This window comes from Ruegeria sp. C10 (genome assembly GCF_056537805.1).
Genome location: NZ_JBQFSC010000001.1, coordinates 1,306,813 through 1,364,483, shown reverse-complemented (window position 1 = coordinate 1,364,483; position 57,671 = coordinate 1,306,813). Strand labels below are relative to the sequence as shown.

Genomic DNA, 57,671 nt, shown 5'->3' with positions numbered 1-57,671 from the left:
ATGACCCGATTGGCATCCAGTCCGTGCCGTTCAGAAATTGCGGCGCGCAGGCTGGCATGATCGGTGCTGGGATAACGATGCAGCGAAACGGCACTTTCGCGCACCGCTTCGATCGCCTTGGGACTTGGCCCAAACGGGTTTTCGTTGGAACTCAGCTTGATGACATCCGCAACACCGTCAACATGCGACTGTCCGCCCTGATACAGCGCGATGTCCATTATGCCGGGTTGAGGTGTGATCTGGTTCATGAGGGGCTCCACTAGCTTGGCCCCTCATACCTTTCTCAACGGGTTGAGAAAAGCGGCAATTATCTTACGCCGCTTTGAAGCGCGCCGTCGCCGGATCGGCATTGTAGAATGGGACGAATTCCTCGGTCCGGCGCGACAGCTCGTTAACGCTGTCGATAATGAACTGAACGGTCTCTTCGCTCATGAGGTAAGAGAAATTCAACCGCACCCAACCCGGTTTCTTCATTTCCTCACCCTCCGACAGGGCCGCATGCAATTCTTCCGATGTTGCCCGATCAATGCCCAGCAGACGATGCGCATAGGGTCCGGCACAGGCACAGCCGCCACGTGCCTGGATGCCGTAGATATCGCTGAGCATCCGGGTAAACAGCTGCTGATGCACCGGCTGCCCATTCCGATCGCACACGAGGAACGAGAATATCGGCAGGCGGTGTGCATTCTCGGCACCTAGCAATGTCAGATGTGGGTTGTCGGACCACCCATCCAACGCCATGCGGTTACACTGCGCCTCACGCTGCGCGATCTCATCCGTTCCGACCGCATCCTTGACGATGAAGACCAGGGCCGCACGAATGTCTCCGATCACATTTGGTGTACCCGCCTCTTCTCGTGTCGCGAGATCGGCGCTGTAGTCGTGTCGCCAAGGCGAGACAAAGCTGACAGTCCCACCGCCGGGCCAACTCGGACACGTCCGCTTCACAGCGCATTGGTTAACGACCAGAACACCCGACGCCCCCGGCCCACCCGGAAACTTATGCGGAGAGACAACGATCGCGTCCTTCCGCGCATCTTCCGGCCCCATATCCATTGGCAAATAAGGTCCACCACCCGCATAGTCCCATACCGCAAGCGCACCATGCTCTTTCAGCATCCGCGTCACTGGATCAGGGTCGGTGATGATGCCGGTGACGTTTGACGCCGCTGAGAATGACCCAATCACAAGATCGGAATCTGCGTGCTCTACCAGTGCCGCCTTTAGCGCCTGCATATCGGGACCGCCGTCAACGGCTTCTGGAATCTCGATCACCCGCGCCTTGCTTTCACGCCACGGCAGAATGTTCGAATGATGCTCATACGGACCAATCAAAACGACCGGCTGATTAGCCTCTTGCACTCCCAGCAGACTAACCAGCCGGTTGAGACCCGCTGTAGCGCCAGACCCGGTAAAGATCACCGCGTCCTCTTCCTTGGCGCCAACTATGCGGGCGATCTCGGCCCGCGCCTCGCGGCGCAAACGGGTTATATAGGAACCGCAATAGGAGGCTTCGGTGTGGCTGTTGGCATAGAACGGCAACACATGCTCGGCCACGAAATTTTCGACCTGTCGCAACGCGCGACCCGAGGCAACGTAGTCCGCATACACAAGCGGCACGTCCCCATGCAGACCCGGGATGAGTACCCCCTCACCGATCAGCCCATCACGCAGAGTATTTCCGTGAGCAGCAGATTGAATTTCTGCGCGAAAGTTGGACAAGGTCATAACACAGGCTCCATATTGCTAACTCCAATATGATTGATCCATCCTGTGGAAACCTCACAATTTTATGCTTTATATGTCCGATTTTTGTGTCATATGAGTTTCTATGGAGAAAAAATTAGATCAAATTGACACGCGTCTTCTGAAGGAACTGCAAAAAGACGCAACACTTTCCCAGCGAGAATTGGCAGATAGGGTCGGCCTGTCCCAAAATGCCTGCTGGCGAAGAATAAAGGCCTTGAACGACACAGGTGTCCTGCAAGGTTCTACGGCGCGCATCGCGCGCGAAAAGCTTGGGCTGAATCTGGTGGTTTTCGTCATGCTACGCACGCGCCACCACTCTGCCCAATGGTTGCAGGCCTTTCGCAGTCATGTCCTGACCATTCCTGAAGTGGTCGATTTCCATCGCATTGGCGGCGACTATGACTATCAACTCAAGGTCGTTACAGAAGATATGGCCTCTTACGACAAAGTCTATCAACGCCTCATCGATAAGATCGAACTGGACAGCGTCACCTCCTATTTCGCAATGGAGGCCATTGCCGAAAGTCGCCCGCTTCCTATCTGATCCGCCTCTTCATCTGGCCAAATATATCTCGGGGGAGTCGCGCAGCGACTGGGGCAGAGCCCCATCAAAACAAAAAAGACCGCGCTGAAAGCGCGGCCCTTAAACTCAACAGGTCGGCGAAGATTAGTTCTTCGCGTAGAATTCGACGACCAGGTTCGGTTCCATCATAACCGGGTAAGGCACATCGCTCAGGCCCGGTGCACGCACGAAAGTCGCGGTCATTTTCGAGTGGTCGGCGTCGATGTAGTCAGGCACATCACGCTCGGCCAAGCCGACAGCTTCCAGGACAACGGCCAACTGCTTGGACTTGTCACGCACTTCGATAACGTCGCCTTCTTTGACGCGGTAGGACGGGATGTTGACCCGCTTGCCGTTCACTTTAACGTGGCCGTGGTTCACGAACTGACGTGCGGCGAACACGGTCGGAACAAACTTGGCGCGGTAAACAACGGCGTCCAGACGGCGCTCCAGCAGACCGATCAGGTTTTCACCGGTGTCACCTTTGACACGTTCGGCTTCTGCATAGATGCGGCGGAACTGCTTCTCGGTCAGGTCGCCGTAGTAGCCTTTCAGCTTCTGCTTGGCACGTAGCTGCAGACCGAAGTCAGACAGTTTGCCCTTGCGGCGCTGGCCGTGCTGGCCGGGGCCGTATTCACGACGGTTAACCGGGGATTTCGGACGACCCCAGATGTTTTCGCCCATCCGGCGGTCGATTTTATACTTGGCAGACGTGCGTTTGGTCACGGCTGATCTCCTTCTTTAGATCGAGGCCCCGATGGGCCACTATGAAGGGCGTTGTCCTCTTGAGGTTTCCCCCATGACAGGCATCCCCTCGCGGGGGCCACCAACACCAATGAAGCCGCGCTTATATCCCTGCTTCGGCCAGAGTCAACACGCCAGAGCAAGCAAAGGGTAGGATTTCTGCTTAGAGTTGGAATCTTTCTGAGAAGTATCCGTTATTCAGCGGCCCAACCGGCAGTATTTGATAGACTTACCGGCACTGAACTTGCATTTGCACGAGCCGCCGGGAACACGACAACCTTGTCGTCATAACCGCTGTCAATCTCAACAGGTTCAATATGTGAAGCTGCCGAACTGACCCAGAAATCTTGATCAGGCTCAGGGTATCCATCCTCAAACACAAGCACCAGAGACGCTTCGTTCACCTCACGCACCAGCTCGGCAACGAAAGTCTGAGCCCCGTTTGACAACTCGATCTTGGCACTTTCGTTGATCTCGCCGGGGTTGGCGAAACTGGCTCCGGCCGCCAATAAAAATCCAAGACCGGTGGAGCCTGCGTGCAGCGCAACTTGGTCTGCACTTGCGGCGAGTTGGACCCCTCGCCCCCTCCAGGACCAAGAACTGCCAACGCACAAGTGGGCCAAAGGCGCCGCCTCAAGCCCGTCAACTTCCGTCTGTGTCCAAAATATTGCTATTCGACCGTTATAACCGGTTCTCATCTGTCCGCCCGCACTTTTACTCATCCCACAAGTAACTGTGCTTGTGTATCAACGAAAAAATGGGCGGAAAAGAGACCGAAATGCAGCAATCACGAAAATGTTGCTAAAGAACAGCCTCATATTGATACTTTTCGTCGAATGTTGGTGAACGTCTGGCGCACTGCGCTAGACCCTAGGCTCATTGAATTTCGGAGCCTGAAAATCTCTGCGAGTGCGATGGCTGATGGGAACACTTTCAGCCATCTTTCGTAGCGGGTTTCTACTCGGCCCCATTCATTCAAGCGACCGAATATGATCTTGATGCGGTTTCGGCGTTTGAGCCTGCGTGTATCTTTTCGGACAGGCTTCTCGCGTGACTTTCTGCCGGGGATGCATGGGCGTATCCCTTTGTCTTTCATAGCCTTTCGGAACCAGTCAGAATCGTAACCCCGATCAGCAATCATCCAATCGGCGGCTGGTAGGCTGCTCAGAAGTGCCCTGGCACCCGTGTAGTCACTGATCTGATCGACAGTTATGAAAGACCGGACTGGGTGACCAGAAGCATCGGTGACGGCATGCAACTTGGTGTTCATTCCGCCTTTGGCACGCCCAATCAGGCACCAGCGCCCCTTTTTTCAACCGTAGGCTTAAAGCCATGCGATGTGCCTTCAGATACTTGCGCAGGCCCACTCGAACGCATGGCGTTCACCTGCTCACTTTTATCATGATCGCCCTGTGATCGGAATGGTCCGAAGCCAGCCCTTCCATGATCCGTGCAAACACGCCGTTGTCGCTCTAACGTTTTCAGCAGTTGTAGAGCGTCTTGGGTGGGCCTTACTCTCTCGGAGCATCGGACCAGCCCCGTATCGGACTAGCCGACCTTGAACTCGCTTTTCAATCGCTGCTACCGAAATTCACACTAAACGCTTGGCAATTCCGTTTGCGGTTGTTGCAAAAAATTGGCAATCACGCTGCCTTGTAATGGTTGAAAACTTCTGTGGTGCCATCCTTACCGATCAGGAAAACCGAATAGGCTTCCCGCTCACTCTCCGGCCCCATACCAGGTGAGCCATAGGGCATACCTGGCACTGTCAGCCCGACCGCATCAGGGCGTTCGGCCAACAAGCGCCGGATGTCCGCCGGGGGCACATGACCTTCTATGACATAGCCCTCGAGCAAGCCCGTGTGACAGGACGCCATCTCTTCTGGAATACCCTTGTTAGCTTTGTATTCGGACAAAGTCTCCCAGGAGGCATTCTGCACTTCCATCTCGAATCCTTCGCGTTGCATAATATCAATCCACGCGCCACAACACCCGCATGCGGGGTCCTTGAGAACCTGCACCAGCGGTTTGGTCGTTGCAAATGTAGGTGAAGCCAGGGCGATGCCGGAGGCGCTGAGGCCAGCCAGGAAAAGGCGTCGGTCAAGTTTCGTGGTGGTCATGTCATTTCCTTTCCGGGTTTACGCCTGCGCTGTGATATTCGGTCTTGTGACCGAAATCGCAGGCAAGTGCTATGATTTGTGTCAAGCACGCGATCATGACCAGCCCTGTTTCTGTTCGCTTTCGGTGCATAGCGCACGCATGTCGCAACCGCTTGGATACGATGAGCGCCAAGGCAAATACTGATAGTTTAGCCTCTCTTCCACACATAATAATCTCCTTACGACCGCAGTGCATGCTCGAACAGAAACAATTTGAAAACCCGCACTTTCGGGACTTTGGGTGTTAGGATACTTGTGGAGGAAGATTGGGCGTCAGAGGCGCTTGAGAATTATGGTTATCCGTGTCCATGTTACGGTTTCTCTGGCCATAAGCTTCCACCAAAACCGCAAGTCCTAATTGGGTCGGGTTTTCACCAACGCAACAGGTTCCGGTGTGGCATGCCCCGCCACAACTCACGCAGTCGTCCGCGCAATCTTGATCGGTGGTAGAATGCGAACGGCGATTGTTGTGTTTGAATTCAGATGCTTTTGACGCGATCGAAACGCCATACTGTCTGTGGCTGTCTGCGATCTCAAAGTCGTTGTTTGCAAAAGCAACAGAGCCGATGATTGTCACCGTAAGACAGACGCACACTAAAAGCGTTTCTCTTAAAACAGGGATCAACTCATTCACCGTACTGCGGACGTAGTGTGATCGTGGCAACGTGCTGACCCGAAGCCAACAAAACTACAATTGATAGTGCGGCGCGCACTAGAGAAGAGCGGATTGCCACGTCTGAAGAAAAAGATTGCCAAACTTGGAGGCAGATCAAACAACAAGGTTAACTACGCTTGGCCCAAGTTTTTTAGAATTGGACAGTCTGGGCGGTGGTCGCCAGCGCATTCTTCGATCAGATGAGACAGTGTTTCATGCATCGCCTTCAGATCGGCAATCTTATCGTCGATCTCTTTCAGATTCTGTTTTGCAATTTCTTTCACGTCCGCGCTGGCACGTTCTTTGTCCTCGTACAACGCCAGTAGTGAACGACAATCCTCAATGGTAAAGCCCAATGAGCGGGCTCGCCCGATGAAAGCCAGCTTGTGCAGTTCCTTTTCGTCGAAATGGCGATACCCATTGAGGCTCCGCTTGGGTTTGATGAACCCGATATCCTCGTAATAGCGGATGGTTTTGGCAGGCAGACCCGAACGTTCTGCTACATCTCCGATATTCACAGCGGTTCTCCTATACTATCCAGCATGCACTGAACGCAGCGTTTGCTCGGTGTTCTGCGAGATCTGTTCTCGCCCAACTTTGATCGGCTTTACCCAGCGCAACCGCAGCGCATTGGTCAGGACAAATACACTGGAGAGAGCCATGGCACCTGCGGCCAAAACCGGCGACAGCAGCGGGCCGCCAAACGGATAAAGCACCCCTGCCGCAACCGGTATGAGCAGTGTGTTGTAGCCGAACGCCCAGAACAGGTTTTGGCGGATGTTACGCATGGTGCGCTGACTAATATCGAAGGCATTGACCACGCCCGTCAGGTCGCCTGACATCAGAACGACGTCAGCCGCTTCGATGGCAATGTCAGTGCCTGTCCCGATCGCAATTCCTACGTCAGCTGCCGCCAAAGCAGGCGCATCATTGATGCCATCACCCACAAAGGCCAGTTTTCCGCCATTTGAACGCAAATCCTGTAACGCGGATACTTTACCCTCGGGCAGAACTTCAGCCACGACATGATCGATGCCAAGCTGCGCCGCAATGGATTTGGCAGTAGAGGCATTGTCGCCGGTGATCATCGCTATTTTCAGGCCCAGCCCGTGCAGAGCTTCGATTGCGTCCGGCGTGGTGGTTTTGATTGGGTCCGCCACAGCGATTACGGCCGCGATAGCCCCGTCTACGGCAGCATAAAGTGGAGTCTTTCCGTTGATTGCGAGTTCAGCGCCCCGATCAGACAACGCGCCCATTTCTACCCCTTCGCGACTCATCAGGCGGTCGGCCCCGATCAGGATTTTATGGCCTTCGACTGAGGCGCTTACCCCGTAACCGGTGATCGACGTGAAGTCTTCTGGCTTGGAAAGCTCCAGACCACGGGTTTCTGCCGCGCGCACGATGGCTGTGGCGATTGGATGTTCGGAAGTGACCTCAACGGCAGCAACAAGGTGCAGAACCTCGTCTTCGGTCATTCCTTCGGCCACAATCAGGTCGGTCAGCTCCGGACGCCCTTCGGTCAGGGTGCCCGTCTTGTCCACCGCAACAACGGTGGTTTCCTGCAGCATTTGCAAGGCATCGCCCTTTCGGAACAGGACGCCCATCTCGGCAGCGCGGCCAGTGCCGACCATGATGGAAGTAGGTGTGGCCAACCCCATGGCGCAGGGGCAAGCAATGATCAGTACCGCAACCCCGGCCACCAACGCCAGGCTAAGCGCGGGATCGGGTCCGAACAACATCCATACCAGCACTGTTACAACGGCCACTGCGATCACTACCGGCACAAACCACAGCGTGATGCGGTCGACCAGGCCTTGAATCGGAAGCTTGGCACCCTGTGCTTGTTCGACCATCTGAATGATCTGGGCCAACATAGTGTCTGCGCCGATCTTTTCAGCACGGTACGTCAATGCACCCGCGCCATTTACGGTCCCCCCGACCACAGTTGCGCCCTCGGTTTTTTCGACGGGAACCGGCTCTCCGGTGATCATGCTTTCATCGACATATGACGCGCCGGTCATTACGGCACCATCCACCGCTATTTTTTCGCCCGGTCGAACGTGCACAATATCCCCTACAACGATCTGCTCAATCGGTAGCTCGACAACCGATCCGTCGCGCTCAACTCGTGCTGTTTTTGCCTGCAGACCGACCAGTTTTCGGATCGCTTCACCAGTTCGGCCCTTGGCGCGCGCCTCGAGGAACCGCCCAAGCAATATAAGAACCACGATTACCGCTGCGGCCTCGTAGTAGACATTTGCGGTTCCGGCAGGAAGAATATGCGGCGCGAAGGTCGAGATCAGTGAGAACCCATATGCCGCCGAAGTGCCCAGGGCCACCAGAGAGTTCATGTCCGGCGCGCCTTTGACCAAGGAAGGGAATCCCTTGGTGTAGAACTGCAAGCCTGGCCCAAAAAGAACGATCGTGGTCAGAAGGAATTGCAGGTAATAGCTGTTCTGGATGCCGATGGTGCTCGCTATCAGGTGGTGCATGCCCGGAATAACATGCGAGCCCATTTCGAGAATGAATACCGGCAATGCGAGCAAGGCGGCCAAGCTTGTTCGCCGCGCCAAATGGCTGATCTCTGTCGCTTTGCGGTCGTGTGGTTCGGTCTGCGTTGCAGATCGCAGGCTCGCCGGATAGCCAGCAGATGCCGCATGCGCCGCTATGGCTTCGGGTGTTGTGACTCCCTCAGCATAACGCACAGTTGCACTTTCAGTGGCCAGATTGACCGACGCGGACAAGACGCCGCCATCGGCTTCCAGGGCTCGTTCAACGCGCCCTACACAGGATGCGCAGGACATGTTCTGAATATCCAGAGTGACCTCTGCCGTCCGCGCCGGATATCCGGCGCGGTTTAACGCATCAGCAATGGCCGCTTTATCGGCTGGATCGCGGAAATCGACCTGAACGCTTTCGCTGGCGAGATTAACCGAAGCGGAATCTACCCCTGGCACAGCTTTCAGCGCGCGCTCGACGCGCCCAACGCAGGAAGCACAGCTCATACCCTGAACCTGGAACCGCGCATGTGAATTTTCAGTCATATTGTCACCACGTATGTTCTGCTGACGGGCAACATAAGGGTTCCAGCAAGTGGAAGGTCAAGGGATGAGGCTGACTTTCTTTCTCATCATCCATGACGACGCTAAGTATCCCGGATATGAGCTGCGGGCACCGCAAGTCAGTTATAGACAAAGCCATTGACACAGTAAGTTCCTCCGCAAAGTTGGACTTTGACATGAAAAACCGCAGGGTACGTGTCTTAAGCGCTAATCAACTTGATCATATCCTTTCAGCTCAGAGTCCGAGGGATGCGAAGCCACGGTCGCAACAGAAGCTTAGGGGCGCACATGCTTTCGCCCCTTGGTTCTATCTTGCGTCTCTGACTGCCTCGATTAGCCGGGTCATTTCATCTTCGGCGATCAGCCCCGGGGCAAGCGCATCTCCAATCACAAACGAAGGGGTGCCACTGAAGCCAAGCTGTCGGGCCAATTCCATGGACACCTGGATATGCGCGTCGACTTCCGGCGCCTCCATGTCTGCGCGCAGTTGATCCTCGTCCAGGCCGAGTTCCCGAACAACTTTCAGGACGCTGGCCTCAGTCGCACGACCGTTCAGCGCCATAAGCGCCCAATGGAATTCTTCATATTTTCCCTGGTTTCGTGAGGCAAGCGCGGCGCGTGCCGCAAAGTCGGAACCTTCTCCGAGTATGGGCCATTCTCGGTAAACAACTCGGACATCGGAATCGCCTGCGATTACGTTTTTCACGACCGGGGCCGCGCGTTTGCAATATGGGCAGTTATAGTCAAAAAACTCGACTACGGTTACATCACCTTCCGGGTTTCCGATGACAGGCGCATTCGGATCCTGTTCCAGCAATTCACGCTGATTTTCCAAGACGTTTCCAATGGTTTCGGCTTTTGCCTGATCTTCGCGCTGTTGAAGCAATTGAATCGCCTGCATGATGATTTCGGGGTTTTCCATAATGGCTTCCAGTGCCAGCCGTTTTACATCGGAGTCAGACAATTCGTCAGCACTCGCCATAGCAGCACCAATCGACATAGTGATGGCAATTAAGCCTGCAAAAAATCGTTTCACATCAGTTTCCTTCCGTTTGTTCTGCCTCGGTGCGCTGCTCTTGCAGCTTGCGTTCCCGATCCGGCCAACTCTCCTTGATGAAGGCGAGGATGTCCCAGATTTCCTGATCCGACAGAGTGTACTCGAAACCTGGCATACCGCTTTTGACATCAGCGACGCCCATCTGTTTTAGTGTTTGGTCCCCGCCAAGCTTTGTATAATCGAACAACAGCTTGTCGCCGTGATGCCAGGTGTGCCCTGTTCGGTCATGCGGGGGAGCTCGCAAGACGCCATCTGGATCAGGTGTCTGCCAATCTGGTTGACCCTCCAGACTTGCCCCGTGGCATGACGCGCAGTTTTCGGCATACAAAACTGCACCACGTGCCGAATCCGCTGATGCACCGTTTTGTGCACGCCCGCTCAGGCCCCAGCCAGCGACCGCGACAATGATCACCACAGCAGCTAGTGACACCCATTTCGCCGCGCTCTTGTTCATGACGCCACGCTCAGCCAGGTCTTCATTCCAGCGGCCTGATGCGAAAGCATGTGGCAATGAAACAGCCAGTCCCCCGGGTTATCCGCAACGAACGCAATCTCCCGCGTTTCCATCCGGTCAACCAGTATTGTGTCTCGCAACGGTCCCAGGCTCCCGTTCGACAGAACTTCCTGAAAGTGCGTCCCGTGCAAGTGCATGGCGTGCGCAAAGACAGTGTCGTTCTGCATCTGAATACGGACTATGTCGCCACGCGAAACAGAAGCGAGCGGGTCTTCGGGTAACCCAGCGACTCCGTTGAATGTCCAGATCTGTCCTTCCTGAACCAACTCATTAGCGCTCATGACTTGGCCGTTGTAAGTACCTTGACGCAGTCCGCCCATCGCCCCGCCTTCCATCACCAATGGAACCTTTAAGGCGTCAGAAACATCTTCAAGAAAAGAAACAGGGTTGGGTGGCAGAGCTTCGATCTCATCGCGGCTGGCAGATGTACCGCTTCCCGAAACCGGGATCTCAGCGATAACAAATGATTCATCGCGTTCGTGAAGAGTTATTTGAACGACTTCGTTCGATTCCGCTGTGACGTCGACGATCAAGTCTGCTCGCTGTGCAGGTCCGAAAACAAGTGTTTCGAAATCTTCTGGCTGCCTTACAGGCATGCCATCATAAGCGACCAGTTTCCCGTTTGCGCCACCTACTGACACATACATGATCCGATCAGTTGCCACGTTGACCATTCGAATTCGCAATCGCTGGTTCGTCAAAACTTCGGTCATTGGCGATATGCGCGCGTGAACGTAGTTTCCCATCCGACCTGCATGGGTCCAATCATGCATTGCACCAAAATCATCTACTATTTGAGCGTCTTTACCCAACCGCCAATCATCCAGAAGGATCGTGATGTCATGGTCCGTGTCCGGCGGGTCCGTTTCGTCGACGATGAACGCGCCGTAAAGGCCCCTGGCCACTTGTTCCGTTGACTGGTTGTGAGAGTGATACCAGAAGGTCCCCGCGTCCTTCAGAGGCAAGTCATACTGAAATTCGCCGCCGATTGGTACAGCCTCCTGCGTAAGGCCCGGCACCCCGTCCATATTGTTCGGAACCCGCAATCCGTGCCAATGGATTGCTGTAGGCTGAGGTAGCGAGTTCAGGAGTGTCCGGCGAACCGTTTCGCCTTGCCGGGCTCGAATTTCAGGGCCCGGAACACCGCCATCATATCCCCATATCTCGGTTTCCGGATAGTTGTTGGGGGCAACACGCGCCAATCCTGAACGCGCCTCGATTATTCGGGGGGCGGTAGCCGCCCTCCCGATAGTCGGCACCGCGAACAATGCCGACGTGCCTGCAACGAATTGCCTGCGATTGAGCTTCATTAGGACTTCCTTCCAAAGAATACTTGATCTCGCACTGGATTATCCCCCGTCGTGTACATCCAGCAGATAGGTCGCCATTGCCTTCAGGTCTTCGTCTGTTAGAAAGCTGGTGCCATAGTTTACGACCTCTCCCATGGCGCCGCCGAAGACATCGCCATCAGGCATGACGCCGGTGCGCAACGCGTAGGCCAGATCATCAACTGTCCACCCACGCATTTGCAGGGTCTCAAAGTCGATGGCCGGTGCCTTGTCACCGCCCGGCAGAGAGTCACTTCCCTTGAAGTGTTCCGTGTCCGAATTTCTTGCGCCAGCCAGGTTTCTCCCAGTGTGACAGGCGGCACAATGCGTGGCACCTTCAACGAGTAACCGGCCCCGGTTCCATACATCATCATTGCCCGGTACGGGATCGGTCCGCGGCGGTTCCAAAAATGCCGCCCGCCACAGCTTCAGGCCCCATCTCTGATTGAAGGGGAACACCATTTCCTGCTCTTTTGACGGTTCCGCTACTGGCGGAACCGTTTGCCAGGCGGCCCAAAGATCGGCGATGTCCTGATCCGTGAAGTTGGCATAGAACGGATAAGGAAAGGCCGGGTAGTAGGGTTGTCCGTCGGGCGACACACCCTGACGTACTGCGCGGGCAAATTCCTCGATGGTCCAATCACCGATCCCGTGATCGGGATCTGTGGTCAGGTTCGGCGAAAAGAGCGAGCCGAACGGGGTATCCAACTCCACCCCACCGGCCAAGGGCGCACCTCCTTTGGCAAAGTCTGTGTGGCAGGCGATACAGCCGCTTGCCCTTGCCAGATACGCCCCGCGGTTAACGTCACCTTGAATGTCGAGAGCTTGTAAGGGCTGGCCAATCGGCCAAGCCATCACAGCAACAAACCCTGCTGACGCCGTAACGGCGGCAGCAAGACCCAACCGTATTGTCGGCTTCATGATGCATTCCTATTCCGACCGAAATCGCGTGTGACACGCCGAGCATGTCTGGCTCAGCATCATGAACACACCATCTGCCGGCATTTCAGACAGCTGTGCTAAGTTTGGACTGCCAGCCATCATCCCGCTGCCCATCATGGAACCACCTCCCATCATGGAACCACTTCCCATCATGGAACCACCTCCCATCATGGAACGACCTCCCATCATGGATTTGCCGCCCATCATGCCGGAACCATGACCCGATCCGGACGCCATCAGCCCGTTGTCTGCCGAAAGCGCAAGGCCTTCTGAGTAGATTTCCAACTGTCTGGCTATTTCTGTAAAGGAACCCCAATCCTGCCAGATTTGCGATTTGGCCTCCGAGGGTTTGCCATCAGATCCCTCTGGAAACAGCTTAGTCATGCTCTCACCGGCGTGGCTTCCGATTTTCTTGGCTTCGCTTCGTACCGTTTGCGCATTGTAGGGCGTTTTCCCCTGCATCATCGGTGTAAGGACCTTCATGCTGTCCTTCATCGCGGACATGCCGTCCATGCGTTCTTTGACGATACCGGTTGCGCCACCATGCGCCAGGGCGGCCGCCGCAAATAGTGAAACCAGGGCCACGCTTGTAGTCATTTTTAGAATGTTCATTTCTTTGTCCTTTTCGTCTGCTTCGACGCGCCCATCTTGGGCCCAATTCGACTCGTCAGATCAGGACACGCGGCGGTGGTGGGTCAAACGCGATAATACTAAGAAACCGGTATTGAGCTCGAGGGATCGAGTATCTTCGTTCCGTGCATTGGGGACCAGGCGGTGTTGGACCCATCAAAAATAGTCCAACAGCGTTGCAGATCGCTCCGCCATGACAATGCCCGGGATGACCCTGCTTGACATGTTCGACGTCCGCAGAGTCGGTTTGGTCAATCACATGCTGTGAATCACCGCCATGTGCATGTGCAGAATCGGCCGTTACAAGTAACCCGCCAATGGCCAGCGCAATTGACAGGATGAAGTAACGAATTGCGGTGCCCACTCGACTCGTCACCTTCAGAAAATCCCGTTTTCCTGCTGCAACTCTCTTATATACGCTACGATGCCTTTCACATCCGCGCGGGTCAAGCCATCGACCGGCGGCATGTTACCGAACTTCCAATGATGGGCTCGAACACCATTCTGGACGGCCACGTAAAATGCCTCGTCCGAATGGTGGCCTGGTTCATAGATTTTATGCACCAAAGGTGGTGCAAGGCCTTCCAGACCAGTTGCATTCCCGCCATGGCACGCCGAGCATTTTGCGTCGAATGCCACTTTGCCGACGGCCGCAAATTCGCTTAGCTGGTCCGGTAGATTGACGTTTTGGATTGGGTCTCCTGACGCCAGCGTCGACGTATCAGGTGTCGTCATCGAATGGCCAGCTGGTTGCTGATTTAGATTGTAGGCGATTGCGACGGCACCTGCGATCGCCACACCGCCTATCATGAGTGTAAGTTTATCCATCTCACTATTTCACGTCGTTGTCAGTTACCGAGCTTAAGCGCCTGTCCAGAAAAGCCGACTTGACCATGGTCAGATCAATTTTACCTGCGTGCCCACGGTGGCCAGTTCGAACAAGTCCGCGATCTGCTCATTGTACAAGCCGATGCAGCCATTGGAGGATCTTCTTCCGATCTTGCGTGTGTCGTTGGTGCCGTGGATCCGGTAGTATTGCCAGCTCAAATAAAGTGCATGTGTCCCCAGAGGATTCTCCGGACCCGGGCCCACATAGTCGGGCCAAGCGGGGTTGCGCTTTTTCATTGCTGGTGTCGGTCGCCAAGATGGCCCCTCAACCTTGCGAGTTACTGTGGTGTAGCCCAGCCTTGTAAGGTCTTCCGTCAGCGGCACGCTGGTTGGATACATCCGATAGACGCTCTCGTCTTCTGACCAATATTGCAGGACCTTGGACTGTGTATCGGACAGGATCACACCATTCTTAAGCGTATCAAAGTGATCCTGCCATTTAGCAACGCGGAATGAAGAAACATTGCGGCGCGTCCCTTCGGTTGTCATCGATTGGGCCCAAACGGCCGGTGCTGGAAAAAGAGTTGTCGCAGCAAACGCGGCAATCACTCCGCGTCGCGTAACAGCCTTTCTATCCCTGTTCGGTTTCATGCCTGCCATCCCAAGCGTGTATTCTTGCTCTACGACTCATTTGGGCTGTATGCCCGGTTCCCGCGCTGGAAGGTCAACAAACAACAGGTTTTGCGTAAGGGAAATTTCGTCTGGAATACTGCTGCCGTAGGCACATGAGGCGGTTTCAAAGGTGGCTTCAGATCGTCAAGCCATTGTGAAAATCCAACTTTTCTTAGACATAATGCCAGTTCGCTTTCAGAAAGAGCTTTGTTTTCCGTACCGATCAAATACAATAAAATCAACGTTAACAATCGCTTAGATTCTGGTGAATTGATTTGATCAGCTGCCGGTGCGAAGGTATCAGATACTAAGAATGACAATCATGCTGGTCGAAGCACGATTCTCGTAGGAACTTGGGGACAGCAACCGCTGGGTAAATTCGTATCGAAATTCGCGCCGCATGAACTACGCACAATCAGAGTCTCCACTTCATTGGCAAGTGGTTGATCGAAGTGCGCTAATAACGCTTCCATTGCTTCGTCAGTGGTCCTACCGGGCGCTACGCAAAGGATTTAGTAGATAGGCTCCAAGTGCTCATATTCGTCTGAAGTTAGTGTGAGTGGCTCTCGGGCAAACGCAAAACAGGGGAAAAAAGCTACGTTGATTATATGTTTAGCAATTTTCATCATCCGCTCTTAGATATTCAATCTGACTTTCTAAACACTCTGAAAATGAGATTAGGAAATGTCCGAAGCATTAAACGGACACCAAAGCGGCCAAATCTCTCCGCTCGTCAGGGCATCTCGCGCTGATCTCCGCGCCTATCGCCGCCGACAAAGCCCAACGATACTCGCGGGCGAAGCTCGCCAAGAAGTTAAAGTGTCATCCGTTATTTATTGCCAGGATTGAGATCGGCCAAGGGCGCATAGATGTGCCAGAACTTGTTATACTATCGCGCGCACTTAGCATTCCCCCGGAGCAGTTCTTAAAATTTGTCGCAGACGCAATGCCACTCGACGAGCGAGTTTAGGGTGCTGCTCTATTAAACGTTCAAGGTTTGAACCTGCACCTGACGCTTGAAGAACTAAAAAGTACTCCAAAGCAAATGTTTGGAACAAATGCCATGCATCAAGTCGCACAGAGAAGCCGAAGCAACTCGCCAAAGGTGCTTCGGTCGACAAGGCCAGTAAATTTCCTTCAGACAAGAAACGTAAAAAAACTAGCGCTTCTTAGGTTCCGTCAGCAGGTCGGCAGATCGCAGTTAGAGGTCATTTGGTGACAATAATGGCGGTGTCGCCTGAAGCACCACAACATCAAGTCCTCTTCCGCCAAATCAGCCACACTTAGAATGACCGCAGCTGCGGCAGGTCATGCAGCCTTCGATCATCACCATGTCGAACTGACCACAGGATGGGCAAGCCTTGCCACGCGGGGCGTCCATGTTGACCACCTGCGCCTGAGGATCGGACTTCAGGCCCATTCCTTCGCCCTCAAGGAAGCCGATATTGACCATGTGTTGCTCGATCACGCCGCCAATCGCGGCCAGGATGGACGGAATGTACTTGCCTTTAACCCAGGCCCCGCCTCGCGGGTCGAACACAGCTTTCAGTTCCTCGACCACAAAGGACACATCGCCACCGCGTCGGAACACGGCCGATATCATCCGGGTCAAAGCCAGCGTCCAAGCATAATGCTCCATATTCTTCGAGTTAATGAACACCTCGAAGGGACGGCGGCGTCCGCCAATGACGATATCGTTAATTGTCAGATAGATTGCGTGCTCGCTGTCCGGCCATTTCAGCTTGTAAGTCGACCCTTCCAGCGATTGTGGGCGATCAAGCGGTTCGGACATATAAACGACCTCGCCCCCGTCAACCTCATGCGGGGCATCCGCGCTTTCACCTGGCGCTTTGTCGTCGCTTTCCGATACGCTCAGAACCGAACCGGTGACATCATTGGGGCGATAGGTTGTGCAGCCTTTGCAGCCCTGATCCCAAGCCTGCATGTAGACGTCTTTGAAGGCGTCAAAGCTGATATCTTCGGGACAATTGATTGTCTTCGATATCGAACTATCGATCCACTTTTGCGCCGCCGCCTGCATTTTTACGTGATGGGACGGGCTTAGTGTTTGCGCATTCACGAAATACTCGGGCAATTCGGCGTCGCCAAACTTGTCGCGCCACATCTGCACCGCATAGTCCACAACCTCTTCTTCGGTGCGCGAACCGTCCTTTTGCAGCACCTTGCGCGAATAGGCATAGGCAAAAACCGGCTCGATCCCCGAAGACACGTTGCCCGCATAAAGCGAAATCGTACCCGTCGGCGCGATCGAGGTCAGCAGCGCGTTGCGGATGCCGTGTTCGCGGATTGCGTCGCGCACATCGTCATCCATCTGTTTCATGGTGCCGCTGGCCAGATATTTCTCGGCGTCAAACAGTGGGAAAGCGCCCTTTTCCCTCGCCAAATCGACCGACGCCAGATACGCGGCGCGCGCGATTGCGTGCAACCAGCGCTCGGTCTGACGCGCCGCCTCGTCCGAGCCGTAGCGCAGACCCAACATCAACAGCGCATCGGCCAGACCAGTCACGCCCAGCCCGATGCGGCGCTTGTCTTGCGCCTCGGCTTCTTGTTCGGCCAGCGGGAATTTCGACGCGTCCACCACGTTGTCCATCATGCGAACGGCGGTGGCCACCAGCTCTTGCAAGGCCTCCTCGTCCAGATGCGCGGCATCCTCGAACGGCTCGGCAACCAACCGTGCCAGATTGATCGAGCCCAGCAAGCAGGCACCATAAGGCGGTAGAGGTTGTTCTCCGCACGGGTTGGTCGCCGAGATCGTCTCGACGTAATTCAGATTGTTCGCCTGATTGATCCGGTCGATAAAGATCACGCCCGGCTCGGCATAATCATAGGTGGCCTGCATGATCTTATTCCAAAGATCGCGCGCCTGAACGGTGTGATAGACCTTTCCGTCAAATACCAGATCCCACGGTCCATCGGCCTTGACGGCCTCCATGAATGGATCGGTGACCAGAACCGACATGTTGAACATGCGCAAACGCGCCGGGTCGGATTTCGCGGTGATGAACTGTTCGATATCCGGATGGTCGCAGCGCATGGTCGCCATCATCGCACCACGACGCGAGCCTGCAGACATGATCGTCCGGCACATGGCGTCCCAGACATCCATAAAGCTCAGCGGGCCAGAGGCATCAGCGGCAACCCCTTTCACATCCGCGCCACGTGGACGGATGGTTGAGAAATCATAACCGATCCCGCCACCCTGCTGCATGGTCAGCGCGGCCTCTTTCAGCATGTCGAAGATACCGCCCATGCTGTCGGGGATCGTCCCCATCACAAAGCAGTTGAACAGGGTTACCTGTCGCGCGGTGCCCGCCCCGGCGGTGATGCGGCCAGCAGGAAGGTATTTGAAATCCTCTAGCGCCTCATAGAATTTTTCTTCCCAATGCGCCGGGTCTTCTTCCACACGCGCCAGATCACGAGCTATGCGCCGCCAGCTGTCCTCGACTGTCTGATCGATGGGCGTACCATCCGCCTGTTTAAAGCGGTATTTCATATCCCAGATCTGCTCGGCGATGGGGGCGGCAAAGCGGCTCATTGGTGATTCCCTGTGCTGAAAGAGACATTCAGATTAGCCCAGATCACATCTAAACCACAACACCTTGATGACAAGCGCATGAGGGCTACAATATAGGGATCACCCTTGGGACGACTCTGTGGGAAAGCTGTGGATAAGTACGTAAACCTCATCAAACTTTCGGTTGGGTCAGAAAGTGTCGACACGCTGATGGCGTGGCAAGACAGCCGCAAACCACTCTATGAGGACGGATACCCGCGCCACGTCACCCGCATGTGGCCCAAGCGCGACGCTGAAATTCTGAATGGCGGGTCGATCTATTGGGTGATCAAAGGTGTGGTCCAGTGCCGCCAGCGCATCCTGCGGCTGGATGAAGTCCGAGGCGAGGATGGCATCCGCCGCTGCGCCATCGTCCTGGACCCCGAGGTACACAGAACGCAGAACGCTCTGAAGCGTCCATTCCAGGGCTGGCGGTATCTCAAGCCTGAGGACACCCCTGCCGACTTGCCTAAAAATCGCGAGCAGGACGATGCCCTGCCCGACGACCTGAACCGCGCATTAGCGGAAATTGGGGTGCTTTAGGCCAACCTGTCCAACAGCTCATTCAAAGCCGTCTTTTCAGCCGCATCGTATTTTGCCACGCGGCTGCGCCACAGCGTGGCCTGCGATTGCAGGATCAACCCATCCGACAGGATTTTCAGGTGGTTCGCCCGCAGTGTTTCCCCGGTCGAGGTGATATCGGCAATCGCCTCGGCTGTCTCATTCACCACCGTCCCCTCGGTTGCGCCCTGGCTGTCGACCAGCGTGTAATCGGCCACTCCCGCTTCGGTCAGGAATTCGCGGACCAGACGGTGGTACTTGGTAGCGATCCGCAGCCGATGGCCATGCGCCCTGCGAAAACCTGCCGCCGCTGCATCCAAATCATCCAGAGTGTCCACGTCGACCCAGCAGGCTGGGGTTGCGATGATAAGGTCCGCCTTGCCGAACCCCAAAGGTGCAACCTCTTCCACCTGCTGTTCCCAGCGCGGCAGCTTTTCATGCACAAGATCGATGCCGGTCACGCCCAAATGAATGCGTCCCGCCGCCAGCTCGCGCGGAATCTCTCCTGCAGACAATAGGATCAGCGAGACGCCACCAATCCCATCAACCTTGCCCGCGTATTCCCGGTCTGATCCGCTGCGCGACAGTGTAATGCCGCGCTTTTCAAACCATGCGAAGGTCTTGTCCATCAACCGGCCCTTCGAAGGCACACCGAGTTTCAGGCTCATTGCGCAGCCTCCTCGATTTCGAGCATCAGGTCCGGGCGGATCACGCCGCCAATTGCCGGAATCTCGGCCCCACCACCCAATTGCCTGGTCAGCGCATCATAGCGCCCACCGGTTGCGACCGGTGGCAGATCAGGGCGGCCTTCGGCATAAAAGCCGAATACAAACCCGTCGTAGTACTCCATCGAGGTCCTGCCATAAGACGCCTCAAAATCCAGTGTATCCACATCCACGCCTCGCGCCTGCAGGGCTGCGATACGAGCTTCCAAACGATCCAAAGCAGATGTGATCTGTGGCAGATCAACCGCAATGTCACGCAGTTGTTCCAGCGCGAAAGGCATGGTTTCGCGCACGTTAAGCAGCGTCTCCAAACCGGCCAGTTCATTGTCCGAGATCGGCGGCGCAGCGCGGTCTTCGCGCAGGGCTTCAATCCGGTCGAGGATTTCCGGCGCGCGGCGTTTACCGATCATGGGCACGTCAATCGCCAATGGGTCAGCTGCGTCTAGCAGAGCATCGCGACCCTCAAGGCCCGCTTTGCGCCCGGCGTATCGGTCCAGCAGAACGCGGAACCGGCGAGGCCGCCAGAGATGTCGCATCAGCGCGGCCTTACGACGGCTAGTGGTCTTGAGCCCCCCGACAGCGGCGATCAGAATACCGATATCACCTGTCGCTGCCCGCAAAGGCAGCCCGCGCAATTGCAGGGCAAATAACGAAAATACCTCAGCATCGGCTCCGGCGGGGTCTTCGCGATCAAATACTTCGTAGCCGACTTGGATATACTCATTAGCACGATCCGGATCGTGTTCCTGACGGCGGAACACTTCGCCGGAATAGGTGTATCTTGCTGGTTCAGCCCCGTCGGACATGTGCATCTGCACCACCGGCAGGGTGAAATCCGGGCGCAGCATCTGCTCACCCCGCAGCGCGTCCGAGGTTACGTAAGCACGGGCGCGGATATCTTCTCCATAGAGGTCCAACAGCGTCCCGGCTGGCTGCAGCAGAGGCGTATCAACCACCTGCGCGCCCGCCGCCTCGAACCGGACACGCATCATGGCGGCGCGGGCCTGTATTTGGGAACGGTTCGGCATGGGTCAGTCCTGATTGTCCAGAATCTCGCGCACCTTAGCGACCAGATCGCCGCGGGGCACTTCGAACTGGCTGGGCCGTTCTTTCCATTCCTCAAGCGTGGCGCTCTCGGCAATCTTGGCGCCAAGAATCAGGTCCTTGATCTGCACGATCCCATTTGCCTTTTCGTCACCGCCTTCGATCACCGCAATTGGAGAGTTCCGCTTGTCCGCATATTTCAGTTGGTTGCCAAAGTTCTTGGGGTTGCCCAAGTAGACCTCGGCTCGGATACCGGCATTGCGCAGTTCTGCCACCATCGCCTGATAGTCCGCCATGCGATCGCGGTCCATCACGGTCACAACCACTGGGCCGGTGGCCTGCGCCGCGATCCGCCCCTTTTCACGCAAAGCGGCCAATAATCGGTCAACACCGATGGAGATGCCGGTCGCGGGTACTTCCTGTCCGGTAAACCGCTTGACCAGATCATCATAGCGACCACCACCCGAGACCGACCCGAATTGCCGCTTGCGGCCCTTCTCGTCGTATATTTCGAAGGTCAGTTCGGCCTCATAGACCGGCCCGGTGTAATAGCCGAGGCCACGCACGACCGAAGGATCAATCTCGATCCGGTCCGAACCATACCCGCCTGCATCCAGCAGCGCACCAATCTGCTCCAACTCAGCGATCCCGTCCGCACCGATCTTGCTGTCACCCACAGCGGCGCGCAGGTTGGCCAGCGTTCCGGCGGTATCTGCAGCTTTAGAAGTCAGGAAGGCAATCACCGGCTCGGCCTGATCACCGCTAAGACCAACACCATCGATAAAAGCGCCAGAGGCATCCAATCGGCCGTTGGTCAAAAGCTCACGCACACCAGCCTCGCCCACCTTGTCGAACTTGTCGATCGTGCGCAGAACGTTATCTCGGGCGGCGGCGTCTTCACCCAAACCCATCGCTTCGAGCACGCCATTCAGAACCTTACGGTTGTTGACCCGCACCAGATAGTCACCGCGCGGGATTCCAACGGTTTCCAGCGTGTCCGACAGCATGGCGCAAATCTCGGCATCCGCAGCCATTGAGGCCGTGCCCACCGTATCCGCATCGCACTGATAAAACTGGCGATACCGCCCCGGCCCCGGCTTCTCGTTCCGCCAGACCGGACCCATCGCATAGCGGCGATAAGGCGTCGGCAGATCGTTGCGGTGCTGCGCATAGACACGGGCCAGAGGCGCAGTCAGGTCATAGCGCAGCGCCATCCAGTCGCCATTGCCGCCTTCGTCAAATTCCTGCCATGCAAATACGCCCTCGTTCGGGCGGTCCACGTCGGGCAGGAACTTGCCCAACGCCTCAACCGTTTCAACCGCGCTGCTCTCCAAGGCATCGAACCCGTAACGATGATAGACGCCTGCAATCGTCCGCAGCATCTCGGTGCGCTGCGTGACTTCCTCGCCGAAATAGTCACGGAACCCTTTCGGCGTTACGGCCTTGGGGCGGGGCTGTTTCTTGGGCTTGGCCATGTGGGGCGTCCTTGGGATTTAGTGTTCCGCGCGCGGTCTATCCCATGGTCTGTTTCGGGGCAAGGCGGGGTTTCTCTGGCCAGGGCGTCACAGGGTCGCTATGAGACGCCTATAAGGAGAGCCCCATGCAGCATCTGGAAGAGCAGATCGCCCATCTGACCCGCACGGTCGAAGAGCTGAACTCGGTCGTCACAAACCAACAGAACGAGATCGACCGCCTGACCCGCCGCGTCGAGATGCTGTTGCAACGCGAGGCGGAACGCGCGCAGGAAGGCTCAGGCGGCGTTGTGTTCGGCGACGAACGCCCGCCGCATTACTGAGGGGGTTACAACCCCAGCGTCGACTTCACCGCGTTATCGACCACACCGCCCAGAAGGGCATTCTTGTCGGCGGCACAACCCTCTGACAGAGCAGCAATGAAGGTTTCGCGCAGTTGGGTCTTTTCCTCGTCAGTGGCCGCATGATCTTCGATATTGATCTGGCGGTTATAGAGTGACAGGGCCGTCATTTTTCCAACAACGGCCACGACAAATTCTTCGTCGCCATCAGCCTCCTCTGCGATCGACGCACATGTGTAGTGCATCACAGGCAAGGCATCCTGTACCATCTGCTCTGCTGAATCGTCAGCCAGCGCGAATGTGGGTACGACAAAGAGCGTGGCACAGAAAGTAGATTTTACGAGAATTGACTGCATCAGCTTCACTTCCAATTATGTCCGATTATCGCACCGGCCACCCCACCGACCGCAGCCCCTTTACCATCGCCTACCAGCGCGCCAACGCCCGCGCCGACCAAGGCCCCGGTAAGAGTGTTTTTCTTCTTTTTGTCGTCTGCATGTACCGCAGTGGCCAATGCCAGTGAACATGCCGCGGCGAGTGTAAATATCCTGAAAACATTGCCTGAACTTGCCATTTCGGAACCCTCCTGTGAAATGACCTTTGAGGATGTTCACCCAGCCTAGCGGGGTCCATCGCGTGTGGCAACATTACGGTTCGGGATCAGATTTCTTCGATCTCCGATATCCCCTCGAGCGACTTCAGCGCGCCTTTGATTTCTGGGTTGATCGGAAATTCCCGGCCCAGATCCATCTCGACCTCGCCTGGCAGTCCGGGATCGAATAGGCAAACATAAACAGGTCCCTTGGCCACCCTTTTGGCTGAAGCCTCTGCGCCTTCCAGTACCGTGGCCATGTTCGGCAAAACCTTCGAATCCTCGACAAACACACGCAAACCCGTCGCACCCGCATCGGCCACAACTGTATCAACCGGACCAACGGAACGGCCCAGCAGTTTCAGCTGATCGGCCTCCATGGTCGCTTCGGCCGTCAGTACCACCTGTGCGCCGGTTTCCAGAAACTCTCGGGATTTCTCCAGTGTTTCCGAGAATAACGTGACCTCGAATGCTCCGGTGGGGTCAGAGAGCTGGGCAAATGCGAACCGATTGCCGCGCGCTGATTTCCTTTCTTGCCGTCCGGCAACGACGCCTGCCATCTTGGCAATAAATGGGCCAGAGCGCGCCTTTTCAGTCACCTGATCCAGTGTCAGTACCTGTTTGCGCTTCAGGGCCGGCATATAGTCATCCAGCGGATGGCCAGACAGGTAGAATCCGATGGCCTTGAATTCCTCGCTCAGGCGTTCGGCAGGTAGCCAATCAGGCGAAGGGGACAGACGCGGTTCGGGCAGGTCATCGCCTGCCTCGCCAAACAGGGACACTTGGTTCGAATTCTTCTGCTCGTGAATCGCCGCCGAATACTGAACCAACGGATCAAGGCTTTCGAACACACGGCGACGATTTTTATCGAGCTCGTCAAAGGCACCGGCGCGAGCCAGCATCTCAAGCGGGCGTTTGCCGACCTTCTTCAGGTCAACACGGCGGGCGAAGTCGAACAGGTTTACGAAAGGCTTTTCGCCACGCCCCTCAACCACAAGATTCATTGCCTCGACGCCTACGTTCTTGAGCGCGCCCAGCGCATAGACCAAATGCCCATCGGCCACATCAAAGGTCGCTTGGGATCGATTTACGCACGGCGGAACATAGGGCAGCTGCAGCCCCTTGCGGACTTCCTCAAAATAGATCGCGAGCTTGTCGGTCAGATGGATATCGCAGTTCATGACACCTGCCATGAACTCGACCGGGTGGTTCGCCTTTAGCCAGCCGGTTTGATAGCTGACCACCGCATAGGCGGCGGCGTGGGATTTGTTGAAGCCATAGTTGGCGAATTTGTCCAGCAGGTTCCAGACTTCGGTCGCCTTGGCCTCATCCACATTGTTTTCGGCAGCACCTTTGAGGAACTTGGGCCGCTCTGCATCCATCGCCTCCTGAATTTTCTTACCCATCGCGCGGCGCAGCAAGTCCGCGCCCCCAAGGCTGTAACCCGCCATTTCCTGCGCGATCTGCATCACCTGTTCCTGATAGACGATGATGCCCTGCGTCTCATCCAAGATATGGTCGATGGACGGGTGCAGCGTGTCGCGTTCGCTAAGCTTGTTCTTGACTTCGCAGAACTTGGGGATGTTCTCCATCGGGCCGGGTCGATAAAGCGCGACGAGGGCGATGATATCCTCGATACAATCCGGCTTCATCCGCTTGAGCGCATCCATCATGCCCGAGGATTCAACCTGGAACACCGCCACCGTCTTGGCCGCCGAATAGAGTTTGTACGTCGCCTCGTCATCCAGCGGGATGGCGTTGATCTGATTTGTTGCCCCTTCGGCGGGTTCATAGAGTTCCGTGCCATCGGGAGCTATGTGAAGGTCACGGCCTGACTTAAAGATCAAATCCATCGCGTTCTGGATCACGGTCAGTGTTTTCAGACCCAGGAAATCGAACTTTACAAGCCCGGCCTGTTCAACCCATTTCATGTTGAATTGGGTCGCAGGCATGTCCGAACGCGGGTCCTGGTATATTGGAACCAGTGCATCCAGCGGCCGGTCTCCGATCACCACGCCGGCAGCGTGTGTCGAGGCGTTGCGCAGCAGCCCCTCGACTTGCTGGCCATATGTGAGCAGACGGTCCACGACCTCTTCATTGCGTGCCTCTTCCCGCAGGCGCGGCTCATCCTTCAGCGCCTTTTCGATGGAAACGGGTTTGACGCCTTCGACTGGGATCATCTTGGACAGGCGATCAACCTGCCCGTATGGCATCTGCAATACACGCCCAATATCGCGCACAGCCGCCTTCGACAGCAAGGCACCGAAGGTGATGATCTGCCCCACTTTGTCGCGCCCGTATTTCTGCTGCACGTAGCGGATAACCTCTTCACGGCGATCCATGCAGAAGTCGATATCGAAGTCGGGCATAGAAACCCGCTCGGGGTTCAGAAACCGTTCAAACAGAAGCGAATACCGCAGCGGATCAAGGTCGGTAATCGTCAGCGCATAAGCCACCAGTGATCCCGCACCCGAGCCCCGCCCCGGACCCACCGGAATGTCATGATCCTTTGCCCATTGGATAAAGTCGGCAACGATCAGGAAATAGCCGGGGAAGCCCATCCCTTCGATGATGCCAAGTTCGAAATCCAGTCGTTCCTGATATTCTTCAGGTGTCACGGCGTGCGGGATCACGGCCAGACGTTTTTGCAGACCCTCGTTGGCGATGCGACGCAGTTCGGCGACCTCATCATCTGCAAACTTCGGCAGGATCGGGTCGCGGCGATAGGCCATGAAGGCGCAGCGTTGCGCGATTTCAACCGTATTCTCGACGGCTTCGGGCAGATCGGCGAACAGCGTCACCATCTCCTGCTGCGACTTGAAATAGTGCTGCGCGGTCAGACGTCGGCGACCGTCCTGCTGGTCGACATAAGCCCCCTCGGCGATACAGATCAGCGCGTCGTGGGCCTCGTACATGTCCGAAGTCGGAAAATAGACGTCATTGGTGGCCACCAGCGGCAGGTTCTTGTCATACGCCATCTCGACATGACCGCGCTCGGTCAAGCGCTCGGCCTCAGGTTGACCTCCTTCGCCAGGGTGACGCTGCAACTCAACATAAAGGCGATCCGGGAAAATCGCGGACAAACGATCCACCAAAGCCTCGGCAGCAGGGCGCTGACCTTGCTGTAACAGCAACCCTACGGGCCCGTCTGGACCGCCGGTTAAGCAGATCAAATCATCTGATCGTTCCGCCAATTCGTCCAAAGTGACCTGCGGCAACTGCCCGCTTTTGTCTACATACAGGCAGGAACTGAGCTTCATCAGATTCTCATATCCCACCTCGGATTGTGCCAGCAGCACCAACGGCGCGGGTGCTTTGGGCTTTTCTCCCGGCTGCGCCTGAACGTAACTGAGATCGACCTGACAGCCCATGATCGGTTGCACACCTGCCCCACTGGCGGTGACCGAAAACTCTAAGGCCGAGAACATTGAATTGGTATCCGTCACCGCGACGGCGGGCATCTCCATCTTCTGGCACAGGTCCGGCAGCTTCTTCAGCCGCACGGCGCCTTCCAGCAACGAATATTCAGTGTGAACGCGGAGGTGAATGAATCGGGGGGAACTGCTCATACAGGCTAAGCTATCTTAGCCAGCGATGTTGCAAAAGCGGGAACCGGCACCATCGAATGCCGAAAAAATCATCGGTGATTATTCGGCTTTTTCAGAAGGTGCTTCGGGCGCAGGAACGCACACCTTCCAAAAAAGTGTTTATTTTCAATTTATTAAGTTTCAAACATACACTAAAATCATGGGCCGCTCGGGTGCAATGGTGTATCATATAGGCAGTTTTTCTTGCCAGATAAGGTGCGCTGTTTCTAACATCTGACGGCAAGCTACCGCCCGCCACTCTTTCTACGTCGCATCGAAGGAGGGCCGAACGGGCGCAACCGGGTAACGCGACGGGTTTCTCGAATGAACATCACGTTTCTTCTGAACGGAGAGACAGTGGAGCTGCCGGATGTCGATCCGACGGCCACCCTACTGGACTGGCTGCGTGAAGATCGCAGTCTGACAGGCACCAAAGAAGGCTGCAACGAAGGCGATTGCGGCGCGTGCACGGTCATGGTGACGGACGAAGACGGCGCAAAAGCTCTGAACTCCTGCATCCTGTTCTTGCCCCAGCTGCATGGCAAAGCGGTTCGTACAGTCGAAGGGGCAAGCGGCCCGGATGGCGAAGCACATCCCGTTCAACAGGCAATGGTTGACCTGCACGGCTCGCAATGCGGTTTTTGCACTCCGGGTTTTGTCATGTCGATGGTCGCCAGTCATGCGACGGGCGCCACGGATCATGACACCCAGCTTGCCGGAAACCTGTGCCGCTGTACTGGCTATGCACCGATTATTCGCGCTGCGAAAGCGGTCGAGGACCGTCCCGTGCCAGTCTGGGTCAAAGACAAGCCACTCGCATCTTCTGCTGCGTCGCGCATGCTGCCTGAATCTTCCGATGAACTGGCAGCTGTTTATGCTGAAAACCCAGATGCCACGCTGGTTGCCGGAGCAACAGATGTCGGCCTGTGGGTGACAAAGCAACTGCGCGACCTGGATCCAGTAATCTTCCTCAACCGTTGCGATGATCTCAAACAAATCACCATCACCGACGATGAAATTCGCTTTGGCGCAATGGTCGACATGAATCGGATGGGTGAGGCTCTGGCCGATCTTCACCCCTCTTACGCCGAAATGATCCGCCGCTACGCCAGTGTACAGGTGCGCCATGCTGCAACGGTGGGCGGCAACATAGCCAATGGCTCGCCCATTGGGGACAACCCGCCTGCGCTGATTGCTCTGGACGCAACCCTTCATCTGCGCAAAGGCGACACCCGTCGGTCCCTTCCGCTGGAAGAGTTCTTTATCGACTATGGCAAACAGGACCGCGTTCCCGGTGAATTCGTCGAAGCTGTCAGCTTCCCCCGTCAGCTGGATCGCCTGAAGGCCTATAAACTCAGCAAGCGGTTCGATCAGGACATCTCGGCCGTCTGCGGGTGTTTCAACATCACCGTCTCGGGCGGCATCGTCACGCAGGCGCGCATCGCGTTCGGCGGCATGGCCGGCATCCCGAAACGGGCAACCCATGTCGAGGCCGCATTGGTCGGTAAACCTTGGGCGCGCGAGACGATTGACGCCGCGCTGCCTGCCTTTGCTGACGATTATTCACCACTCACGGACATGCGCGCCTCGGCCACCTATCGACTGGAAACCGCCAAAGCGATGCTCGAAAGATACTTCTTGGAAGATCAGGGCGAAGTGACCAATGTGCTGGAGGTATCGGCATGAGCGTGACCAAACCCCTCCCCCACGACGCAGCACCGCTGCACGTTTCAGGAACCGCGCGGTATGTGGACGATATCCCGACACCCAGGGACAGTTTGCATCTGGCTTTTGGCCTCAGCCCGATTGCCAAAGGCAAGATCACCGCAATCGACCTGTCTGCGGTGAGGGCCGCCGAGGGCGTCGTGATGGTTATGGCCGCGGATGATCTGCCCTTCGCCAACGACGTATCGCCTTCGATCCATGATGAACCGCTGCTGTCGGACGGAATGGTCCACTATATCGGCCAGCCGGTGTTTCTGGTCATCGCCAGCAGCCATCTGGCCGCCCGCAAGGCGGCCCGTTTGGGCAAGATCGACTATGCCGAGGAAACCCCGATCCTGACGGTCGAAGAGGCTCTGACCGCCGACAGTCGGTTCGAAGACGGCCCGCGCATCTATGCCAAAGGTAATGCTGATGCGGCTATTGCAGGATCCGCCCATGTGATCGAAGGGTCATTCGAGCTTGGCGGGCAGGAGCATTTCTATCTGGAAGGTCAGGCCGCTTTGGCCGTGCCGAATGAAGGCGCGGATATGCTGGTTCACAGCTCGACCCAGCACCCGACCGAGATCCAACACAAGGTGGCCGATGCGTTGGGCGTTCCGATGCACGCCGTCAGGGTCGAGACGCGCCGTATGGGCGGCGGTTTTGGTGGCAAGGAAAGCCAGGGCAATGCGCTGGCCGTTGCTTGCGCGGTGGCCGCTCGCGCAACTGGCAAGGCGTGCAAGATGCGCTATGACCGCGACGATGATATGACCATCACCGGCAAACGCCACGCGTTCCGCATCGCCTATAAGGCCGGATTTGACGAGAACGGCCATATTCAGGGCGTCTCGTTCCACCACTACGCCATTTGCGGCTGGGCGCAGGACTTGTCCCTGCCCGTCGCCGACCGCGCGATGCTGCATTCGGACAATGCCTATCTGTTGCCAAATGCACGGATCGAAAGCCACCGGCTGAAGACCAACACCCAATCCGCCACCGCTTATCGCGGCTTCGGCGGCCCGCAGGGCATGGTTGGCATCGAACGCGTGATGGACCACGCCGCGTATGAGCTGGGTCTGGACCCGGTGGAACTGCGCCGCCGAAACTATTACGAACCGGCCCATGCGATTGCCGAGATCACGCCGTCCGAGAAACCTTTGGGTCATCCCGACCCGCATGAGGACCTAACAAGCCGCGGCGCGGTCGAAACCGGGGACGCCCCCGTGCGCCCTCTGCCCGCTGGCGGCAATACCACGCCCTACGGAATGGAGGTCAGCGATTTCGAATTACACGGGATGACTCAGGCGCTACTGAAATCCAGCGATTACGAAACGCGCAAGGCCGCCATTGCGAAATGGAACGCCGAGAACAGCGTGATCAAGAAGGGCATTGCCTTTTCTCCGGTCAAGTTCGGGATTTCCTTCACGCTGACCCACCTGAATCAGGCAGGCGCTTTGGTGCATGTGTATCAGGATGGCTCGGTCCATCTGAACCACGGCGGTACCGAGATGGGTCAGGGCCTGTTCCAAAAGGTGGCGCAGGTGGCGGCTTCGCGCTTTGGCATCCCGCTGGAGATGGTCAAAATCACCGCCACGGATACGGCCAAGGTGCCGAACACTTCGGCCACGGCAGCATCCTCGGGCAGTGACCTGAATGGCATGGCAGTGAAGGCGGCCTGCGATACGATCCGCGATCGAATGGCGGACTATCTGGCCGAGCGGCATCAGGCCGATCCGTCGACTGTCACCTTCTCTGATGGCCATGTTTCGGTTGGCGCAGAACGCTACACCTTCGCTGAAGCTGCGGCGCTGGTCTATCAGGGTCGGATCAGCCTGTCGGCGACCGGTTTCTACAAGACACCCAAAATCGAATGGGACCGGATCGCCGGACGTGGCCGTCCGTTCTTCTACTTCGCCTACGGAGCGTCGGTCACCGAAGTGGCCGTCGACACTCTGACTGGTGAGAACCGCATTTTGCGCACCGATATCCTGCATGATGCCGGTGCTTCGTTGAACCCGGCGTTGGATATCGGGCAGGTCGAAGGAGGTTATGTGCAAGGCGCGGGCTGGCTAACGACCGAGGAACTGGTCTGGGACGGCACGGGCAACCTGCGCACACACGCACCTTCGACCTACAAGATCCCCGCCTGCTCAGATCGACCCGACGTATTCAACGTCGCACTCTGGGATGCCGAAAACCGTGAGGACACGATCTATCGTTCGAAAGCGGTGGGCGAACCGCCGTTCATGCTGGGTATTTCAGCATGGCTGGCCCTGTCGAATGCGGTCGCGGCCTGTGGAGAGGCCTACCCCGCTCTTGATGCACCAGCCACGGCTGAAGAAGTTTGGCGCGGCGTCCAAAAGATGAAGGGAGGCATCTGATGGGATTTGACTTGGAGGCTTTGAGGGAGGCGGTCAAAACCCACGGAACAGTGGTCCGGGTGGTCATCGCCGGCATCAAAGGGTCGTCTCCACGTGAAGTGGGGGCCGCGATGCTAGTCTGGAAGGACGGGCAAAGTGGCACCATCGGTGGAGGCACGTTGGAGTATCAGGCAGCCGAAGCTGCGCGATCCCAAACCACCGCCACCCGACTAACGCATCACGCTCTTGGCCCCGACATGGGGCAATGCTGCGGCGGTGCAGTTTCATTGCTGAGTGAAGTATTTGATCATGAAGCGCTGAATGCACTGGACGATACCGTCATCGCGCGTTCGGCCTCGGGCGGAGAGATGCCGCTATCGGTCAAACGTCGGCTGGCGGCAGCGCGAGGACAGGGTGTCGCGCCCGAGCCCCAACTGATCGAAGGTTGGATGGTCGAACCCGTTCACAAACCGACGCGTAATCTGTGGATCTGGGGCGCAGGCCATGTAGGCCGGGCGCTGGTGGACGTTTTGTCCCCCCTACCCGATCTGGCAATCACCTGGGTCGATACCGGACCCGAGCGGTTTCCCGATGTGGTTCCAACCGGTGTAACCCCGGTTCCGACCGCAAAACCCGCCGAGCTGGTTCGCCACGCGCCAACCGATGCCGAGCATCTGGTGCTGACCTATTCGCACAATCTGGATCTGGAACTGTGCAACCGGCTGCTTTCGCACAATTTCCTCTTTGCGGGGCTTATCGGCTCGGCTACGAAATGGGCGCGATTCCGGTCGCGGCTTGCGGCCCTTGGACATCCGCCCGAGCGGATCAGCCGGATCACCTGTCCGATCGGCGATCCGGGCTTGGGCAAACACCCGCAGATGATCGCCGTTGGGGTGGCAGCGCAATTGTTACGCCCCGCCCGACAGAACGAATTGAAGAAGGACCTGAGCGCGTGACCACTCCACTTCTGAGCTTGCAAGGGCTGACCAAAGCCTATCCCGGCGTCGTGGCCAATGATCAGGTGTCCTTTGACATCGGTGAAGGCGAAGTTCACGCGCTGCTGGGCGAAAACGGCGCGGGCAAATCCACGCTTGTCAAAATGATCTATGGGCTGGTGAAACCCGACAGCGGCACGATGCTGCTGCGAGGGCAGCCCTATGCACCGCCTGAACCGCGCGCCGCCCGTGCGGACGGGATCGCGATGGTGTTCCAGCATTTTTCGCTGTTCGATGCGTTGAACGTCGCCGAGAATATCGCTCTGGGGATGGAGAACCCACCCCCGATGGGAGATCTGGCGTCGCGTATCCGCGAAGTATCCGAAACCTACGGCCTGCCCTTGGATCCTTTCCGTACGGTAGGTGATCTGTCTGCGGGTGAGCGTCAGCGGGTCGAAATCATCCGCTGCCTGCTGCAGGACCCGAAGTTGCTGATCATGGACGAGCCGACCTCGGTTCTGACGCCGCAAGAGGTTGAAATCCTTTTCGAAACGCTGAACAAATTGCGCTCGGAAGGGACATCGATCCTGTATATCTCGCACAAGCTGGAAGAGATTCGAACGCTATGCGACCACGCCACGATTCTGCGGCTGGGTAAGAATGTGGGCGAATGTGTACCAGCCGAAACCTCAGCGCGCGATATGGCTGAGATGATGGTGGGGTCAACCCTGCAGACACCTGAACGTTCCGGCCGGGAATTCGGTGACGTTGCGCTGGATGTCAGCGGATTGTCAGTGCCGTCGCCGTCGGAATTCGGAACCGCGCTTCGCAACGTCCACATGACCGTCCGCAAGGGCGAGGTTCTGGGGATCGGGGGTGTCGCGGGGAACGGTCAGGATGAATTGCTGGGTGTGCTTTCTGGCGAAATTCCGACCACCGCAGATGCGATCAAATTCAACGGTCAACCCATCGGCAAACTCGGCCCGACCGCGCGGCGTAAGCTCGGCGTGTTGACCGCGCCCGAAGAACGGCTGGGCCACGCGGCTGCCCCTGATATGAGCCTGACCGAAAACGCTCTGCTGACTGGGTCGGTCCGCGAGGGGCTGGAGAATAACGGCTTTCTGAAGTGGTCCGAGACCAAGAGCTTTGCCGAAAAGATCATTAGCGCCTTTGACGTGCGTACGCCGGGTCCTGAAAATGCCGCCCGGTCGCTGTCGGGCGGGAACCTGCAGAAGTTCGTGATTGGTCGCGAAGTGCTGCAAAACCCGGATGTTCTGGTCGTGAACCAGCCGACTTGGGGCGTGGATGCGGCGGCGGCGGCTTCGATCCGGCAGGCCATTCTGGATCTGGCGGCCAAGGGAACTGCGGTCATCTGTATCTCGCAAGACCTCGATGAACTGATGGAAATCTCAGACAGCTTTGCCGCCTTGAACGAAGGGCGACTAAGCGCCCCGCGTGAAACCACGGGTCTGACGGTCGATGAGATCGGCCTGATGATGGGCGGCGCGCATGGCATGGAGGTGGCCCATGTCTAAACATTTAAAAGAAAAGAGAAACGCGGGGGTATGAGCAAATGATTGTGTTGGAGAAACGGCCTCAGCCGTCCAAGGCGTGGTCTTATGCCACCCCTCTGGTCGCAGTCCTGGCGACGATGGTTTTTGGTGGCATCCTGTTCGCCATTCTGGGCAAAAACCCGGTCGAGGCTATTGGAACCATTTTCTGGGAACCCCTGTTTGGCGAGTTCGCCTTCTATTATCGGCCGCAATTGCTGGTTAAGGGCGCGCCCCTGGTTTTGATCGCCATCGGCCTGTCTTTAGGCTTCCGCGCCGGTATCTGGAATATCGGGGCCGAGGGTCAGTACATTATGGGGGCCATTTTCGGTGCGGGCGCTGGTCTGGCATTCTATCCGCTGGATGCATTCTACATCTTTCCGATCATGGTGATTGCAGGCGCGTTTGGCGGCTGGCTATGGGCAATGATCCCAGCCTTCCTGAAAGTGCGCTTCGGTACCAATGAAATCCTTGTGTCGCTGATGTTGGTCTATGTGGCCGAACAGATGCTGGCCTCGGTCTCGCTAGGCCTGCTGAAGAATCCCGAAGGGTTCGGCTTTCCTGGTTCGCGCAATCTGCAATCCTACGACAGCGCGTATAATGCCGAGCTGATTGCGGGTTCAGGCATGCACTGGGGCGTAGTCACTGCCCTGATCGCTGTTATCTTTGCATATGTCTTGCTGAACCGGCACATGCTGGGCTTCCACATCCGCCTGACAGGTGAGGCCCCGCGTGCGGCGAAGTTCGCTGGTGTAAACCCTGCCCGCCTGATCTTGTTCTGTCTGGGTCTGGCCGGCGCGCTGGCCGGTCTTGCGGGGATGTTCGAAGTCTCGGGTCCTGCGGGTGTGGTCAGCATCGACTTCAACGTCGGCTATGGTTTTACCGCTATCATCGTGGCTTTCCTTGGCCGACTGCACCCGGTGGGCATCCTGCTGGCCGGAGGCCTGATGGCGCTGACGTATATAGGCGGTGAAATTGCCCAATCTCAGTTGGGTCTGCCTGCCGCTGCCATTCAGGTATTCCAGGGGATGCTTCTGTTCTTCCTGCTGGCATTCGATCTTCTGACAAACTACCGCATCCGTGCGGCCCGTAGCGAGGTAGCGTGATATGGACCTTGGTGAAATTAACCCCGTCCTTCTGGTCGCCTCGCTGATGGTGGCCGCAACCCCACTTTTGTTGGCCGCAATCGGAGAATTGGTGGTCGAAAAAGCAGGCGTCCTGAACCTCGGTGTCGAGGGCATGATGATCGTGGGTGCAATCAGCGGCTTCGCAATCTCGGTCGAGACCGGTTCGCCCTGGCTGGGCTTTATTGCGGCAGCAATCGGTGGCGCGGTGCTATCGCTGTTGTTTGTGCTGCTGACACAGGTGGCGCTGGCCAATCAAGTTGCCAGCGGCCTGGCCCTAACACTGTTCGGCCTCGGGTTCAGCGCGCTGATGGGGCAGAGCTACGTAGGAATCAAGCCGCCCAGCATGGGTGAAATCCATATCCCTGTGATCAGCGATATCCCTGTTATTGGACCAATCCTGTTTCAGCACGACCCGATCCTCTACGTCGGAATTGCCCTGACGGCCGCCGTCTGGGCCACGCTGAAATACACACGCATCGGCCTGATATTGCGCGCCGTTGGCGAAAACCACGATGCGGCGCATGCGCTGGGCTACAAGGTCATCAAGATTCGCATCATGGCGATCCTGTTTGGTGGTGCTTGCGCTGGCTTGGGCGGCGCCTACATCAGCCTGATCCGCGTGCCGCAGTGGACCGAGGGCATGACTGCCGGTGTCGGCTGGATTGCCTTGGCGCTGGTGGTTTTTGCCAGCTGGAAACCATGGCGTGTCTTGCTGGGCGCCTATTTGTTCGGCGGCATCACTGTGTTGCAGCTTAATTTGCAGGCAGCGGGCGTTGCCATTCCTGTCGAGTATCTGGCAATGTCGCCCTACATCATCACGATCCTTGTGCTTGTGATCCTTTCGGCCGACAAGAGCAGCGCACCTGCCGCATTGGGCCGGACCTTCCATGCCTCGCACTAGGCGAGGCCAACTGAACCAACTTGGGGAGTAACACATGAAATTCACTACACTTTTGGCAAGCGCCGCAATGGCGCTGGGTCTGGCCTCGGGGGCCATGGCCCAAGACAAGACCAAAGTCGGCTTCGTCTATGTCGGCCCAGTGGGCGATGGCGGCTGGACCTATGAGCACAACAAGGGCCGTCTGGCCGTGGAAGAGCACTTTGGCGACAAGGTCGAAACCGTGTTCGTCGAGTCGGTGCCTGAGGGCCCAGATGCAGAACGCGTGATGACCCAGATGGCGCTGGAAGGAGCGGACCTGATCTTCACCACCTCGTTCGGCTACATGGATCCGACCATCAATGTCGCGAAGAAATTCCCGGATGTGAAATTCGAGCACGCAACTGGCTACAAGACCGCCGACAACGTCTCGGTCTACTCGGCCCGTTTTTATGAAGGTCGCGCAGTCCAAGGCCACATCGCCGGTAAAATGACGGAATCGAATATCATCGGCTACATCGGGTCCTACCCGATCCCTGAAGTGATCCGTGGTATCAACTCAGCCTATATCCACGCCAAGAAGGTGAATCCGGATGTCGAGTTCAAGATCGTCTGGGCCTACACTTGGTTCGATCCTGCGAAAGAAGCTGACGCCGCCACAGTTCTGATCGAACAGGGCGCGGACGTGATCCTGCAGCACACTGACTCGACTGCACCGCAGGCAGCCGCGCAAGAGGCAGGAAACGTTGTCACCTTTGGCCAGGCCTCCGACATGAGCGAATACGCACCCTTCCCGCGTGTGTCTTCAATCATCGACGATTGGGCTCCCTACTACATCGCGCGGACCCAAGCCGTGATGGACGGAACATGGGAAAGTGCCAACACGTGGGATGGCATCCGGGAAGGCATGGTAGCAATTGGTGAGATTTCGGACGCCGTTCCGGCTGATGTTAAAGAAGAAGCACTGGCGCTGAAAGCCGCGATGGCAGCCGGTGAATACCACCCCTTTACTGGCCCGCTGAAAAAGCAGGACGGCAGTGACTGGCTGGCCGAAGGCGAGACCGCCGATGACGGTACGCTGGCGGGCATGAATTTCTACGTTGAGGGGCTGGAAGGCGAAATTCCGCAGTAGAATCTGATCCGGAAACTAACAACAAGGCCCGCATGTTTTTGCGGGCCTTTTTAGTCGCCCTGAGCCCAATCTGGACATTGACGAGTGGCTATGCGCATCGTGAAACATGTCGCTCACGGAAGACCTGAACCAAATTTTAGAAACTGCCCTGCCGACCGATCCCAGTTTTCGACAGATCGAAAAGGCCATGATTGACGACTGTATTGGTGAAACCCGGCAATATGCTTCAGAGGGCTCTGTCGAAGCCTTTCTGTTGTCAGCGATGCGTTTATTGGCACTTCCCGGCAATGGGCACACACGGCTGATCCCGAATGATGCGATCGCGGTGCTACCGCTGAGATTCGTGAGCGTTGGACGTTCCGTTCAATTCATCGACGCGGCGCCAGAGATAGCCGCACCGCGAGGAGAGTTGATAGCGGTCAACGGCTCAGCTTTGAGCCAGATTGAAGCCACTGCAGAGAAATTTCTGGCGGGAACGTGCCAAAGGAAACGGGTCATCGGCCCGATTCTACTGGCTTGGCCGTACGCTTTGGCGCGTTTGGGTTTTTCGTCAAACTGCGGCATGACCGAGTACCGTGTGCAGGACGAAAATGGGCGGATAGCCAATCTGAAAGTGGCCAATGAACATACAGTTCCTGGATCGATGCTCTACCCGAGAAACGAGCACGGCAAGGCTGATCCAGCCTGGGAACCCGAGATATTTGTAGAGATAGAGGACTGGCAAGAGCTAGGGCTATCAATAGCGTTACCAAGCTTCTTTGATCCGAAGGAAAATGCGCTGCCTAAAGCCATCTCAGCCGCGGTGGAATGCGTACGCGCATCCTCGAACAAAACACTACTAATTGATGTTCGCGGAAACACTGGTGGCGACTTTCTTCTAACGATGCCCTTGATCGACGCGATCTCAGAAAGCGCAAACAAGCAGGTTGTTATGCTTGTCGATAAATTCACGTTTTCCGCAGCGATAGTGTTTGTAGCCATCCTCAAACATCGATTGGGAAACAGGCTCAAACTCATTGGTGAGGAAATGGGTGATGGGCTGATGTTCTTTGCCGAGGGCGGATTGCTCGAATTGTCGACCAGTGGAGCGATCGTTCGATACTCATCAGCCTTTCACGACTGGAAGAATGGAACGACTGACGATACCACGCCGCCCGAAATCGCAAGAAAAATCGTACCTGCGGGATCACTGAACTTGGATTTGGAATGGGTCGAAAGACCTGCAGTTGAAGATGCACCAACCGAACTCCATCAACGAGTTCTCAAAAGCATGAGCAAATCCCTAGACAGCCGCTAAGTCTGCATAGCTGCATTCCAAGAAAGCAAATGCTGCACGCGCGGCGAAGGTCTACTTGGTGGCCAGTCTTATTGGCGACCCAACACCATCGGCCCGTGGGCAATATTAACCACGAGCGTTTCGATACCCAGCTGTCGTCGGGTCAGGACTTCAAGCGATTGAATCGCCGCAATGGTCAGCTTCTAGGGCGTGAAATTAGTGTCCGCCCAGCACCAGAGTGTTCACCGGCATCAGTATCAGTCGCAGGCGCAGGCCTGCCGCATGAACGACGCCAATCGTGTCTACCACATGCAGGAACGATTTTTCCCAGAGGCCGAGGCTCTCATCCTCCAGCTTTGCATGATTGTCCGTATAGATATTCGCCAGACAGTTGCTGCCCGGAGGCACATCATCGGCCATGCTTTTGTAGAGCGGTTCAAGGTAGACAAGGATCGAACCCGGATTGGTGTTGCTCTGCACGTCCCGCAACTCATCAGATGGCCTGATCTGCCCCGATGGGATCACATCCTGCACCTCGACGACAACCACCGGGATAACGGTAAAGGGCTTGGTCATGCAGCCTAATTCGCCAATCATACCCGGTTTGACCACCTGGGCCGAAAGCTGACTGAACGCCGCCTGGAATCTGTCATGTCCGGAGGAGGATGGCACCAGAATACCCGCCGGGCGCAGCAAAGGGCTGACATAGTCGCCGACCTGAAGCCCGAATTGTTCAACCCTGCCCGTCACTCCAGCATTTACCACAGTCTTGTCCAACTCGGTCAATGCCGCATCCAGCTGCGCATTGGCACTGGCAAGTTGGGCCGGGATCAGCTCTTCGATCTGTTGTACAACCGCTGCGCGTTTTGAGACGGCTGCTTTCACCTGCGCTTCACGCTCGGCAACCAGATTTTCCAACCGATCAATCTCGGCCAAGCGCACCGCGCTGGATCCCTCGTCACGCAGGGTGGTATTGCGTTCCAGATCCTCGAGCGACTGATCCAGAGCTGCGCGCGCGCCTGCAATCCCGGCCTCAGCCTCGGCCAGATCGGTTTCCGCCACCTTCAACGAGGCTTGAACCTGAGCAATCTGGGCATGCGCCGCTTCGACCTGCGCGGTTTGCGTGAAGTCTTCGATCCGGAAAATCGGCTGTCCAGCTGTCACCTGCTCATTGTTGCGCACGTAGACTTCGGAAACGCGCCCCCCTAGCTGCGGAAGGATCGTTACCGTCCGGAAGTAGGAAGCCGCTGTTTTGCTGGACGGGTGAAAATAGAACAGCGTTGTGATAACGGTTAGCGCCAAAATAGCGCAAGTCGTCAGCCCCCAGCGCAACTCGTACCACATGGTGAACAGCGTGATCTCGTGTCCGATCCGTTTGCCCTGCACAAAGCGGCGAAACAGATAGTCAGGAAGCACGGTAATCAGAGCGCACAGCATCGTCTCGATCATTGTTCAGTGCCCCTGTGCTGCCGGTTCGGAGGATTTGGTTTGTTCGGGCTCAGTTTCCAGCTCAGGAGGGGGTGAAGCGTGTTCTTTGTCCTGCCCAGGCGCCAAAGATCGGATGGCATCGGCAATCGAGCGCAGCGGTGCCGCGAAATCAGGGAACTGGAACCCAGCCACAAGGATGGCGGCAACCCAGAAAAGGCCGTTATGCGTAAACAAAGCCAAAAGCGCCAGAATCCCAACCAATTGGAATTGCGGGTGATTGGTTTCATGCGCCATTTTTTCCGGGATCGAATGCAACGTGAAGTAGGCAACCCCGATCAGCACGACCATCCCGACGGTAAAAAACAACATGAAGGTGAAGAGGAAGTCGCTACCATCTGCCTGTGTCACATATGACGGAATGTGCCCCGTTGCCATCGGGTGAATATCTGCCGCGTTCACGTCCGCCTCCGAATCTTATGTTGTTTGCACTAAAAGCAGGCTGGCCGCCTACGATCAAGTTTCCATTGCGGTGGGCTTGTGTCTTTTCGTTTGGCAGTACGCGTGCCATGGTCCGCCAATGTCGCCAGTCAACTTACCACCGGCTCGATCACTTGGCGGCCGGAAACGGAACAAAACGCATGATTGATTTTCTGATAATCGGTGGCGGTGTCGCCGGGCTAAGCGCAGGTGCGCGCCTGTCAGAGCACGGCACAGTTACGGTGTTAGAGGCCGAGGACGGATTAGGATATCATACTTCGGGTCGTTCAGCCGCCCTGTTCGAAAAGGGTTACGGTCCAAACTCGGTCAAGGCATTGAACGAGGCAAGTGCTGCGTTTTTTGAAACAAATGCGTACCTAACACCACGCGGCCTGATGCTGATTGGCGGAAGAGATCAACAGGCGCTGTTTCAAAAAGACGCCCAAGATCTTGGTGTGCAAGAGATTTCGCCGGATGATGCCATCGGACACATTCCTGTCCTGAATCCTGAAACAGTCGGTTATACAGCCATAAGTAATAGCGCATTTGATATCGATACAGATCGCGTCCTGCAGGACTTTGCGCGAACCGTCCGCAAGAATGGCGGTTCGGTCCTGACCCGTCAGAGGGTCAGCAGCATCCGCAAATCGGTTCATTGGACCGTCGAAACCTCAGAATCCTTTGAGGCACGCAATCTGGTAAATGCCGCCGGAGCCTGGGTCGATGAGGTGGCGCAGATGGCGGGGATTTCCCGCATCGGGATCACACCTTACCGTCGATCGATTGCGCGCATCCCCGCACCGGGCGGACATGACCTGCGAAACTGGCCAATGATGCTGGGCGCAGGCGAGAGCTGGTACGCCAAACCTGATGCGGGCAAGCTACTGGTCTCGCCTTGCGAGGCGGACCCAACCACACCCCATGACGCTTACGCCGATGACATGGTTCTCGCAGAAGGACTGGCACGATACGAAGCGATGGTTACTGAAACTGTAACTCGGGTAGAAACCAATTGGGCGGGGTTACGTAGTTTTGTTGCCGATGGCACGCTGGTGCTCGGACCTGATCCAACCGATCCATCGTTTATCTGGTCGGCAGCACAGGGAGGGTATGGGTTTCAGACCGCTCCTGCTGCCTCGCAACTTGTGGCGGATCTTGTGACTGGCGCGTCGCCGCGCCTTGATGCGGCGATTGTGAAAGCGCTGACACCCGGTAGGCTGTAACGATGTCAAAACGCAAACTGCCCCCAAATGCCAGCGTCGCCACCGAGGGCGACGGCAGCAAACTCGTCGCCCCAGCCGCCAGCCGAAACACGGTTGTGCTGTGCGATCTTCTGGCACGGGTCGCCCCGTCATCAGGACAGGCCCTGGAACTGGCCAGTGGAACCGGACAACACATTTCGGCCTTTGCCCAGCGGATGCCCGGGTTGCATTGGCAACCCAGCGAAGTCACCTCCGAACGGCGCGCCAGCATCGATGCGTACACCAAGGGTTTACCAAACACCGCCGCAGCCGCTCATCTGGATGCAACTGCGGAGGGTTGGCACAAAACAATGGCGCAGCAAGATTTGGTTTTATTGATCAACCTCTTGCACCTGATCAGTTTGCCCGAGGCTGAAACCCTCGTTGCCGAAGCAGCGTGCGCTCTGAAAACGGATGGGCGTTTGGTGCTTTATGGCCCTTTCAAACGTGACGGACACCTGACAAGCGATGGCGACCAGCGATTTCACGACGCACTGGTCCAACAAGACCCTGAGATCGGGTACAAAGACGACACACATATATTGTCTATGTTAAAGGACAACGCCCTCGAACTGGTCGAAATCGTAAAGATGCCTGCGAACAACTTGGCATTTGTCGCCCAAAAAACTGGAATCTGATCAGGATCAAAGTCTGCTTTGCTCTTCATCATTCATATGCAGATTATCATATGTATCAAGAAGGACGTGATAATGAGCTGGCAGGATTCACTGAACGAAACGCGCAAAAGCTTGCGTAACCTTAACGGAGCCATTCCTGATACGGCGCGTGCCTTCGGGGCGCTGGGAAAATCTGTCAAGGAAGGCGGGACGCTGGACTACAAAACCAAAGAGTTCATCGCGTTAGGCATGTCAATCGCAGTACGGTGTGAGCCTTGCATAACCCTGCATTCCGAGGCGTTGGCCAAGGCAGGAGCCACCCGCGATGAGGTTTCGGACGTTCTGGCAATGGCCATCCAGATGGGCGGTGGGCCGTCCATGATGTATGCCGCCAAGGCACTAGACTGCTTTGATGAATTAAGCGCATGAAAAAAGCCCACCGAGAGCGGGCTTTTAGTAGGCGGTGCTACGTGAGTACCGCCTTATTTCTTGGAAGCGTCAGCCGTCTTTGCGGATTGTTTCGTTCTTCGGATCGTAGGGGCTGTCGCAAGTCACGACCGCATCCCACAGCTTGTCCTGAATTTTGACCTGCAGCTTGGTGCCTTCGACCGCCAGCTCGGGCTTGACGTAGCCCATACCGATGGATTTCTCGAACGCCACCGAGTACCCGCCCGAGGTCAAACGACCCACGCGCTCACCTTCCGGCGTGTACAGCGCCTCGCGGCCCCAGGGGTCGGCATCGTCCGGTCCGTCGATCAGCAGAGTGCAGCACTTCACGCGCACGCCGGTCTCTTCCAGCTTGGCTTTGCCGTAGAAGTCTTTCGACAGATCAACAAAGCGCGGCAGGTCAGCTTCCAGCGGGGTCGCGTCGCGGCCCAGTTCGGTGCCGAAGGCGCGATAGGATTTCTCCTGGCGCAGCCAGTTTTGGGCGCGGGCACCAACCAGTTTCATGCCGTGCTTTTCACCGGCCTTCTCCAGCAGGTCGAACAGATAGTTCTGCATCTCGATCGGGTGGTGCAGTTCCCAGCCCAGCTCACCCGTATAGGCCACGCGGATCGCGTTGACCGGGCACATGCCCAGTTCGATCTGACGGGCCGACAACCAAGGGAAGCGCTTGTTGGACAGCGCGGTTTCCGGATCGGCGTCCTTGATGACCTCTTTCAGAACGTCACGCGACTTGGGTCCGGCGATCGCGAAGACGCCCCACTGGGTGGTCACGTCCTGGATTTCGATGTACCCGAACTCCTCCATCTTGTCCTCGGCCGCCTTGCGAAGGTAGTCGGCGTCGTACTCGGTCCAGGCACCGGCAGAGACGATGTAGTAATTGTTCTCGCCATTGCGGACGATGGTGTATTCGGTGCGGGTGGTGCCGTGCGCGGTCAGCGCGTAGGTCAGGTTGATGCGACCGACCTTGGGCAGCTTGTTGCAGGTGAACCAATCCAGGAACTGGGTCGCACCGGGGCCTTTGACGACATGCTTGGTGAAGGCCGACGCATCGATCAGGCCAACGCCTTCTCGGATCGCTTTGGCTTCTTCGACGGCATACTGCCACCAACCACCGCGGCGGAAGCTGCGGCTTTCTTTGTCGAAGTTATCAGGCGCATCCAGCGGGCCGAAATAGTTCGGACGCTCCCAGCCGTTGACCCAGCCAAACTGTGCGCCACGCGCTTTCTGACGGTCGTAGGCCGGAACGGTGCGCAGCGGACGGCAGGCTTCGCGCTCTTCGTCAGGGTGGTGCAGGATGTAGACGTGCTCATAGCACTCTTCGTTCTTGCGTGCCGCGAATTCGGTGGTCATCCAGTTGGACGAGTAGCGCTTGGGGTCCAGCGAGGCCATGTCAATCTCGGCTTCGCCATCGACCATCATCTGTGCCAGATAGTAGCCAGTGCCGCCTGCAGCGGTGATACCGAACGAGAAGCCCTCGGCCAGCCACATGTTGCGCAGGCCCGGAGCCGGACCAACCAGCGGGTTGCCGTCAGGGGTATAGCAGATCGGGCCGTTGAAATCGTCTTTCAGGCCGGATTCAGCACAGGAAGGCACGCGTTCGGCCATCGCCATGTACTGATCAGCAATCCGATCCAGATCCAGCGGGAACAAGTCAGCGCGGAAGCTGTCCGGCACACCATGTTCGAATTGTGCGGGCGCACCATGTTCGTAGATACCCAGAATCCAGCCGCCGCGTTCCTCGCGCGCATAAGATTCGTTGTCAGCATCACGGACAACAGGGTGTTCAGGATTGCCCGCTTCACGCCATTTGACCAGCTCGGGGTCTTTGTCCATGACGATGAAGGTATGCTCGACCGGGATCGCGGGCATCTTGATACCCAGCATTTTCGCGGTCCGCTGTGCGTGGTTGCCTGACGCGGTCACGACATGTTCGGCGGTGATCACAACCTGCTCATCTGACGGAATGAGGTTGCCGCCCTTTTCGACCATCTTAGTGCAGGTGACTTCCCAGTGAGTACCGTTCCAGTGGAACGCATCAGCCTGCATCTTGCGAACGATGTCGACACCGCGCTGACGCGCACCTTTGGCCATCGCCTGGGTCACGTCGGCAGGGTTAATGTAGCCGTCTTCAGTGTGATAGATTGCGCCCTTCAAGTCCGAAGTTTCGATCAGAGGCCAACGTTCCTTGATTTGCTCGGGCGTCAGCCACTCATATGCAACATCACAAGTTTCCGCTGTGGATGCATAGAGCATGTATTCATCCATACGCTCTTGTGTCTGTGCCATACGCAGGTTTCCGACTACGGCGAAGCCTGCATTCAAGCCGGTTTCTTCCTCTAGTGTCTTGTAGAAATCGACTGAGTACTTGTGGATGTGGGTCGTGGCATACGACATGTTGAACAACGGCAACAGGCCTGCTGCGTGCCAGGTGGAACCGGATGTCAGTTCGTCCCGCTCGATCAGCATCACATCATCCCAGCCCGCTTTGGCAAGGTGATAGGCAATCGAGGTCCCGACGGCGCCGCCGCCAACGACCAATGCTTTGACTTGGGTTTTCATAGCCGGGTGTCTCCCCTTGAATTCAGTTGACACCATATGGCGCATTTGAGGGGCTCGACGCGACATTCATCCGACCAGTGATATAAGAAAAGCGACCTGAGCGTTGCACCAGGTCGCTTTCCAACAGTCGATCTGACGTGTTATCCGCCCCCCAATTTGCACCTTTTGAACGTTCCGGTGGTTGCGCAATCAATGCCCGTACCGGAACCGCCTCGGTTTACCCGCACGGCAGTTTCTGCTTCAGAGTCAGAGCTACCAAAGGCTGACAACAGTCCGGACAGGAAGCCTTCATTTTCGTTTACAGATGCGACTTCTTCAGAGGTTTCCTGATCTTTGAATTTGGCGAACAAATTTCCAAAGAAACCCTCGTCATCTCTGTCTGCCTGCTGCATCTCGTCTTCAAGCAAATCTGTCAGTCCTTTGCGGTATCCGACCTGGACCAAATCATCCGCAGATTCGATTCTGTTCGCGGTCAAGTCGAAGGTGTCTGCCGGCAAACCGTATTGCGCGGCCAAAGTATTTGCGACAAGAGACAATCCATCAATGTTTTCTAGCTTCAAACGCGCCAGCTCGCTGCGCAGCTTGACAAACTCGCCGCGCAAGGCGGCCATGTTTGTCGCCAGTTCACTTTCTCGTTCAGCATCAAAAACGGTATCGTTGCCGACGCCAGGCACTTGCTTTTGAAGCAGTGCGTTCAATCCGTCATAATCCAATCGATCTAGAAACGCTCGCAGCATAGGCGCTGGTGCATCGGAATAGACTTGCAAGCGAATTTCTTCGCCCAGTCCGATTGTAGCCTTGTAGATTTCAAACCGAGGTTCGACCTCAAGGTCCGTCAGGCTCGCCGTGATCATTGACCAAAACTTTCGATCTTTCACTGTGACGGGTTTGTATCGGCTGTTTTCAAACCTGAAATACGCAGCACCACCAATTATGCCGAATGGAGTGTAGCCACTCGATCCTGCGCCCAACCCTTCGACAGACCTGACGATGTTGCCAGTCAGTGTATTGGATTTAGCGTCTTTCCTGAGTTTCGCCTGTAGCCAGACCGTATGCTCGCCGCTTTCGTAGACCCAACTAGAATTATCGAGTTTTCTGGCCAGTTGTTCAGTCTCTTGCACAGCAACTCTTTTTGCAATTGGACGAGCAGCTTCACTTATTCCGTCCTGCAAAACACCTTCTCGGGCATCGCGTGTAAAATCTGCATCCACGATCGAACGACGCACCCATCCTTCGCCCGAATCCGGCAGGTACGGCTTGGCCCCCTCACGCCAACGCTTCTGCCTTTCTCGTTCAACTTCTTCCGCGGCTAGCTCCGCCTGATACAAGTTGAACCGCTGATTAATCGTGTCGACATATCCGTTGAAGGACAACCTGCCTTCGACTTTCTTATCCTGCTGATAATAATCCAGACCTACGACAACCACGACGGCAATCAGCAAAAAACCAATGAAACGCAACGCGCCCATGAATAACCTCGGAATCAAATACTGCTCTTTCCTAGATCATTCACCTAAAATTGAGGCGCTGTTATGGCCGAGCCCAACAACTGCGGTCAGAGTACCTTGCCCGGATTCATAATGTTATCGGGATCCAGCGCTGCTTTGATCGCCGCCATATAATTTGTCGCCGCACCAAGTTCTTTCACCAGATAGGGGCGTTTACCCTGCCCGATTCCGTGTTCTCCGGTACAGGTGCCCTCCATCGCAATTGCAAGATCATTTAGCCAACCGACGAATTCCTCTGCACTTGCGACCTCTTTTGCGTCATCCATGTCGATTAACAGAAGTGTATGGAAATTACCGTCACCAACATGACCCACGATTGGGGCCAGCAAACCCAATTCAGCGGCCTTATCCTGTGCGGAGGTCACACATTCGGCCAAACGCGAGATCGGAACACATACATCCGTAGAAATGCCCCGCGCGCCTGGGCGCAGTTGTAGGCTGGCCCAATACATATCGTGCCGGGCCTGCCACAGCTTGTTGCGCTCTTCGGTTGTCGTGGTGGTGGTGATATCGCTGCCACCAAATTCTTCCGCGATTTGGCCAAAGGTCTCTGCCTGTTCCGCTGCACCGCTGTCCGAACCGTGAAATTCCAGCAGCAGCAGTGGCGTTTCTGGCAAATCCAGTCCCGAATAAGCGTTTGCCGCTTTGACCGACATCTGATCCAGCAATTCGATCCGCGCAACCGGGATACCATACTGAATAGTCATCATCACAGCCTGACAGGCTGCATCCACCGATGGAAACGAACAGCGAGCTGAACTGATGGCCTCGGGGATACCCTGCAATCGCAATGTGATTTCGGTGATTATTCCCAGCGTGCCCTCGGCACCGATTAGCAAGCGGGTCAGATCAAAACCCGCCGAAGATTTGCGCGCACGATGCCCGGTGCGGATCACTTGCCCGTCCGGCATCACGGCCTCAAGACTAAGCACATTGTCTTTCATTGTCCCATAACGCACAGCATTGGTGCCAGACGCGCGTGTCGCGGCCATGCCACCTAGCGACGCATTCGCGCCCGGATCAATCGGGAAGAACAACCCCTGATCCCGCAGATGGGTGTTCAATTCAGCTCGGGTGACACCCGGTTGGACAACGCAATCTAGATCACCGACATTGACCGCCAATATCTTGTTCATCTGACTCAGATCGACGGATATGCCACCAGCAGGAGCGTTTACATGACCTTCGAGTGAGGTGCCTGTTCCGAACGGGATGACTGGCACCTTGTGCTCGGCACAGGTCCTGACGATATCGGCCACTTCTTCGGTTGAATGCGGGAAGACGACTGCGTCCGGACTCTGGTTTTCAATCCACGTTGTCGTGTGCCCGTGCTGCTCGCAGATCGCAGCACCAGATTGCAGCCGGCCTGCGAACCTCTGCTTCAGAATTCCCAGCGCCGTGTCGATCCCGGCCTCGTTTCGCGGCAAAGCGGTTGCCTGAACCATTGCGTTCCCCTTTTCTCAGGCCACAGCCTAAAGCATTGCAGGCACAACCTGATCTGGCGGGCGATGACCGTCTTCGAAGGTCTTGATGTTGATAATGACTTTCTCACCCATCTCGATCCGACCCTCAAGCGTAGCCGAGCCCATATGAGGCAGCAGCACCACATTCGGCAATTGCCGGAGGCGTGGGTTCACATCCGTGCCCTGTTCATAAACATCCAGACCAGCGCCCGCGATCTCACCGGCGCGGATCATGCGTGTCAGGGCGTTCTCATCGACGACTTCACCGCGTGATGTATTCACGATCACGGCCGTGGGTTTCATCAATTTCAAACGCCGCGCATTCATCAAATGAAAGGTCGAAGGGGTCGACGGGCAGTTGATCGAGATGACGTCCATCCGCGCCACCATCTGATCAAGACTATCCCAGTAGGTCGCCTCCAGTTCCTGTTCAATCTCGGGGCGCAACCGGCGGCGGTTGTGATAGTGAACCTGCATTCCAAACGCGCTTGCACGTCGCGCAACGGCCTGCCCTATCCGGCCCATCCCAAGAACACCCAAGCGGCGACCACCGACCCGGCCACCCAGCAAGGCCGTCGGGGCCCAACCGGCCCAATCGCCCTTTTGCATCACACCTAACCCCTCGGGGATACGTCGTGTAACCGCCAGGATCAGAGCCATAGTCATATCTGCAGTATCGTCAGTCAGTACTCCTGGTGTGTTCGAGACAAGGATCCCGCGCTGCCTCGCCGTCGCCACATCAATATTGTCGACACCGGCACCATAATTGGCGATCAGTCGCAATTTCTCACCAGCCTGCCCCAGGATACCGCCATCAATTGTATCGGTTATCGTCGGAACCAGCACATCTGCTGTGTTCACTGCCGCCACCAGCTCTTCGCGAGTCATGGGATCGTCGGTGTCACGCAGTTTTACATCGAAAAGTTCGCTTAGCCGTGTTTCCACCGCTTCGGGCAACCGTCGCGTAACGACAACACTCAGACGTTCTCTTGGCACCTTGACCCTCCTACCGCTTTGCAAACTGCCGCGCGCCATGGCATCGTGGCGCAGGATTACACGGGGCACAAGAACCCCTTGGGCATCGTCTCAACCTTTTTTGCATACGATCCACAGGCATAAGAGCAGACAGGCAGTGAGTGCTAGTTTTTCAGTGAACCGCCATTTTGTGGTGTTGATATCGGTTTTCCTGCTCGTGCTCGGCGCAGTGGCCGTGTCCGCGCAGGAAAAACGCGGTCCAGTGACGAATCTACCGCTTCCACGATATGTCTCGATGAAAGCCGCCGAGGGTAATGTCCGTCGCGGCCCTTCGCTGACTCACCGAATCGATTGGGTGTTCAAACGCCGTGGCATGCCGCTGCAGATCACGGCCGAATATGGAAACTGGCGCAAGGTTCAGGATCGAGACGGTGCCGGGGGTTGGGTGCATTACGCGCTGCTTTCAGGTGTGCGGACAGTCCTTATCGAAGCCGACTTGCTGCCGGTTTACGCGATGCCTGATCCCAAATCGCAGGTGAATGCGCATTTTGAAACCGGCGTCGTCGCCCGGCTTGAAAAATGTTCACCCGATTGGTGCCGCATTTCGGCAGGCGGCTATCGCGGCTGGACCCTGAAAAGCAATCTTTGGGGGGTCGACCCCACCGAGATTCGGGAATGACACGCGTGCGCGACAGCGCCGACTGAGCTACTCCGCGCCTGCAGCGCTGCCGCGTTTGGCCAGTTCCTGATCCAACAACAGCAGGTTCCATCGGTCCCCGCTGGCCGCCTTGGCCTTATCCAGGATCGATGTGAACAGGTCTTCTTCCTCTATCTGTTCGGCCAGGAACCAGTTCAGCATATTCTGTGTGCTGTATTCTTTGACCTCATGCGCCAGCTCAAACAACGCGTTGATCTGGCCCGTCACGGTTTGCTCCTGCGCCAGCGCCTGCTCCAGTACATCAACGGGTGATTCATAGTCCGTTTGCGGTTTTGCGATGCCGTCGAGATTTACCCTCCCACCCCGCTTGGCGATAAAGTCGAATATACGCATTGCATGGGTTTCCTCTTCGGCAGAATGCCCCCGAAACCAACTGGCGAATCCAGGCAGATCCTGCGCCTCAAAATAAGCCGACATCGCCAAGTAGGTGTACGAAGCGTGGAGCTCATTGTTGATCTGCTTATTCAATGCTTCTGCAACTTGCGGGTTCAGTTTCATTGCTCGCTCCTTTTTCGTGCTGGTTAGCGGACTTTATCTAGCTAGGTCCGAAGCCAAAGACATTCAACTGATAAAGGTAATTTTTATCGCTATTAATCAATAATTTAATCCAATTCTTGTGCTATTGAAACGCAGTCGCAGGAACAAGCGTTGTGGCGCATTGCGGATTGTATCTCGCGACCGCAAAACCAAGGATTGCCAGTTGGATTTTCGTTTTAGAGATCTAGATTCGCCTCAAACAATCGCCTGACCCCTACTCGACCATCCCGACGATCCAACCGCCATCAAACTAAATTGCATATCCACATCAAAATTGTCCAAAAAAGCCCTTGAACCCTGAAAGCAACAGTCGTAGATAGCCGCTCACCGTTGGGGTGTAGCCAAGTGGTAAGGCAGCGGTTTTTGGTACCGTGTATCGTAGGTTCGAATCCTACCACCCCAGCCATGATTTCCCGGAAATCACATACCGAGAAGTTGCACGCCGATTATAGCGTGTTTTCAGCGCCTTAAGATCCAGCAATTTCAACTGAGACCCGAGCGTGTGCGCAACAGTGGTCGATTTCCGACCACAGTCCCAGGTCGCGATTCCGACGGTACGAGTTTGGTGTGTTTCGGAGAGGCGGCAGATCAGAGGGCAGAGAAGCGCTTGTGGTGATATGAGCAGATCACCAGGAATCCCGACTTGATCAGGTAGTCCATTGTCAGGCCATCAGTTTGTTCGCCTGAATCGATGGCATCCAGAGCATCAGGCACCAGCATGGCCAGATCGACCACATCCTGCACCCGGCGTTTGGAGCTACCTTCTTCTTGAACGATTTCTGAGAAAGCTCTGCCATCATTGATCATCGCCAACCACCGGCGCGCCTTCACAATCCGGTAGACTGTGCTTTTGTCAGATCCTGATCGCTCAACAATATGTCCTGACTTGCGCATCATCGAAATCGCTGCGCGTGCTGAATGCGGTTGTTAGCCAAAGGCGTTCCGCATCTGCGCAATCGTGGCACCTGCCTTGCGGCACAGCTGTTTCTGTAATTGTTGCTGACGCGTCAGTTTGTTTCGCGCGGATTTGGCAGGCGATTTATTGATTTCTGTATCGGATGAAGTTGTCATTTATGTCTCCACTCTAAGGACACAGGCTGATCCTGCGTCCTGCACTGAGCGGAGCCCGGCTGTTCCGGGCAAATATTGGCGATTTCAGTACCGCTTCCTTACGGACCAAAGTCCAGACAATTTCGGCAGAAAGAGCCACTACCGCCATTAGTCACATTATGAGTTCTAGCTGATGCAGCAAATTGGCCGCCAAACTGCCGTTCGCTGCATTAGCAGCACTGCGCCTCATGAGCGGCGGCTATGCGCGGCAGGCAGACTCTGCAAGTCTGCAATGTCCACCCTCAATCCACAAACGGCGTAGTCCGGTTCAATCGCCGATTTTATCGGCATCTTACCCTTTCGAAGCGGAACTATTTGAATAGATTTTGACGCTCTTTTCGAGGCAATAGTCGCGATACGTTTCGTCAGTATCTGCTCAGTGCCTCTAGTATTATGTTCCGCGTATTGATGTCGTTGTGGAAAATCCTGTCGGCGAGAAACTCGGACGGAAACTCAGGCCATGTCCTGCGCATTTCAGCAACGAGCCGTCGTGCTTCTTCTGAATTTCCTAACTGATCGTGCGCAACGGCTTGAAACAAGAGCGAAGGAGCACTGACTGGCGCTCCAGCAGCTGGCGCTCCCTGAAAGGCTTCAACAACATTTTCGTAGTTCCCGAGCATAAGTTGCGAGACGCCCCAGATGTTTCTCGCACCAAACCTACCGGATCCTGATTTGGGTCTATCCGGGTTGCTAACCTCGGCAGAAAATTCCGGGGCGTTAGCCAAGATGGCGGTGATACCTGCAAGGTCGAGAATATGGCCATCATTCGGCGCCAGTTCGACCGACATCCTTGCGTATTTCAATGCCTCGTTTGGCTGGTCTTTGACAGCCAGCACCCAACCGTTTGCGCTGTTTGCCCACGCGTCGGCCGGGGACAATTGAAGCGCTTTTTCAGACATTTCTGAAGCTTGATTGGAGAAATGATCCCTTTGTGATCCATCCGGCGACAACACCGCCAGGATCGCCAGGACCTGCGCTGATCCGGCATAGCCGTCGGACAGAGCCGGGTCGAGTTCCATCGCGTGCTGGAACATTCCCAGTGCTATCTGCTGACGTTTGACATCAAAAACGGGAAAAAACATGCCTCGGGCTTGGTCTGCAATGTTGGCCGCCTGGAGTCTCGTCAATGATTGTACTCCAAGCGCCACACGTTCTGCTTTCTCGATGGATCGAGTTGTCGGCACAACCTCCCTGTTATCCTGGCTCATCCAGATGCCAAGCACAGCGACTAATGCAACAACACCTAGTCCAGCAGGCAGCAGTTGCCGCGAACGCCAACGGCCAACTGGATTGTCGCTCTTCAGTTCACTTGATGTACGGTCTTCAATTGTAGATTCGTATGAAAACCGCGGCTTGTATCCGCCGGGATCAACAAAAATGCGAACTCCGTTGCCGTCCCAGTGATCTTCGTAGAACTGATGTAAAAGACGACGCAGTCGCCTAGCCTCAACGCGAACCAGGTTTTGACCACCAGTACCATCTATGCGCCGCCCATAGACCTCAACAGCGATAGCTTTGCCTCTAATCTGAGCGCTTCGACCAGATAGAGTTTCCTCGACTATATAGGTGAGAAACTGCGTGAGTCGGGGTGAAGCTTGAAACCCGTCGCTTGATACAATTCGACTCAGAGCTTCCCGGATGAGTTCCGAAGAAGGTTGGCCAACTTGTTGATTTATTGGCAAATCATTTGATTTGTTCAATGTCAACTCACCCCCAACTCACGGTGACTCACTTGGCCTTTATGGTCAACCGCACTCATCTTGATTTGAGAATAGATAGTGGGCGTCGGGATTTTTCCAGTGACGGTGAACCTGATTGAAGAAATCCCGGAACTTTCCGATGTGCTCTCGAGGCGCATCGAAACGGATGCACTACTCGGCGAGGTCATCGAGGACCTGAAGAAAGCATCTGCGTTTTCGAAAGACGCATCGATCACGGCCTCAGAGCGCGCCGAATGGGCCCACATCAAATCTGAACTCATCAACGAGCTTCGCCGGATGTTGAAGCGCAACCTGTGAGATACTCTAACTGAGGACCAATCCATGACCAAGGAAGACAATAGAAAAGACCAGGACGACAAACAGGTTCAGGCGTCAGATCAAATTGAAGACCCGTCGCGGCGGAGTGTTCTAAAGGGCTTGGCCACTGGAGCGGCTGCCACAGGGGCAGCTGGGTTTGCGGCAGGAACTGCCGAGGCCCACGAAGGAGGCGGCCCTCTAGGAGAAACACTCAAGAACCCATATGGTGGTCGACCCGCAGGTGGCATATCATTGCCGGAGTACTTCCGTCCGACGAAGTACATGACGGGTTCAAATGCGAACTATTTCCCACTGAGTGAGGAATTAGGGCCAGATGAGATGCGCATCTCATTCTGCGGCTCAACACCATATCCGCCGCGCGAAGATCAGGCGGGTACTTGTATCATGGTGGAGTTGGGGAATGGAAAACGGTTCTTCTTCGACTTTGGGTCCGGTTGTGTCCGCAACATCATTGCGATGCAAGTGCCTGGGCAGTTGATCAACGACATCTTCATCTCTCACCTGCATGTCGACCATTATGCCGACATTCCGTATATTTACCCCTTCCGTGCCTGGTCGGGTGGCTACACGCCACTACGCATCCATGGGCCGTCAGGTCGAACGCCCGAGCTTGGCACAGCCGGAATGGTCAAAGGCATGCAACAGATGCTCAAATGGCATCTGGAGGCCTTTGATGTTTTCCCGATTGGGGACGGCTACGAGATCGAAGTCAATGAATTCGATTTCCGCCAAGAAGGTGGTATTGTTTATGACGAAGACGGGGTGACTGTTCGGTCTTGGCCGCGAAGTCATGCCAAGGACGGTGCGGTTGGTTATCGGCTCGATTGGAATGGTCTGAGCTTTGTATGGACCGGCGATGGTCGCCCGGATGAGCTTTCACGAAAATACGGCGAAGGCGTTGATGTCTTTGTAACCGAAATGTCGGGGCAGGATATTGGTCAGTTGATGACCTACAAATACGGTATCCCACAAGATCTCTTTAACTACACTATCGATACGCATCACACCTCCCACTATGCCGTGGGTAAGCTCTTTGCTGACACAAAGCCGCGTTTGGGAATGGTGACACACTATACCCAGGATGAAGACATCGACGCTGAAATGCTGGCTGGTATTCGCGCCCACTATGACGGTCTGTTCCAATGGGGTCTCGATGTAGCCGTTGTGAACGTGACCAAGGATGCAATCTGGTACAGGAAAGCTGCACTGCCCGGAAAATCCGGTACAGTGCCACCATTTCGTGAACTGGCTGCGGCGGCCGAGGCCGGGCGTATTGAGCTTCCGGATGAAATCACATTACCGAACCCAAGACTCACTCGCGCAGACCAGCAAGACCAGAAGTATCGAGATATGGAGATCGATCCACGCGAATACTACCCAACTGACGTTTTCCGAGCACCCGGCGGGGACTGGCCGCAAGACTTTACCATCAGAGTTTCGGATGTAATCGGCTCGCGTGATGAAGACTGAGAGGAGATCGAACAATGATTGAATTTGGTTCGACTTCTGCGATCCCCGTAACGATCCTTACCGGCTTTCTAGGAGCCGGTAAGACAACGCTTCTGAACCGCATCCTCACCGGCAATCACGGATTACGAGTGGCAGTCTTGGTGAATGACTTTGGATCCATCAACGTCGATGCTGATCTCGTTGTTGGCCTTGAAGATGATGTGATGAGTTTAGCGAATGGTTGCGTTTGCTGCTCAATACGAGATGACCTGATCGAAACAGTGGAAGCCGTTCTCGCCCGGCCTGAGAAACCGGAATACATCGTCCTTGAAGCAAGCGGCGTGTCGGACCCATCGTCAATCGCGATGACGTTTACGGATCAACGGTTCCGGGACATGATCCGCTTAGACAGCCTCATGTGTCTTGTCGATGCGGAACAGTTATTTGCCGCGCCGGAACAAATGGAACTGAAGCTTCGTCAAATTGCGTTCTCGGACATGGTTATTTTGAACAAGGTTGATCTTGTCGACAGGGCCACAGTTCAGAAGGTGCACGACTGGCTTGGCTCTCGCTTCCGTCGGTATCGTCTGGTCGAAGCTGTCAACGCGGATGTCCCGCTGGATATACTTCTTTCAGTTGGTCGCTTTGCCGCCGAACAGCTCGAAACCGAAATACCCGATCATCACGAACATGGGCCAGATTGTGGTTGCCACCACTCTGATCACTCAGACAGCTTTTCTACGACCATGATGAAAGCTGAACGCCCAATAAGCCTGTCTTCCCTCCGGAGTGCAATTCGGAAGCTTCCGGGCGACGTTTATCGCCTCAAGGGTTTTGTTTTCAGCGAGGAGGATCCAGATCATCGCATTCTTGTTCAGGTGGTTGGAAAACGAATGGACATCTCACGGGATGGTGCTTGGGGTGACCGCAAACCCGAAACAAGGCTTGTCGCAATAGGCGCACCGGGGGCGCTCTCCGAGGATGTGCTTTCGGACACGCTTATGGAGACAGTCTGAAAGCCAGGTTCGATCAAGTATTTGGGCTATAAGTCAACCGTGCTGGATAATTTCATCTAGTTCGGCGGGGGCGTACTGTGATGGGCCGTTGACGTCTATTGGCAACCTGGTGATCTCAAGTGCAAGCCATCCGTTAGAAACGGGCCAGCCAAAAGGAGACCGCCAATGAAACTAAGGTTGCTACGCTACTCCATACTTGCCGGGGTTGGTGCCCTTTCTAGTACTGCGTGGGCAGAGTCCCAGGAAGAAGAACTAGCAAAGCAACTTGCTAACCCAGTGGCTGCTCTCATTAGTGTGCCATTCCAGCTGAATTATGATCAGAATTTGGGTGCCGACGGAATTGGTTCGCGTTGGATATTGAACGTACAACCGGTTATTCCCTTTGAGCTTACGGACGATTGGAACCTCATATCCCGAACAATTCTCCCAATTGCCTCTATAGATGGTAGCTTTCCGGGTTCTGGATCCGAGAATGGGCTAGGAGATACTGTTCAAAGCTTATTTCTTTCGCCCAAAAAACCAAGTGCGGGCGGTTGGATCTGGGGGGCTGGACCTGTTTTTCTGCTGCCAACGTCGACAGATAACAGCTTAGGTCTCGGAGCGTGGGGTGCAGGAGTTACCGGCGTGGCACTCAAACAGCAGGGTCCGTGGACATATGGTGGCCTGACAAATCACATCTGGGACATTGATGGTGATACCGACATCAGTCAGACGTTCTTACAGCCATTTATTTCCTACACAAATTCGAACGCGTGGACGTTCACTATTAACACTGAGTCCACCTACGATTGGGAAAACAAACAATGGTCTGTGCCAATCAACAGTGTTGTCACCAAAGTTACCCAACTCGGGGATCAACTTATCAGCGTAGGCGGGGGGATACGCTATTCGGCCGACGGCCCCGATAGTGGGCCCGAAGGTTGGGGCGTGAGACTTGTAGCTACCTTACTGTTTCCCAAATAGTTGAACCTTTCCTCAAAGAATATCGCTTACCGGATGCAGGCATTGGACGGATGAAAGCGAACGGCAGATTGTCCGCATCTTGGAAGTCACCATGCCTGGATTTGAATGTCCGCTTTGGGCTGCAGGCCTGTCTAATGCGTCCGCAGCGCTGAACCGTTGTAGCAATGGCCGGTAAGGGCTCTCTCTCGCCGTTCTCTGCGGTGGGCATTAATTTGAAGTAACAGCCCTCACCTGCCTTTGATTCCACCTCTGCCATTCGTTCATGCAGCATGCCACAACCGCGCATTCCTGACGTTCACAATCCAGTGTTAGGTGGCAGGTGAGCGGACCAAAGCTGCCGTTCAGCTCGAATCAGCGGGCCCACGAATTTGGCTCCAAGCCGACATCCATAAATGACCTCAAATGCTGCGACCGTAGCCCACTTTGCTGTTATGCATTGCGATGGTGGGAATGCTTCTTCTACGAGCGACTGCAACGCGAACGAACTGCCGTGAATGTCGCGCAGGAACTCATTTCACCCGTAGGATTTGGTGAAACGGCTCTATCTTCTTTTGATTGGTTTAAGCCGTTGAATTCGAAGACCCATACGATTGCGCATGGTCTTGATGGTGTGACGTTTATCTACATCGCATCAAATGAAGTCTGGACGCTGACTCTTTTCCCGACGATGAAGTACGAGTTGTCTACGCACGGTTCCGAAAACCTAGAAGATCACGGAAGTTGTATTCGGGATGGAGAGTAACTTACGTCACGTTTCAAAACAGATCGATGGTGCGCCCAATCCGATAGCATAGATTTAGCCGTAGCCTCCATTTCGGCTACGGCTAATATAGTTCTTAAGCCATGCACCAAGTGATAATGCGCCTGCCGTACAGCTTTAGGCGGCCGACTTAACTCTTGTGGTTGGTTAGTAAGCCGGCCGCCACAAACCAACCGCGGAAAACCGACGCCACTCCAACGTCCGTTTCTGTACCACGCTTGAGGATCGTGAAATCCATGGCTGTTTGTTTCGAGAGGGTAAGAAACAAAGCGAGAAAAACGCTACCGCTACTTTTTTTCATACCATTTTCAGAAAGAACAAAATTTTTTTACATTTTCCCAACGCAATCGTGAGGTCAATTACCAGGATGGTGTGGATGCCAGAATGTGGTTCTGCAATTACCTTTTCATCACCAATGCAAGCTTCAACAAAAACTGCCGATTCTGGTAGATTTCCACAGACACCCGTCATCAAGTTGTCAAGGATCACGACAGAGTCGCCTTGGTCCAGAAACTCCCAGGCGATATGGCTCTCGACGTAGCCAGCGTCTCCGGTGATGAGAACAGTCACGAAGCAACCACGGATTGTCCAATGCGGTCAGGCCG

The 57,671-nt window shown here is 55.9% G+C and carries 53 protein-coding genes, 1 tRNA gene and 1 pseudogene (2 of these 55 only partly in view); 21 read left to right on the top strand and 34 right to left on the bottom strand.

Annotated features, from left to right (window positions below):
* Both hisC and ACR0DE_RS06485 read right to left on the bottom strand, forming a co-directional pair.
* Nucleotides 1–248 carry the beginning of a histidinol-phosphate transaminase gene (gene hisC, locus ACR0DE_RS06490; RefSeq protein WP_170392463.1) on the bottom strand. 838 nt of this gene lie to the left of the window's left edge, so 248 of the gene's 1,086 nt are visible here — the first part of the coding sequence; the start codon lies at nt 246–248; the stop codon falls past the left edge of the window.
* 64 nt (nt 249–312) lie between these two features.
* A complete protein-coding gene (locus ACR0DE_RS06485; RefSeq protein ID WP_480752345.1) occupies nt 313–1,728 on the bottom strand; it encodes an aminotransferase class V-fold PLP-dependent enzyme in 1,416 nt (471 codons plus the stop codon).
* A 103-nt stretch (nt 1,729–1,831) separates the two neighbouring features.
* Between ACR0DE_RS06485 and ACR0DE_RS06480 the strand changes: the two genes are divergently transcribed.
* Nucleotides 1,832–2,293, top strand: coding sequence for an Lrp/AsnC family transcriptional regulator (locus ACR0DE_RS06480; RefSeq protein WP_170401903.1), 462 nt, complete (start codon nt 1,832–1,834; stop codon nt 2,291–2,293).
* Nucleotides 2,294–2,416: 123 nt separating this feature from the next.
* Here the strand turns inward: ACR0DE_RS06480 and rpsD are convergent, their stop codons facing one another.
* The 13 genes and pseudogenes from rpsD to ACR0DE_RS06415 form a co-directional block, all read right to left on the bottom strand.
* Complete coding sequence (gene rpsD, locus ACR0DE_RS06475) at nt 2,417–3,037, bottom strand: 30S ribosomal protein S4 (RefSeq protein ID WP_170392466.1); 621 nt, start codon at nt 3,035–3,037, stop codon at nt 2,417–2,419.
* 212 nt (nt 3,038–3,249) lie between these two features.
* A complete protein-coding gene (locus ACR0DE_RS06470) occupies nt 3,250–3,564 on the bottom strand; it encodes a hypothetical protein (protein ID WP_170392467.1) in 315 nt (104 codons plus the stop codon).
* Nucleotides 3,565–3,959: 395 nt separating this feature from the next.
* A pseudogene (locus tag ACR0DE_RS06465) lies at nt 3,960–4,590 on the bottom strand (IS5 family transposase); the annotation flags it as partial.
* A 108-nt stretch (nt 4,591–4,698) separates the two neighbouring features.
* Nucleotides 4,699–5,175 carry a DUF411 domain-containing protein gene (locus ACR0DE_RS06460; protein WP_170564198.1) on the bottom strand — a complete coding sequence of 159 codons (477 nt, stop codon included), beginning with the start codon at nt 5,173–5,175 and terminating at the stop codon, nt 4,699–4,701.
* A gap of 825 nt (nt 5,176–6,000) precedes the next feature.
* Complete coding sequence (cueR, locus tag ACR0DE_RS06455; protein ID WP_170405727.1) at nt 6,001–6,387, bottom strand: Cu(I)-responsive transcriptional regulator; 387 nt, start codon at nt 6,385–6,387, stop codon at nt 6,001–6,003.
* A 15-nt stretch (nt 6,388–6,402) separates the two neighbouring features.
* Nucleotides 6,403–8,913: a heavy metal translocating P-type ATPase gene (locus ACR0DE_RS06450; protein WP_480752344.1), complete on the bottom strand. Its 2,511-nt coding sequence runs from the start codon at nt 8,911–8,913 to the stop codon at nt 6,403–6,405.
* Between the two features lie 325 nt (nt 8,914–9,238).
* Nucleotides 9,239–9,967, bottom strand: a complete 729-nt coding sequence (locus ACR0DE_RS06445) for a DsbA family protein (RefSeq protein WP_480752343.1) — start codon at nt 9,965–9,967, stop codon at nt 9,239–9,241.
* Nucleotide 9,968: 1 nt separating this feature from the next.
* Entirely contained in the window at nt 9,969–10,442 is a 474-nt protein-coding gene (locus ACR0DE_RS06440) for a c-type cytochrome (protein ID WP_480752342.1), read from the bottom strand.
* Nucleotides 10,439–11,812 (bottom strand): multicopper oxidase family protein, encoded by a 1,374-nt coding sequence (locus tag ACR0DE_RS06435; RefSeq protein WP_480752341.1) that lies wholly within the window; start codon nt 11,810–11,812, stop codon nt 10,439–10,441. The genes ACR0DE_RS06440 and ACR0DE_RS06435 overlap by 4 nt, the downstream gene beginning before the upstream one ends.
* 39 nt (nt 11,813–11,851) lie before the next feature.
* Nucleotides 11,852–12,751, bottom strand: coding sequence for a c-type cytochrome (locus ACR0DE_RS06430; protein ID WP_480590385.1), 900 nt, complete (start codon nt 12,749–12,751; stop codon nt 11,852–11,854).
* Nucleotides 12,752–12,760: 9 nt separating this feature from the next.
* Entirely contained in the window at nt 12,761–13,384 is a 624-nt protein-coding gene (locus tag ACR0DE_RS06425) for a c-type cytochrome (protein WP_480752340.1), read from the bottom strand.
* Nucleotides 13,385–13,780: 396 nt separating this feature from the next.
* A complete protein-coding gene (locus tag ACR0DE_RS06420) occupies nt 13,781–14,230 on the bottom strand; it encodes a c-type cytochrome (RefSeq protein ID WP_480752337.1) in 450 nt (149 codons plus the stop codon).
* A 69-nt stretch (nt 14,231–14,299) separates the two neighbouring features.
* Entirely contained in the window at nt 14,300–14,890 is a 591-nt protein-coding gene (locus ACR0DE_RS06415) for a L,D-transpeptidase (RefSeq protein ID WP_170625179.1), read from the bottom strand.
* Nucleotides 14,891–15,650: 760 nt separating this feature from the next.
* Here ACR0DE_RS06415 and ACR0DE_RS06410 point away from each other — a divergent pair.
* A complete protein-coding gene (locus ACR0DE_RS06410; RefSeq protein WP_480752574.1) occupies nt 15,651–15,872 on the top strand; it encodes a helix-turn-helix domain-containing protein in 222 nt (73 codons plus the stop codon).
* Nucleotides 15,873–16,175: 303 nt separating this feature from the next.
* Here ACR0DE_RS06410 and ACR0DE_RS06405 read toward each other — a convergent pair whose 3' ends face one another.
* A complete protein-coding gene (locus ACR0DE_RS06405; protein ID WP_480752334.1) occupies nt 16,176–18,458 on the bottom strand; it encodes an adenosylcobalamin-dependent ribonucleoside-diphosphate reductase in 2,283 nt (760 codons plus the stop codon).
* 129 nt (nt 18,459–18,587) lie between these two features.
* Here ACR0DE_RS06405 and ACR0DE_RS06400 point away from each other — a divergent pair, with 129 nt between their 5' ends.
* Nucleotides 18,588–19,019, top strand: coding sequence for a DUF1489 family protein (locus ACR0DE_RS06400; protein ID WP_170392480.1), 432 nt, complete (start codon nt 18,588–18,590; stop codon nt 19,017–19,019).
* Here the strand turns inward: ACR0DE_RS06400 and hisG are convergent.
* The 3 genes from hisG to hisS are packed head-to-tail and all read right to left on the bottom strand — an operon-like array spanning nt 19,016 to nt 22,281.
* Nucleotides 19,016–19,705 (bottom strand): ATP phosphoribosyltransferase, encoded by a 690-nt coding sequence (gene hisG / locus ACR0DE_RS06395; protein WP_170401909.1) that lies wholly within the window; start codon nt 19,703–19,705, stop codon nt 19,016–19,018. The two genes, ACR0DE_RS06400 and hisG, sit on opposite strands and share 4 nt — an antisense overlap.
* A complete protein-coding gene (locus tag ACR0DE_RS06390) occupies nt 19,702–20,790 on the bottom strand; it encodes an ATP phosphoribosyltransferase regulatory subunit (protein WP_223116865.1) in 1,089 nt (362 codons plus the stop codon). Before ACR0DE_RS06390 ends, hisG begins: the two co-directional genes overlap by 4 nt.
* Nucleotides 20,791–20,793: 3 nt before the next feature.
* Nucleotides 20,794–22,281 (bottom strand): histidine--tRNA ligase, encoded by a 1,488-nt coding sequence (gene hisS / locus ACR0DE_RS06385; RefSeq protein ID WP_170392483.1) that lies wholly within the window; start codon nt 22,279–22,281, stop codon nt 20,794–20,796.
* Between the two features lie 125 nt (nt 22,282–22,406).
* On the opposite strand from hisS, the gene ACR0DE_RS06380 reads away from it, so the two are divergent.
* Nucleotides 22,407–22,601, top strand: a complete 195-nt coding sequence (locus tag ACR0DE_RS06380) for a SlyX family protein (RefSeq protein WP_170392484.1) — start codon at nt 22,407–22,409, stop codon at nt 22,599–22,601.
* 5 nt (nt 22,602–22,606) lie between these two features.
* On the opposite strand, the gene ACR0DE_RS06375 is transcribed toward ACR0DE_RS06380, so the two are convergent.
* The 3 genes from ACR0DE_RS06375 to dnaE form a co-directional block, all read right to left on the bottom strand.
* Nucleotides 22,607–22,975, bottom strand: a complete 369-nt coding sequence (locus tag ACR0DE_RS06375) for a hypothetical protein (protein ID WP_480752333.1) — start codon at nt 22,973–22,975, stop codon at nt 22,607–22,609.
* A gap of 5 nt (nt 22,976–22,980) precedes the next feature.
* A complete protein-coding gene (locus ACR0DE_RS06370; RefSeq protein ID WP_170392486.1) occupies nt 22,981–23,193 on the bottom strand; it encodes a YMGG-like glycine zipper-containing protein in 213 nt (70 codons plus the stop codon).
* 86 nt (nt 23,194–23,279) lie between these two features.
* Entirely contained in the window at nt 23,280–26,780 is a 3,501-nt protein-coding gene (gene dnaE, locus ACR0DE_RS06365; RefSeq protein ID WP_480752332.1) for a DNA polymerase III subunit alpha, read from the bottom strand.
* 342 nt (nt 26,781–27,122) lie between these two features.
* On the opposite strand from dnaE, the gene xdhA reads away from it, so the two are divergent.
* The 8 genes from xdhA (at nt 27,123) to ACR0DE_RS06325 (ending at nt 37,780) form a co-directional block, all read left to right on the top strand.
* Nucleotides 27,123–28,484 carry a xanthine dehydrogenase small subunit gene (gene xdhA, locus ACR0DE_RS06360; protein ID WP_480752331.1) on the top strand — a complete coding sequence of 454 codons (1,362 nt, stop codon included), beginning with the start codon at nt 27,123–27,125 and terminating at the stop codon, nt 28,482–28,484.
* The gene (gene xdhB, locus ACR0DE_RS06355; protein ID WP_480752330.1) at nt 28,481–30,883 is read left to right on the top strand and encodes a xanthine dehydrogenase molybdopterin binding subunit; all 2,403 of its coding nucleotides are present in this window, start codon (nt 28,481–28,483) and stop codon (nt 30,881–30,883) included. The genes xdhA and xdhB overlap by 4 nt, the downstream gene beginning before the upstream one ends.
* On the top strand, nt 30,883–31,818 hold the full coding sequence (gene xdhC, locus ACR0DE_RS06350; protein WP_170646625.1) for a xanthine dehydrogenase accessory protein XdhC: 936 nt from the start codon (nt 30,883–30,885) through the stop codon (nt 31,816–31,818). The genes xdhB and xdhC overlap by 1 nt, the downstream gene beginning before the upstream one ends.
* Nucleotides 31,815–33,332, top strand: a complete 1,518-nt coding sequence (locus ACR0DE_RS06345) for an ABC transporter ATP-binding protein (protein WP_170420509.1) — start codon at nt 31,815–31,817, stop codon at nt 33,330–33,332. The genes xdhC and ACR0DE_RS06345 overlap by 4 nt, the downstream gene beginning before the upstream one ends.
* A gap of 38 nt (nt 33,333–33,370) precedes the next feature.
* On the top strand, nt 33,371–34,453 hold the full coding sequence (locus ACR0DE_RS06340) for an ABC transporter permease (RefSeq protein WP_170392492.1): 1,083 nt from the start codon (nt 33,371–33,373) through the stop codon (nt 34,451–34,453).
* 1 nt (nt 34,454) lies between these two features.
* A complete protein-coding gene (locus ACR0DE_RS06335) occupies nt 34,455–35,375 on the top strand; it encodes an ABC transporter permease (protein ID WP_170392493.1) in 921 nt (306 codons plus the stop codon).
* A gap of 34 nt (nt 35,376–35,409) precedes the next feature.
* Complete coding sequence (locus ACR0DE_RS06330; protein WP_170392494.1) at nt 35,410–36,483, top strand: BMP family ABC transporter substrate-binding protein; 1,074 nt, start codon at nt 35,410–35,412, stop codon at nt 36,481–36,483.
* A gap of 106 nt (nt 36,484–36,589) precedes the next feature.
* Nucleotides 36,590–37,780 carry a S41 family peptidase gene (locus ACR0DE_RS06325; protein WP_480752329.1) on the top strand — a complete coding sequence of 397 codons (1,191 nt, stop codon included), beginning with the start codon at nt 36,590–36,592 and terminating at the stop codon, nt 37,778–37,780.
* A gap of 195 nt (nt 37,781–37,975) precedes the next feature.
* Here the strand turns inward: ACR0DE_RS06325 and ACR0DE_RS06320 are convergent, their stop codons facing one another.
* Together ACR0DE_RS06320 and ACR0DE_RS06315 are read right to left on the bottom strand one after the other, a co-directional pair.
* The gene (locus ACR0DE_RS06320) at nt 37,976–39,208 is read right to left on the bottom strand and encodes an HlyD family secretion protein (protein WP_480752328.1); all 1,233 of its coding nucleotides are present in this window, start codon (nt 39,206–39,208) and stop codon (nt 37,976–37,978) included.
* A 3-nt stretch (nt 39,209–39,211) separates the two neighbouring features.
* The gene (locus ACR0DE_RS06315) at nt 39,212–39,622 is read right to left on the bottom strand and encodes a hypothetical protein (RefSeq protein WP_170610013.1); all 411 of its coding nucleotides are present in this window, start codon (nt 39,620–39,622) and stop codon (nt 39,212–39,214) included.
* Between the two features lie 203 nt (nt 39,623–39,825).
* Between ACR0DE_RS06315 and ACR0DE_RS06310 the strand changes: the two genes are divergently transcribed.
* From ACR0DE_RS06310 to ACR0DE_RS06300, 3 genes are all read left to right on the top strand, one after another.
* Entirely contained in the window at nt 39,826–40,887 is a 1,062-nt protein-coding gene (locus tag ACR0DE_RS06310) for an NAD(P)/FAD-dependent oxidoreductase (protein WP_480752327.1), read from the top strand.
* Nucleotides 40,888–40,889: 2 nt separating this feature from the next.
* The gene (locus ACR0DE_RS06305) at nt 40,890–41,543 is read left to right on the top strand and encodes a DUF938 domain-containing protein (protein WP_170512574.1); all 654 of its coding nucleotides are present in this window, start codon (nt 40,890–40,892) and stop codon (nt 41,541–41,543) included.
* Nucleotides 41,544–41,615: 72 nt separating this feature from the next.
* The gene (locus tag ACR0DE_RS06300; protein ID WP_170401940.1) at nt 41,616–41,951 is read left to right on the top strand and encodes a carboxymuconolactone decarboxylase family protein; all 336 of its coding nucleotides are present in this window, start codon (nt 41,616–41,618) and stop codon (nt 41,949–41,951) included.
* 69 nt (nt 41,952–42,020) lie between these two features.
* Here ACR0DE_RS06300 and ACR0DE_RS06295 read toward each other — a convergent pair whose 3' ends face one another.
* From ACR0DE_RS06295 to ACR0DE_RS06280, 4 genes are all read right to left on the bottom strand, one after another.
* Nucleotides 42,021–44,528: a GcvT family protein gene (locus ACR0DE_RS06295; RefSeq protein WP_170802016.1), complete on the bottom strand. Its 2,508-nt coding sequence runs from the start codon at nt 44,526–44,528 to the stop codon at nt 42,021–42,023.
* A 140-nt stretch (nt 44,529–44,668) separates the two neighbouring features.
* A complete protein-coding gene (locus ACR0DE_RS06290) occupies nt 44,669–45,997 on the bottom strand; it encodes a hypothetical protein (RefSeq protein WP_170609527.1) in 1,329 nt (442 codons plus the stop codon).
* A gap of 86 nt (nt 45,998–46,083) precedes the next feature.
* On the bottom strand, nt 46,084–47,481 hold the full coding sequence (locus ACR0DE_RS06285; RefSeq protein ID WP_480752326.1) for an FAD-binding oxidoreductase: 1,398 nt from the start codon (nt 47,479–47,481) through the stop codon (nt 46,084–46,086).
* A gap of 27 nt (nt 47,482–47,508) precedes the next feature.
* Complete coding sequence (locus ACR0DE_RS06280; RefSeq protein WP_170392503.1) at nt 47,509–48,495, bottom strand: 2-hydroxyacid dehydrogenase; 987 nt, start codon at nt 48,493–48,495, stop codon at nt 47,509–47,511.
* 169 nt (nt 48,496–48,664) lie between these two features.
* Here ACR0DE_RS06280 and ACR0DE_RS06275 point away from each other — a divergent pair, with 169 nt between their 5' ends.
* A complete protein-coding gene (locus ACR0DE_RS06275; protein WP_480503753.1) occupies nt 48,665–49,153 on the top strand; it encodes an SH3 domain-containing protein in 489 nt (162 codons plus the stop codon).
* A gap of 27 nt (nt 49,154–49,180) precedes the next feature.
* Here the strand turns inward: ACR0DE_RS06275 and ACR0DE_RS06270 are convergent, their stop codons facing one another.
* The gene (locus ACR0DE_RS06270; protein ID WP_170401952.1) at nt 49,181–49,690 is read right to left on the bottom strand and encodes a ferritin; all 510 of its coding nucleotides are present in this window, start codon (nt 49,688–49,690) and stop codon (nt 49,181–49,183) included.
* Nucleotides 49,691–50,060: 370 nt separating this feature from the next.
* Between ACR0DE_RS06270 and ACR0DE_RS06265 the strand changes: the two genes are divergently transcribed.
* Nucleotides 50,061–50,135, top strand: a tRNA-Gln gene (locus ACR0DE_RS06265).
* Between the two features lie 182 nt (nt 50,136–50,317).
* Here ACR0DE_RS06265 and ACR0DE_RS06260 read toward each other — a convergent pair.
* From ACR0DE_RS06260 to ACR0DE_RS06250, 3 genes are all read right to left on the bottom strand, one after another.
* Nucleotides 50,318–50,536 carry a hypothetical protein gene (locus ACR0DE_RS06260; protein WP_480752325.1) on the bottom strand — a complete coding sequence of 73 codons (219 nt, stop codon included), beginning with the start codon at nt 50,534–50,536 and terminating at the stop codon, nt 50,318–50,320.
* 120 nt (nt 50,537–50,656) lie between these two features.
* The gene (locus ACR0DE_RS06255; RefSeq protein ID WP_170392506.1) at nt 50,657–50,800 is read right to left on the bottom strand and encodes a hypothetical protein; all 144 of its coding nucleotides are present in this window, start codon (nt 50,798–50,800) and stop codon (nt 50,657–50,659) included.
* Between the two features lie 404 nt (nt 50,801–51,204).
* Nucleotides 51,205–52,539, bottom strand: coding sequence for a tetratricopeptide repeat protein (locus tag ACR0DE_RS06250; RefSeq protein ID WP_480752324.1), 1,335 nt, complete (start codon nt 52,537–52,539; stop codon nt 51,205–51,207).
* A gap of 99 nt (nt 52,540–52,638) precedes the next feature.
* Here ACR0DE_RS06250 and ACR0DE_RS06245 point away from each other — a divergent pair, with 99 nt between their 5' ends.
* From ACR0DE_RS06245 to ACR0DE_RS06230, 4 genes are all read left to right on the top strand, one after another.
* A complete protein-coding gene (locus ACR0DE_RS06245; protein WP_480752323.1) occupies nt 52,639–52,857 on the top strand; it encodes a hypothetical protein in 219 nt (72 codons plus the stop codon).
* 24 nt (nt 52,858–52,881) lie between these two features.
* Nucleotides 52,882–54,348 (top strand): guanitoxin biosynthesis MBL fold metallo-hydrolase GntH, encoded by a 1,467-nt coding sequence (gntH, locus tag ACR0DE_RS06240; protein ID WP_480752322.1) that lies wholly within the window; start codon nt 52,882–52,884, stop codon nt 54,346–54,348.
* 14 nt (nt 54,349–54,362) lie between these two features.
* A complete protein-coding gene (locus ACR0DE_RS06235) occupies nt 54,363–55,343 on the top strand; it encodes a CobW family GTP-binding protein (RefSeq protein ID WP_170392509.1) in 981 nt (326 codons plus the stop codon).
* A gap of 165 nt (nt 55,344–55,508) precedes the next feature.
* Complete coding sequence (locus tag ACR0DE_RS06230; RefSeq protein ID WP_170392510.1) at nt 55,509–56,306, top strand: transporter family protein; 798 nt, start codon at nt 55,509–55,511, stop codon at nt 56,304–56,306.
* A 1,057-nt stretch (nt 56,307–57,363) separates the two neighbouring features.
* Here the strand turns inward: ACR0DE_RS06230 and ACR0DE_RS06225 are convergent.
* Nucleotides 57,364–57,636: an NAD-dependent epimerase/dehydratase family protein gene (locus ACR0DE_RS06225; protein ID WP_480752321.1), complete on the bottom strand. Its 273-nt coding sequence runs from the start codon at nt 57,634–57,636 to the stop codon at nt 57,364–57,366.
* A protein-coding gene (locus tag ACR0DE_RS06220; RefSeq protein ID WP_480752320.1) for a glycosyltransferase family protein crosses the window boundary here: on the bottom strand, nt 57,633–57,671 show its 3' end. It continues 1,680 nt past the right edge of the window; the window shows 39 of its 1,719 coding nt (coding positions 1,681–1,719); its start codon lies off the right edge, out of view; the stop codon is at nt 57,633–57,635. Before ACR0DE_RS06220 ends, ACR0DE_RS06225 begins: the two co-directional genes overlap by 4 nt.

What these genes read in the sequence shown, in the direction of transcription:
- ACR0DE_RS06485 (WP_480752345.1), bottom strand. Translation starts at nt 1,728, where the DNA reads ATGACCTTGTCCAACTTTCGCGCAGAAATTCAATCTGCTGCTCACGGA.
- ACR0DE_RS06480 (WP_170401903.1), top strand. Translation starts at nt 1,832, where the DNA reads ATGGAGAAAAAATTAGATCAAATTGACACGCGTCTTCTGAAGGAACTG.
- ACR0DE_RS06460 (WP_170564198.1), bottom strand. Translation starts at nt 5,175, where the DNA reads ATGACCACCACGAAACTTGACCGACGCCTTTTCCTGGCTGGCCTCAGC.
- ACR0DE_RS06450 (WP_480752344.1), bottom strand. Translation starts at nt 8,913, where the DNA reads ATGACTGAAAATTCACATGCGCGGTTCCAGGTTCAGGGTATGAGCTGT.
- ACR0DE_RS06440 (WP_480752342.1), bottom strand. Translation starts at nt 10,442, where the DNA reads ATGAACAAGAGCGCGGCGAAATGGGTGTCACTAGCTGCTGTGGTGATC.
- ACR0DE_RS06435 (WP_480752341.1), bottom strand. Translation starts at nt 11,812, where the DNA reads ATGAAGCTCAATCGCAGGCAATTCGTTGCAGGCACGTCGGCATTGTTC.
- ACR0DE_RS06430 (WP_480590385.1), bottom strand. Translation starts at nt 12,751, where the DNA reads ATGAAGCCGACAATACGGTTGGGTCTTGCTGCCGCCGTTACGGCGTCA.
- ACR0DE_RS06425 (WP_480752340.1), bottom strand. Translation starts at nt 13,384, where the DNA reads ATGAACATTCTAAAAATGACTACAAGCGTGGCCCTGGTTTCACTATTT.
- ACR0DE_RS06420 (WP_480752337.1), bottom strand. Translation starts at nt 14,230, where the DNA reads ATGGATAAACTTACACTCATGATAGGCGGTGTGGCGATCGCAGGTGCC.
- ACR0DE_RS06415 (WP_170625179.1), bottom strand. Translation starts at nt 14,890, where the DNA reads ATGGCAGGCATGAAACCGAACAGGGATAGAAAGGCTGTTACGCGACGC.
- ACR0DE_RS06405 (WP_480752334.1), bottom strand. Translation starts at nt 18,458, where the DNA reads ATGAGCCGCTTTGCCGCCCCCATCGCCGAGCAGATCTGGGATATGAAA.
- hisG (WP_170401909.1), bottom strand. Translation starts at nt 19,705, where the DNA reads ATGAGCCTGAAACTCGGTGTGCCTTCGAAGGGCCGGTTGATGGACAAG.
- ACR0DE_RS06390 (WP_223116865.1), bottom strand. Translation starts at nt 20,790, where the DNA reads ATGCCGAACCGTTCCCAAATACAGGCCCGCGCCGCCATGATGCGTGTC.
- hisS (WP_170392483.1), bottom strand. Translation starts at nt 22,281, where the DNA reads ATGGCCAAGCCCAAGAAACAGCCCCGCCCCAAGGCCGTAACGCCGAAA.
- ACR0DE_RS06380 (WP_170392484.1), top strand. Translation starts at nt 22,407, where the DNA reads ATGCAGCATCTGGAAGAGCAGATCGCCCATCTGACCCGCACGGTCGAA.
- ACR0DE_RS06375 (WP_480752333.1), bottom strand. Translation starts at nt 22,975, where the DNA reads ATGCAGTCAATTCTCGTAAAATCTACTTTCTGTGCCACGCTCTTTGTC.
- ACR0DE_RS06370 (WP_170392486.1), bottom strand. Translation starts at nt 23,193, where the DNA reads ATGGCAAGTTCAGGCAATGTTTTCAGGATATTTACACTCGCCGCGGCA.
- dnaE (WP_480752332.1), bottom strand. Translation starts at nt 26,780, where the DNA reads ATGAGCAGTTCCCCCCGATTCATTCACCTCCGCGTTCACACTGAATAT.
- xdhA (WP_480752331.1), top strand. Translation starts at nt 27,123, where the DNA reads ATGAACATCACGTTTCTTCTGAACGGAGAGACAGTGGAGCTGCCGGAT.
- xdhB (WP_480752330.1), top strand. Translation starts at nt 28,481, where the DNA reads ATGAGCGTGACCAAACCCCTCCCCCACGACGCAGCACCGCTGCACGTT.
- xdhC (WP_170646625.1), top strand. Translation starts at nt 30,883, where the DNA reads ATGGGATTTGACTTGGAGGCTTTGAGGGAGGCGGTCAAAACCCACGGA.
- ACR0DE_RS06340 (WP_170392492.1), top strand. Translation starts at nt 33,371, where the DNA reads ATGATTGTGTTGGAGAAACGGCCTCAGCCGTCCAAGGCGTGGTCTTAT.
- ACR0DE_RS06335 (WP_170392493.1), top strand. Translation starts at nt 34,455, where the DNA reads ATGGACCTTGGTGAAATTAACCCCGTCCTTCTGGTCGCCTCGCTGATG.
- ACR0DE_RS06330 (WP_170392494.1), top strand. Translation starts at nt 35,410, where the DNA reads ATGAAATTCACTACACTTTTGGCAAGCGCCGCAATGGCGCTGGGTCTG.
- ACR0DE_RS06325 (WP_480752329.1), top strand. Translation starts at nt 36,590, where the DNA reads ATGTCGCTCACGGAAGACCTGAACCAAATTTTAGAAACTGCCCTGCCG.
- ACR0DE_RS06320 (WP_480752328.1), bottom strand. Translation starts at nt 39,208, where the DNA reads ATGATCGAGACGATGCTGTGCGCTCTGATTACCGTGCTTCCTGACTAT.
- ACR0DE_RS06315 (WP_170610013.1), bottom strand. Translation starts at nt 39,622, where the DNA reads ATGGCAACGGGGCACATTCCGTCATATGTGACACAGGCAGATGGTAGC.
- ACR0DE_RS06310 (WP_480752327.1), top strand. Translation starts at nt 39,826, where the DNA reads ATGATTGATTTTCTGATAATCGGTGGCGGTGTCGCCGGGCTAAGCGCA.
- ACR0DE_RS06305 (WP_170512574.1), top strand. Translation starts at nt 40,890, where the DNA reads ATGTCAAAACGCAAACTGCCCCCAAATGCCAGCGTCGCCACCGAGGGC.
- ACR0DE_RS06300 (WP_170401940.1), top strand. Translation starts at nt 41,616, where the DNA reads ATGAGCTGGCAGGATTCACTGAACGAAACGCGCAAAAGCTTGCGTAAC.
- ACR0DE_RS06295 (WP_170802016.1), bottom strand. Translation starts at nt 44,528, where the DNA reads ATGAAAACCCAAGTCAAAGCATTGGTCGTTGGCGGCGGCGCCGTCGGG.
- ACR0DE_RS06290 (WP_170609527.1), bottom strand. Translation starts at nt 45,997, where the DNA reads ATGGGCGCGTTGCGTTTCATTGGTTTTTTGCTGATTGCCGTCGTGGTT.
- ACR0DE_RS06285 (WP_480752326.1), bottom strand. Translation starts at nt 47,481, where the DNA reads ATGGTTCAGGCAACCGCTTTGCCGCGAAACGAGGCCGGGATCGACACG.
- ACR0DE_RS06270 (WP_170401952.1), bottom strand. Translation starts at nt 49,690, where the DNA reads ATGAAACTGAACCCGCAAGTTGCAGAAGCATTGAATAAGCAGATCAAC.
- ACR0DE_RS06260 (WP_480752325.1), bottom strand. Translation starts at nt 50,536, where the DNA reads ATGATCAATGATGGCAGAGCTTTCTCAGAAATCGTTCAAGAAGAAGGT.
- ACR0DE_RS06255 (WP_170392506.1), bottom strand. Translation starts at nt 50,800, where the DNA reads ATGACAACTTCATCCGATACAGAAATCAATAAATCGCCTGCCAAATCC.
- gntH (WP_480752322.1), top strand. Translation starts at nt 52,882, where the DNA reads ATGACCAAGGAAGACAATAGAAAAGACCAGGACGACAAACAGGTTCAG.
- ACR0DE_RS06235 (WP_170392509.1), top strand. Translation starts at nt 54,363, where the DNA reads ATGATTGAATTTGGTTCGACTTCTGCGATCCCCGTAACGATCCTTACC.
- ACR0DE_RS06230 (WP_170392510.1), top strand. Translation starts at nt 55,509, where the DNA reads ATGAAACTAAGGTTGCTACGCTACTCCATACTTGCCGGGGTTGGTGCC.